Annotated in this window: 49 protein-coding genes, 1 pseudogene and 2 riboswitches (1 of these 52 running past the window's edge); of the genes and pseudogenes, 14 read left to right on the top strand and 36 right to left on the bottom strand. The window is 44.7% G+C overall.

The genetic code is table 11. The features are described from left to right. Window positions 1–383, top strand: the 3' portion of a protein-coding gene (locus BMZ22_RS15295; RefSeq protein ID WP_090087164.1) for a YeiH family protein. Its footprint begins 673 nt before the window's first position; 383 of the gene's 1,056 nt are visible here — the last part of the coding sequence; its start codon lies beyond the left edge, outside the window; its stop codon occupies window positions 381–383. A gap of 55 nt (window positions 384–438) precedes the next feature. Here the strand turns inward: BMZ22_RS15295 and BMZ22_RS15290 are convergent, their stop codons facing one another. Beyond that, window positions 439–1,329 (bottom strand): DMT family transporter, encoded by an 891-nt coding sequence (locus tag BMZ22_RS15290; RefSeq protein ID WP_090087162.1) that lies wholly within the window; start codon window positions 1,327–1,329, stop codon window positions 439–441. Window positions 1,330–1,507: 178 nt separating this feature from the next. Here BMZ22_RS15290 and BMZ22_RS15285 point away from each other — a divergent pair, with 178 nt between their 5' ends. The 3 genes from BMZ22_RS15285 to BMZ22_RS15275 all read left to right on the top strand — a co-directional run bounded on the left by BMZ22_RS15285 (window position 1,508) and on the right by BMZ22_RS15275 (window position 3,744). Further along, window positions 1,508–2,050 carry an NADPH-dependent FMN reductase gene (locus BMZ22_RS15285; RefSeq protein WP_090087160.1) on the top strand — a complete coding sequence of 181 codons (543 nt, stop codon included), beginning with the start codon at window positions 1,508–1,510 and terminating at the stop codon, window positions 2,048–2,050. Window positions 2,051–2,250: 200 nt separating this feature from the next. Continuing rightward, a complete protein-coding gene (locus tag BMZ22_RS15280; RefSeq protein WP_090087157.1) occupies window positions 2,251–3,138 on the top strand; it encodes a fructose bisphosphate aldolase in 888 nt (295 codons plus the stop codon). Window positions 3,139–3,477: 339 nt separating this feature from the next. Next, window positions 3,478–3,744 carry an AEC family transporter gene (locus BMZ22_RS15275; RefSeq protein ID WP_342710671.1) on the top strand — a complete coding sequence of 89 codons (267 nt, stop codon included), beginning with the start codon at window positions 3,478–3,480 and terminating at the stop codon, window positions 3,742–3,744. Window positions 3,745–3,759: 15 nt separating this feature from the next. Here BMZ22_RS15275 and BMZ22_RS15270 read toward each other — a convergent pair whose 3' ends face one another. The 16 genes from BMZ22_RS15270 to BMZ22_RS15195 all read right to left on the bottom strand — a co-directional run bounded on the left by BMZ22_RS15270 (window position 3,760) and on the right by BMZ22_RS15195 (window position 21,815). Continuing rightward, the gene (locus tag BMZ22_RS15270) at window positions 3,760–4,713 is read right to left on the bottom strand and encodes a 2-hydroxyacid dehydrogenase (RefSeq protein ID WP_090087153.1); all 954 of its coding nucleotides are present in this window, start codon (window positions 4,711–4,713) and stop codon (window positions 3,760–3,762) included. Window positions 4,714–4,863: 150 nt separating this feature from the next. Beyond that, complete coding sequence (gudD, locus tag BMZ22_RS15265; protein WP_090087151.1) at window positions 4,864–6,213, bottom strand: glucarate dehydratase; 1,350 nt, start codon at window positions 6,211–6,213, stop codon at window positions 4,864–4,866. Between the two features lie 38 nt (window positions 6,214–6,251). Further along, window positions 6,252–7,757: a tripartite tricarboxylate transporter permease gene (locus BMZ22_RS15260; protein WP_090087149.1), complete on the bottom strand. Its 1,506-nt coding sequence runs from the start codon at window positions 7,755–7,757 to the stop codon at window positions 6,252–6,254. Between the two features lie 14 nt (window positions 7,758–7,771). After that, on the bottom strand, window positions 7,772–8,185 hold the full coding sequence (locus BMZ22_RS15255; RefSeq protein ID WP_218144067.1) for a tripartite tricarboxylate transporter TctB family protein: 414 nt from the start codon (window positions 8,183–8,185) through the stop codon (window positions 7,772–7,774). Window positions 8,186–8,240: 55 nt separating this feature from the next. Then, entirely contained in the window at window positions 8,241–9,329 is a 1,089-nt protein-coding gene (locus BMZ22_RS15250) for a type 2 periplasmic-binding domain-containing protein (protein WP_090087146.1), read from the bottom strand. A gap of 153 nt (window positions 9,330–9,482) precedes the next feature. After that, complete coding sequence (gucD, locus tag BMZ22_RS15245) at window positions 9,483–10,946, bottom strand: alpha-ketoglutaric semialdehyde dehydrogenase GucD (RefSeq protein WP_090087144.1); 1,464 nt, start codon at window positions 10,944–10,946, stop codon at window positions 9,483–9,485. Between the two features lie 48 nt (window positions 10,947–10,994). Continuing rightward, a complete protein-coding gene (kdgD, locus tag BMZ22_RS15240) occupies window positions 10,995–11,921 on the bottom strand; it encodes a 5-dehydro-4-deoxyglucarate dehydratase (RefSeq protein ID WP_090087142.1) in 927 nt (308 codons plus the stop codon). Between the two features lie 21 nt (window positions 11,922–11,942). Beyond that, complete coding sequence (locus tag BMZ22_RS15235; RefSeq protein ID WP_090087139.1) at window positions 11,943–12,647, bottom strand: FadR/GntR family transcriptional regulator; 705 nt, start codon at window positions 12,645–12,647, stop codon at window positions 11,943–11,945. 290 nt (window positions 12,648–12,937) lie between these two features. Further along, window positions 12,938–14,170: a threonine synthase gene (locus BMZ22_RS15230; protein ID WP_090087138.1), complete on the bottom strand. Its 1,233-nt coding sequence runs from the start codon at window positions 14,168–14,170 to the stop codon at window positions 12,938–12,940. Between the two features lie 71 nt (window positions 14,171–14,241). Then, window positions 14,242–15,444 carry a Gfo/Idh/MocA family protein gene (locus BMZ22_RS15225; RefSeq protein WP_245745493.1) on the bottom strand — a complete coding sequence of 401 codons (1,203 nt, stop codon included), beginning with the start codon at window positions 15,442–15,444 and terminating at the stop codon, window positions 14,242–14,244. A 47-nt stretch (window positions 15,445–15,491) separates the two neighbouring features. After that, complete coding sequence (locus BMZ22_RS17405; RefSeq protein ID WP_090087134.1) at window positions 15,492–16,226, bottom strand: GntR family transcriptional regulator; 735 nt, start codon at window positions 16,224–16,226, stop codon at window positions 15,492–15,494. After that, entirely contained in the window at window positions 16,192–17,379 is a 1,188-nt protein-coding gene (locus BMZ22_RS15215; RefSeq protein WP_090087132.1) for a diphosphate--fructose-6-phosphate 1-phosphotransferase, read from the bottom strand. The genes BMZ22_RS17405 and BMZ22_RS15215 overlap by 35 nt, the downstream gene beginning before the upstream one ends. A 17-nt stretch (window positions 17,380–17,396) precedes the next feature. Then, window positions 17,397–18,737 (bottom strand): sulfoquinovose isomerase, encoded by a 1,341-nt coding sequence (sftI, locus tag BMZ22_RS15210; RefSeq protein WP_245745491.1) that lies wholly within the window; start codon window positions 18,735–18,737, stop codon window positions 17,397–17,399. Between the two features lie 38 nt (window positions 18,738–18,775). Then, window positions 18,776–19,585, bottom strand: a complete 810-nt coding sequence (locus tag BMZ22_RS15205; protein WP_245745489.1) for a carbohydrate ABC transporter permease — start codon at window positions 19,583–19,585, stop codon at window positions 18,776–18,778. A 17-nt stretch (window positions 19,586–19,602) separates the two neighbouring features. Further along, window positions 19,603–20,478, bottom strand: a complete 876-nt coding sequence (locus BMZ22_RS15200; protein WP_090087129.1) for a carbohydrate ABC transporter permease — start codon at window positions 20,476–20,478, stop codon at window positions 19,603–19,605. 47 nt (window positions 20,479–20,525) lie between these two features. Continuing rightward, window positions 20,526–21,815, bottom strand: a complete 1,290-nt coding sequence (locus tag BMZ22_RS15195) for an ABC transporter substrate-binding protein (RefSeq protein ID WP_090087127.1) — start codon at window positions 21,813–21,815, stop codon at window positions 20,526–20,528. A gap of 347 nt (window positions 21,816–22,162) precedes the next feature. On the opposite strand from BMZ22_RS15195, the gene BMZ22_RS15190 reads away from it, so the two are divergent. The 4 genes and pseudogenes from BMZ22_RS15190 to BMZ22_RS15175 all read left to right on the top strand — a co-directional run bounded on the left by BMZ22_RS15190 (window position 22,163) and on the right by BMZ22_RS15175 (window position 27,128). After that, a complete protein-coding gene (locus BMZ22_RS15190; RefSeq protein ID WP_245745487.1) occupies window positions 22,163–23,077 on the top strand; it encodes a MurR/RpiR family transcriptional regulator in 915 nt (304 codons plus the stop codon). 4 nt (window positions 23,078–23,081) lie between these two features. Further along, window positions 23,082–23,960: pseudogene (gene murQ / locus BMZ22_RS15185) on the top strand (N-acetylmuramic acid 6-phosphate etherase). After that, on the top strand, window positions 23,950–25,878 hold the full coding sequence (locus tag BMZ22_RS15180) for a glucose PTS transporter subunit IIA (RefSeq protein WP_090087125.1): 1,929 nt from the start codon (window positions 23,950–23,952) through the stop codon (window positions 25,876–25,878). The pseudogene murQ and the gene BMZ22_RS15180 overlap by 11 nt, the downstream one beginning before the upstream one ends. Window positions 25,879–26,291: 413 nt before the next feature. Then, window positions 26,292–27,128, top strand: coding sequence for a YitT family protein (locus BMZ22_RS15175; RefSeq protein ID WP_090087124.1), 837 nt, complete (start codon window positions 26,292–26,294; stop codon window positions 27,126–27,128). A 164-nt stretch (window positions 27,129–27,292) separates the two neighbouring features. Here BMZ22_RS15175 and BMZ22_RS15170 read toward each other — a convergent pair whose 3' ends face one another. The 3 genes from BMZ22_RS15170 to BMZ22_RS15160 form a co-directional block, all read right to left on the bottom strand. After that, a complete protein-coding gene (locus BMZ22_RS15170; RefSeq protein ID WP_090087122.1) occupies window positions 27,293–28,645 on the bottom strand; it encodes an alanine/glycine:cation symporter family protein in 1,353 nt (450 codons plus the stop codon). Between the two features lie 278 nt (window positions 28,646–28,923). Next, window positions 28,924–30,537 carry a sodium:solute symporter family protein gene (locus BMZ22_RS15165; RefSeq protein ID WP_090087120.1) on the bottom strand — a complete coding sequence of 538 codons (1,614 nt, stop codon included), beginning with the start codon at window positions 30,535–30,537 and terminating at the stop codon, window positions 28,924–28,926. Window positions 30,538–30,662: 125 nt separating this feature from the next. Continuing rightward, a riboswitch (SAM riboswitch) is annotated at window positions 30,663–30,767 on the bottom strand. Window positions 30,768–30,922: 155 nt separating this feature from the next. Next, complete coding sequence (locus BMZ22_RS15160; protein WP_245745485.1) at window positions 30,923–31,834, bottom strand: glycine betaine ABC transporter substrate-binding protein; 912 nt, start codon at window positions 31,832–31,834, stop codon at window positions 30,923–30,925. 442 nt (window positions 31,835–32,276) lie between these two features. Here BMZ22_RS15160 and BMZ22_RS15155 point away from each other — a divergent pair, with 442 nt between their 5' ends. Then, window positions 32,277–33,326 (top strand): M14 family zinc carboxypeptidase, encoded by a 1,050-nt coding sequence (locus BMZ22_RS15155; RefSeq protein WP_090087118.1) that lies wholly within the window; start codon window positions 32,277–32,279, stop codon window positions 33,324–33,326. A 49-nt stretch (window positions 33,327–33,375) separates the two neighbouring features. Here BMZ22_RS15155 and BMZ22_RS15150 read toward each other — a convergent pair whose 3' ends face one another. Further along, window positions 33,376–35,040: a peptide ABC transporter substrate-binding protein gene (locus tag BMZ22_RS15150; RefSeq protein ID WP_090087116.1), complete on the bottom strand. Its 1,665-nt coding sequence runs from the start codon at window positions 35,038–35,040 to the stop codon at window positions 33,376–33,378. Between the two features lie 528 nt (window positions 35,041–35,568). Between BMZ22_RS15150 and BMZ22_RS15145 the strand changes: the two genes are divergently transcribed. Further along, window positions 35,569–36,339 carry an acetoin reductase gene (locus tag BMZ22_RS15145; RefSeq protein ID WP_090087114.1) on the top strand — a complete coding sequence of 257 codons (771 nt, stop codon included), beginning with the start codon at window positions 35,569–35,571 and terminating at the stop codon, window positions 36,337–36,339. Window positions 36,340–36,540: 201 nt separating this feature from the next. After that, window positions 36,541–37,797, top strand: a complete 1,257-nt coding sequence (codA, locus tag BMZ22_RS15140; RefSeq protein WP_090087112.1) for a cytosine deaminase — start codon at window positions 36,541–36,543, stop codon at window positions 37,795–37,797. A 234-nt stretch (window positions 37,798–38,031) separates the two neighbouring features. Here the strand turns inward: codA and BMZ22_RS15135 are convergent, their stop codons facing one another. After that, window positions 38,032–39,636 carry an alkaline phosphatase D family protein gene (locus tag BMZ22_RS15135; protein WP_090087110.1) on the bottom strand — a complete coding sequence of 535 codons (1,605 nt, stop codon included), beginning with the start codon at window positions 39,634–39,636 and terminating at the stop codon, window positions 38,032–38,034. A gap of 306 nt (window positions 39,637–39,942) precedes the next feature. Beyond that, window positions 39,943–40,039: riboswitch (SAM riboswitch) on the top strand. A gap of 94 nt (window positions 40,040–40,133) precedes the next feature. Here BMZ22_RS15135 and BMZ22_RS15130 point away from each other — a divergent pair. After that, complete coding sequence (locus BMZ22_RS15130) at window positions 40,134–41,183, top strand: homocysteine S-methyltransferase family protein (protein ID WP_177183466.1); 1,050 nt, start codon at window positions 40,134–40,136, stop codon at window positions 41,181–41,183. Window positions 41,184–41,224: 41 nt separating this feature from the next. On the opposite strand, the gene purU is transcribed toward BMZ22_RS15130, so the two are convergent. The 6 genes from purU to BMZ22_RS15100 form a co-directional block, all read right to left on the bottom strand. Continuing rightward, complete coding sequence (gene purU / locus BMZ22_RS15125) at window positions 41,225–42,097, bottom strand: formyltetrahydrofolate deformylase (protein WP_090087107.1); 873 nt, start codon at window positions 42,095–42,097, stop codon at window positions 41,225–41,227. Window positions 42,098–42,173: 76 nt separating this feature from the next. Continuing rightward, entirely contained in the window at window positions 42,174–44,093 is a 1,920-nt protein-coding gene (locus tag BMZ22_RS15120) for an FUSC family protein (protein WP_090087105.1), read from the bottom strand. A 358-nt stretch (window positions 44,094–44,451) separates the two neighbouring features. Continuing rightward, on the bottom strand, window positions 44,452–44,667 hold the full coding sequence (locus BMZ22_RS15115; protein ID WP_090087103.1) for a hypothetical protein: 216 nt from the start codon (window positions 44,665–44,667) through the stop codon (window positions 44,452–44,454). A gap of 286 nt (window positions 44,668–44,953) precedes the next feature. Beyond that, complete coding sequence (locus tag BMZ22_RS15110) at window positions 44,954–46,204, bottom strand: flavin-dependent oxidoreductase (protein ID WP_090087101.1); 1,251 nt, start codon at window positions 46,202–46,204, stop codon at window positions 44,954–44,956. 221 nt (window positions 46,205–46,425) lie between these two features. Further along, window positions 46,426–47,550 (bottom strand): tyramine oxidase subunit B, encoded by a 1,125-nt coding sequence (locus BMZ22_RS15105; protein ID WP_090087099.1) that lies wholly within the window; start codon window positions 47,548–47,550, stop codon window positions 46,426–46,428. Beyond that, window positions 47,550–48,899 carry a sodium/glutamate symporter gene (locus tag BMZ22_RS15100; protein WP_090087097.1) on the bottom strand — a complete coding sequence of 450 codons (1,350 nt, stop codon included), beginning with the start codon at window positions 48,897–48,899 and terminating at the stop codon, window positions 47,550–47,552. The genes BMZ22_RS15105 and BMZ22_RS15100 overlap by 1 nt, the downstream gene beginning before the upstream one ends. 294 nt (window positions 48,900–49,193) lie before the next feature. Between BMZ22_RS15100 and BMZ22_RS16805 the strand changes: the two genes are divergently transcribed. Next, window positions 49,194–49,316: an FbpB family small basic protein gene (locus tag BMZ22_RS16805; RefSeq protein ID WP_143069994.1), complete on the top strand. Its 123-nt coding sequence runs from the start codon at window positions 49,194–49,196 to the stop codon at window positions 49,314–49,316. A gap of 159 nt (window positions 49,317–49,475) precedes the next feature. Here BMZ22_RS16805 and BMZ22_RS15095 read toward each other — a convergent pair whose 3' ends face one another. The 4 genes from BMZ22_RS15095 to BMZ22_RS15080 all read right to left on the bottom strand — a co-directional run bounded on the left by BMZ22_RS15095 (window position 49,476) and on the right by BMZ22_RS15080 (window position 53,370). Continuing rightward, window positions 49,476–50,435, bottom strand: a complete 960-nt coding sequence (locus tag BMZ22_RS15095) for a zinc-binding dehydrogenase (protein WP_090087095.1) — start codon at window positions 50,433–50,435, stop codon at window positions 49,476–49,478. A gap of 301 nt (window positions 50,436–50,736) precedes the next feature. Continuing rightward, window positions 50,737–51,675, bottom strand: coding sequence for a malate dehydrogenase (gene mdh / locus BMZ22_RS15090; RefSeq protein WP_090087093.1), 939 nt, complete (start codon window positions 51,673–51,675; stop codon window positions 50,737–50,739). A gap of 128 nt (window positions 51,676–51,803) precedes the next feature. Next, window positions 51,804–52,448 carry a tetratricopeptide repeat protein gene (locus BMZ22_RS15085; RefSeq protein ID WP_177183465.1) on the bottom strand — a complete coding sequence of 215 codons (645 nt, stop codon included), beginning with the start codon at window positions 52,446–52,448 and terminating at the stop codon, window positions 51,804–51,806. Continuing rightward, a complete protein-coding gene (locus BMZ22_RS15080) occupies window positions 52,441–53,370 on the bottom strand; it encodes an NAD(P)-dependent oxidoreductase (protein ID WP_090087089.1) in 930 nt (309 codons plus the stop codon). The genes BMZ22_RS15085 and BMZ22_RS15080 overlap by 8 nt, the downstream gene beginning before the upstream one ends. Before the next feature lie 281 nt (window positions 53,371–53,651). Here BMZ22_RS15080 and BMZ22_RS16800 point away from each other — a divergent pair, with 281 nt between their 5' ends. Next, the gene (locus tag BMZ22_RS16800) at window positions 53,652–53,921 is read left to right on the top strand and encodes a hypothetical protein (protein ID WP_143069993.1); all 270 of its coding nucleotides are present in this window, start codon (window positions 53,652–53,654) and stop codon (window positions 53,919–53,921) included. Between the two features lie 4 nt (window positions 53,922–53,925). Here BMZ22_RS16800 and BMZ22_RS15075 read toward each other — a convergent pair whose 3' ends face one another. From BMZ22_RS15075 to BMZ22_RS15055, 4 genes are all read right to left on the bottom strand, one after another. Then, window positions 53,926–55,413, bottom strand: a complete 1,488-nt coding sequence (locus BMZ22_RS15075; RefSeq protein WP_090087087.1) for a sodium:solute symporter family protein — start codon at window positions 55,411–55,413, stop codon at window positions 53,926–53,928. An 8-nt stretch (window positions 55,414–55,421) separates the two neighbouring features. Next, window positions 55,422–55,667, bottom strand: coding sequence for a hypothetical protein (locus BMZ22_RS15070; protein ID WP_090087085.1), 246 nt, complete (start codon window positions 55,665–55,667; stop codon window positions 55,422–55,424). A 54-nt stretch (window positions 55,668–55,721) separates the two neighbouring features. After that, window positions 55,722–56,627: a hydroxymethylglutaryl-CoA lyase gene (locus BMZ22_RS15065; RefSeq protein ID WP_090087083.1), complete on the bottom strand. Its 906-nt coding sequence runs from the start codon at window positions 56,625–56,627 to the stop codon at window positions 55,722–55,724. Window positions 56,628–57,101: 474 nt separating this feature from the next. Next, the coding region (locus BMZ22_RS15055) for a transposase (protein ID WP_143069992.1) at window positions 57,102–57,671 on the bottom strand (570 nt) is incomplete at its 5' end.

Here is a 57,671-nt window from a genome sequence, read left to right as displayed (position 1 = left end):
ACGACCCGCTCGCTATGGCGCTGCTGGCGAAACTTGGCCGTGTCTTTTTGCTGATTCCGTTATGTTTTGTGCTCATTTACATTATGAAATTCAGAAACAAAGGATCAGACGAATCAAACGCCAAGATTGCTTTCCCATGGTTTCTGCTTGGATTTATCGCCCTGAGCATTTTCGGCACGTATGTATTGGGTAACACTATCCCCGTTTCAGAAGGCATGCTGGAAGGTATTTATTCATTGACAACGTGGTTATTAACAGCTGCGATGGTTGGCCTCGGGTTGAGTGTAAGTTTCAACGATTTAAGAACGAAAGCCGTCAGACCGCTCATTGCGATGACAATAACATCTGTGCTCCTTTCAATCGTTGCGTTTTTCATCGTTTAAAAAAAACAGCCCCTCAAAAAATCGCTGAATCGATTTTCGGGGGCTGTTTTTTCGATTATGAGGATTTCAATTGCTTTTCCTCAGCCGCTTCAGCTTTATCCATCCGGTTGTTTTTCATAAACATATAGAATGACGCACCAAATATAATCGCATAGCCAATGATACTCAACAGCGTCGGAATCTGGCCGAACAGAATGATGCTCAGCAGTGCTGAATAAACGACGGTCGAATAAAAGAAAATTGAGATCTCACTGGCAGGCGCAAACTTATAAGCGAGCGTAATGCCGAACTGACCAACGGTTGCACACGCACCTGCGAGCAAGAGCAAAATCCATTGCTGCAGACTCATCGGTTCATACATAACCACCGTAAACGGCAGAAGCAGCACCGTTGTGAAAAACGAAAAATAGAAAACGACCGTATAATATTTTTCCTTATTGCCCAAAACGCGAAGGAGTGTGTACGCACCCGCTGCAAAAATCGCGCCGATCACACCGACGATATAAGGCACAATCTCGACCGAAAACTCCGGCTGAATGATGAACAAGGCCCCGATAAAGGCCACAAGAATAGCTGCAACCTGAAACTTGAGCACCTTTTCTTTCAGGAAGATCGCACAAAAAATAATGAGAATGAACGGACTGAGCTTATTCAGCATCTCCGCATCGGATAAAACAAGATGATCGATTGCGTAAAAATTAGCGATGATACCGACAGCCCCGAGCGCCGAACGTGACAGCAAAAGCTTCTGATTCTCTTTTTTTCCAAAAACGCGCTCTTTATGGTAAAGGACAAATCCCAATGTTATGGCTGCAGCAATAATATTACGGAAAAAAGCTTTCTGCATCGTCGGCAAATCACCTGAAAGCTTCACAAAGGCGCCCATAAGTGAAAAACCCAATGCAGAAACCAATAACAACAGAATGCCCTTGTTACGATTAGACATAATACTTCCTCCTATAAATCTAAACAAACACCCTATCTATATTAATACAAAACCTGCCATGGGACAAGGGGACGGGCTCGTTGTCCCACTTAAACCAATCATGCTTTTTTCTTTTTCTGTAAATTTGTGCTAATCTTAACTTAGATAATACACAAAATTCAAAAAGGTGGTTGTACATATGAAAGTCGCAGCTATTGCCGGCAGTATCCGGGAAAACTCCTATAACACTTTGCTGCTGGAAACGATTAAAGAGCGTTTCAGCGAAAAATTTGATTTGGACATTATTAAAATTGATAAACTGCCGCTTTTCAATCAAGCGGAGGAGCTGGATCCGCCTGAAGTCGTTAAGTCATTCAAAAATCAGATTGCGGACTATGATGCTGTTCTGATTTCAACGCCTGAATATAACTGGTCAGTGCCGGGGGTGCTCAAAAACAGTTTGGACTGGCTGTCACGCGGGGAGCGGCCAATGATCGGCAAACCGGTCATGGTGGTCGGTGCCTCAATCAGTCTAATGGGCACACTTCGCGCCCAAATGGATTTACGCAGGATCCTAAGTGCACCCGGTATATCCGCTAACGTGCTCGAGCCTGCTCAAAACGAAGTACTGATCACCCAGGCGCATGAAAAATTTGATAAAAATGGAAAACTGACCGATGAAGCAACACTGAAGGTCGTTGATCGTGCTGTCAACAGCTTTTATGAAATGGTGAATGGGTAAAAGAGATCGTCGGATTGAAACGCCTTTTCCTCTCCGTCAGTTATAAAAATTATTCATTAGGGTAAACGTAGAAATGAACATCATGACTATAACCTTTTCGTTATCCGTGGTATAATGAAGTAGGAACGATTTACGTTGCCAATATACATATTTTGCCTTAGGTAAATAAGGTAATTTATCTTGATAAAAGGAGTGGCATTATGAATCAAAAACACTTTGAACAAATGAAAAACAAAGAGGGTTTCATTGCTGCCTTGGACCAGAGCGGTGGCAGTACGCCAAAAGCACTGGCTCAATATGGTGTAACCGAAGACCAATACAGCAATGAGAAGGAAATGTTTGACCTTGTTCATGAAATGCGCACACGTATCATAACGGCGCCTGCATTCGATAACAACAAAATCATCGGTGCGATTCTTTTCGAACAAACAATGGACCGCGAGATCGAAGGCATGTACACAGGTGATTATTTGTCTGAGAAAAAAGGCGTTGTACCATTCTTGAAAGTCGATAATGGCCTTGCTGATGAATCAAATGGTGTGCAAATGATGAAACCAATCGATGACCTTGATGATAAGCTAAAACGCGCAAATGAGCGTCGAATTTTCGGAACTAAAATGCGCTCTGTCATTAAGAAAGCAAATCCTGAAGGCATCAAAGCCGTTGTTGATCAGCAATTTGAACTCGGTCAAAAAATCATTGACGCCGGTCTTGTACCAATTATCGAACCGGAAGTTGACATCAACAGCCCTGAAAAAGAAAAATGTGAGGATATGCTGAAGGCCGAAATCCAAAGCCACCTCGATAAACTGGACAAAGACGATTATGTCATGCTGAAATTAACGATCCCTACAGTTCCGAACTTGTACAAAGAACTGATTGAGCATCCAAATGTCGTCCGTGTTGTCGCTCTTTCCGGCGGTTACGAAACAAACGACGCCAATGAGAAGCTCAAAGAAAACAACGATTTAATCGCAAGCTTCTCACGTGCATTGACCCAGGACTTGAACGTCAACCAGACAGATGAAGAATTTAACAACGAACTTGAAAAAGCCGTTAACTCAATTTATGAAGCGTCGATTACGTAAGACGTAAGGTGCAGGGCATTACCAATTAATTTTATCCAAACCATCCCCGGAGAACTCATATTCCGGGGATTACTTTTTACTTCTCTATGTACAATATAACCTTTAAACACCCTACAATCTTGAATAAAAGATCCCCTCTAACACGATTAACCAACAAATATTCTTTATATTGAAACAAAAATCGCACTTCAAAAAATGACTGAAAGGGCTATAATAACATGACCGAACTATTTACAATATTAATAGATATCCTCTTCCCCATCTTTATCATTATGGGCATTGGTTATTTCATACATCGAAAATTTGATCTGAATAGCACAGATAAGGATAAAGTCAGCAGTGAAGTCTGTCTATTTAAGTGTGGTGCTCCGACTTCTAATCGGCCCGGTTATCTCACTTGCTATTATTTTTATATTTGGAATCGAAGGGACGCCAGCCCAGGCACTTCTTATCGCATCAGCCATGCCGACATCGGTAAACAGTTCAGTCATTGCCCAGGAATATGATAATTATCCCCGGCTTGCCGCCCAAATCGTGTTATTTTCAACCCTGTTTAGCGCTGTTTCCGTTACAGGGGTTATTTATCTCGCAAGATTATTATTTTAAATCGTTTAATCAAAACTACCTTTCATGAATTTGGTTCACAGGCACTTCACCATTGAGACCCTGGATCAGGTTTTGAACAGCGATTATCCCCATTTTGTATCGCGTTTCACGTGTGGCCGATCCGATATGCGGCATAGTCACAACGTTGTCCATTTTCAGAAGGGGGTTCGCAGCTTCAACAGGCTCATTCTGATAGACATCCAGACCAGCTGCCATAATATCCCCGTTTCTCAGGGCATCGATCAAATCCGATTCCACAACCATTGTTCCCCGTGCACCATTCACAAAAATTCCCGTTTCTTTCATCAAACTAAATTCCCGTTTACCAATCAGATTGACCGTATCAGGCGTCAGGGGGGCCATCAGACAAACGAAATCAGATTGCATCAGCAAATCATCAAAAGCTGCATATTCTGCCTTCAAGTACGCTTCGGCTTCAGGTTTTCGGCTGCGATTATGATAAAGCACATTCATTTTAAAACCAAAGTGTGCTCTCTCAGCCACGGCCATTCCAATCCTTCCCATCCCAATGATACCAAGTGTCTTGTGATGAATATCCATTCCGAAATGCTCTTCCGTTATTTTGGATTGCCACTTACCCGCTTTCACGTACGCATCAAGCTCCGGCATTCTTCTGGAAGCTGAAATCATTAGCCCAAAAACAGTATCAGCGGTAGTTTCGTTCAGCACATCCGGTGTATTCGTTGCGAAAATACCACGTCTTTCCAATTCCACAAGATCAAGATTATCATACCCGGCTGATATATTCGTCACAATTTGCAGTTCAGGTGCCTGATTTAACAGTTTAATGTCAACATTAAGCCCTGACCCAATGATCCCTTTTGCCGTCGGAATTTCAGCTGAGAACCTCTCCTCATCTGTTGATAATTTAACGACATCACAATATTTTTCCATTTGTTGCACAAGGTCTTCACTTATCTGATTATAAAGTATAACTTTCGGCTTCATTGGCTCACCTCGATTTACAATATTAGCACTCAATTGAACTTACCGGACACTCCCAGAAACCCATCAACTTTAAGAAACATATTATCGGTTATGTGTCAGATAAAAAGGAGCCCCTTGATATACAGGCTCCCTGAATGAAACTTTTTAGCTTCACCGCACAAGACACGGTCGTTTATTATCAAATGTCCACCCCGGAATTAAATATTGCATGGCTTTGGAATCATCTCTTGCGCCAAGTCCCATTTTTTTATAAACCTGATGGGCTGCTTCAAGCTGATCCATATCAATTTCAATGCCCAGCCCGGGTTTTTCCGGTAATTTAATCTTGCCATCTTTAATTTTAAACGGTTCTTTCGTTAGACGCTGGCCATCCTGCCAAATCCAATGGGTATCAATTGCAGTGATATTACCTGGTGCTGCTGCCGCTACATGGGTAAACATGGCCAATGAAATATCAAAATGATTATTCGAATGAGACCCCCACGTCAGGCCGAAATCATGACACAGTTGAGCAACACGTACAGATCCTTCCATCGTCCAGAAATGGGGGTCGGCCAAAGGAATATCAACAGCATGTAATTGGATAGCATGGGCCATTTGTCTCCAGTCAGTGGCAATCATATTAGTTGCTGTAGGCAGACCGGTGGCCTTCCTGAATTCACTCATTACTTCCCGTGCCGAAAACCCATCCTCCGCTCCACACGGGTCTTCTGCGTAAGCCAACACGTCATGCTGATCTTTACAGAGTCTGACCGCTTCATCCAATGACCATGCCCCATTCGGATCAAGCGTAATTCGGGCATCCGGAAAACGCTGAGATAAAGCTGTTACAGCCTCAATTTCTTCCGCCCCTGAAAGGACCCCGCCTTTCAGCTTAAAATCACGAAATCCATAACGCTCATAAGCGGCCTCTGCAAGTCGGACAACCGCCTCTGGAGTCAGTGCCTCTTCATGTCTGAGACGGAACCAGTCATTTGCTGCGTGCGGATTACTTTTATAAGGTAAATCTGTTTTATTCCGATCCCCAATATAAAACAAATAACCGAGCGTCTCCACTTCACTTCGCTGCTGCCCTTCACCCAATAATGCAGCCACCGGCACACCAAGGTGCTTTCCCAAAAGATCGAGCAGTGCCGCTTCAAGAGCAGTCACCGCGTGGATCGCTGTACGCAGATCAAAAGTCTGCTGACCTCGACCCGTCGCGTCACGATCAGAAAATGTATTTTTTATTTTTCTAAGAATGTTTTTATAATCACCAATTGATTCACCAACCAAAAGTGCCTTAGCATCTTCCAACGTTTGTTTGATTCCTTCACCGCCAGGTACTTCTCCAACGCCTGTATTGCCGCTGTTATCTTTTAAAATGACGACATTCCGCGTGAAGTACGGCCCGTGCGCACCACTCAAATTAAGTAACATGCTGTCATTTCCGGCAACGGTATAGACTTTCAAGTCAACGAGCAGTGGTGTCTCTTTTTTAATTTTTAATTCAGATTGCATAGCAACTCCCCCACTTTTCCTGATGATAGATAAGGCTATTACATAGCATTTTGTTGATTTGAATTTTTTGATTTGAAGTTATCAATAATTGCATAAATGACAGAACCGAGTATCAACACCCACAGGCCAATTGCAACAGGTCCATTTGTAAAAAAGATGGCTAAATCCCCGCCGCTTCCTTTTAGACTGTCAATGAAATATTTTTCGGCTTGCATACCTAAAATAAAACCTATCAGAAACGATGGAATCTGAACGCCGATTTTCGGGAATATATAGCCGAAGACCCCAAACAACAGCAGCGTCCATACGTCAAACATGATACCGTTGTTGATAGCATATGAACCAACGACACAAGCCACAACGATAATCGGAAAAATGATGTATTTCGGGATGAAGACAATTTTTGCGAAATATCGGATTGAGAAAAACATCAAAATAAACATAACGATGTTGGCTACTACCAGCGCAATAACTATCCCGCTCCACAAATCAGGATTCGATGTAATAAACAATGGACCCACTTCAATGCCCTGAAGCAGAAATGCCCCAATCAGAATAGCTGTCGTGCTGTCTCCAGGTATTCCAAGTGACAGCAGCGGGATCAAAGCACCGCCAATCAGACCATTATTCGCAGATTCGCTTGCCACCAATCCCTCTGGTTCCCCGGTTCCGAACTTTTCGGGCTTTTTGGAAAAGTTTTTAGCCTGCGAATAAGCTGTAATCGAAGCAGCACTACCACCAACCCCCGGCAGCATTCCGATAAATGTCCCCAGAAGAGCTGAGCGAACAACATTGACTTTTTGTTTCAAAATAATTGCAAATCTAAATTTATTCTTTTCTTTCCCTTGCTGAAGATCGATTTTTTGGTGTGCAGCGGCTTTCATACCTTCTTCTGCTTCCTGCAGCAGCTGCCCGATCGCAAACAGACCAATAAGCACTGGGAGAAGCGAAAATCCGTAGACAAGTTCATCTTCAAACCCTGGTGGAATCATCCGTGTCTGATTGTTATCCATAAACGTTCCAATCAAGCTGACCAGCATCCCCAGGACACCGCTGAAGATTCCGCCAAGCAGACTTCCTTTAGAGATAGAAGCAATCACTGTCAATGCAAAAACAATAATCAAAAACTTTTCCACCGAGGAAAAATCAATGGCTACCGACGAAAGGAACGGTGCGAAGAAATATAGGACGGTCAAACTGAAGAAGCCGCCGACAATCGATGCCGTAATCCCAATTTTTAACGCTTTTTCACCTTCTCCTTTTTGAGTCATCGGATAACCGTCAAATGTTGTACAAAGGGAAGAAGGGGTACCTGGAATATTTAACAGAATGGCCGGAACTAGCCCGCCGCTAATACCACCAACATAAAGACCTATCAAAAGACCGATAGAGTCGATCATATCCAGGGCATAAGTAAGAGGCAGGAATATAGCTATCGCCATCGTCGCAGTCATTCCCGGGATAGCACCCATAACAATCCCGACAAAAACCCCCAGAAAACACAAAGCGATTGATAATGGTGTAAGTACTTCAAGAAATGGCATCGTCTCCCTCCCCTTTATGGCAATGTAATATCAAACAATTGGCCAAATACATACCAGATGACAATTGTCGTAGCTAATGAGTTTGTTATTGAAATTACGATCGATTTTTTACGGATATTCCCAATATACAGCAGGGTGATCAAGATCATAAACAGGATACTGGATAAAACGAACCCAATCCATGTCATAGTAACGGCATACATGATTAGTAATAAAATCGTTCCATAAAATTTAACTTTGTCATAATTATCACTGAAAAACTTAAAACGAAAGTGTGTTAATGTTCCTGATTTCCATCTTTTCATCAGATTTGTGATTAATAGAACAGCGCCTATAGCAATCAGGATTCCTATAATAATCTTTGGAAAAATAAGATGATAGTTACTATAGGTCATATCAATCGTGAAGAAGTCTTCCACTCTCCCCACCTGCCTTTTTGGTTAAAAGGAAGCTGCCGTTCAGACAGCTTCCCATTCTGTCAAGTTATTGCGCAATGTCATCCAAGCTAGGTGCATTTTCAATGATGTAACGGAAATTGTCCCGTTTTTCCATCAAATATTCTTTTGCTTCATCCGCTGGCTTATGATTGACTACATAAGTGTTTTTCTTCAAGTCAGCTGCGTAATCTTCATTTTCAGCTACCTGAGTCACTGCTTCGTCAAGTTTGCTTGCAAAGTTTTCGTCAATATTTTTCGGCATCAGAAAGAAGAATTCTTTATCGAACACAAACTCTTTGCCATTGACGGTAATGCCCTGCTCAGCGAAGGTCGGAATGTCAAACCCTTCAACCCGCTCGCCAGCTGTAATGCCGAGGAATTTCATCTTAATCTTATTTTCCACACCGTCTTCGGTATACTGATTGTTGGCTCCAATTGAACCATGAATGATATCAGCGTTTCCATCCCACAAAGCCTGGTTTTTATCTTCCTGTGAACCAGTCACATAAGCAAGGATACGGTCAGAAACTTCTGTTCCATATTCTTCTTTAACCCACAGATAATAGCCGTCAAATACAACTTCTGATACACCACCGGACTCAATCGCGACGGTGATCGTTTCATCCGGATTTTCGTTTAACCATTCAGCCGATTCCGCCATCGTATCGTATGGTGCATCACCACTTGTCAAAAATGCGTTACCAGGGTTTGTCGCTACCACCGGTCCAATTGTCCAGTTTTCCAGTTCATGTTCCTGATCAAAACTGCCGTATTCTACCCCCAGATAGGCCATATCGTGGAAAAACATAATCGTGCTGCCATCGTCGTCTGCTTTGCTTAATTCATCAAACGCCCGAAGTGCCCCAACAGCATCCACCTTCATGTTCGTGTCCATGGCTTTTTCCATATAACGGGTGACAGCATCAGCGTTCTGGTATGTGTCACCGCCGGTTGAGGTTGAGCCAATAAGTACCCTGACCCGATCCAAATCGACACCGGTTTCTCCTTCACTTGCTTCCTCGCCACTTGTATTTTCGCTTTCAGCTTCAGCGTCGCTGTCAGAAGAATCAGACCCGCATGCAGCCAGTACTGCAATCAGCAAAGCCGCCATTAAAAACATTATCAGTTTCTTCATTTAAAGTCCCCCTGTTTTAAAAATTAAAATATTCCAAAAATTCTCAGTGTTACCCACATCTTTCAGCAGGAAATAATGAATAAAACGCTTACAACATTCCCGGTCATCCGCCTCCTTCCAAAGTTGTGAGAGAAGTAAAAGGGGGAGCCCCTTTTACTTCACAAAAACAGTCTTAATAGACGTGAAGAATTCCTTAGCTGCTTCTCCTTGTTCACGGGAATGCGAACTGGATTGCTTCATCCCGCCAAATGGCGCCTGTAATTCCACGCCGGCACTTTCTGCATTAATTCGCACAAGCCCTGCATCCATATCATCAATAAATGAAAGCATTTTTTGAATGTTCGTGGTAAAGATGGATGCGCTTAACCCATACTCTACATCATTAGCAAGCTCGATGGCTTCTTCAAGATCATCTACTTTCATGAGGGCAAGAACAGGGCCGAAAATCTCCTCCTGGGCAATCGTCGCATCGGTCGTGATATCATCAAATACCGTTGGTGCCACAAAGTAGCCTTTCTCGTATTCTTCACCCGACAGCTTCTCACCGCCGCACAGCAGTGTGCCTTCTTCTTTTCCTTTTTCAATATATGAAAGCACGGTATTCAATTGGGTTTCACTGACACTCGGACCCATCCAGGTGCCTTCTTTCATACCATCTCCAACACTGATTTCTTTTACTTTAGCAACAAGTTTTTCCTTAAACGTTTCATACACATCGCTTTGCACAATGACACGGCTGGTTGCTGTACATTTCTGACCGGTCGATTTAAGACCGCCGCTGATAGTTGCATCAACTGCCAAGTCAAGGTCAGCATCGGATGCAACGATGACCGGATTTTTACCGCCCATTTCCAACTGATACTTGGCACCGCGTGCAAGTGCTGTTTGTCCAATATTTTTACCGACTTTATTTGATCCGGTGAACGTAATGCCGTTGACGTCTGGGTGTTCAGCCAGTCCCTGACCGATGACTGATCCCGGTCCGGTTACCATATTAATGACCCCTGCAGGAATACCCGCTTCCTGTAAACATTCCATAACTTTACCACACGTAACAGCTGCTTCAGAAGCCGGCTTCAATACAATCGTATTACCATAAATTAATGCGGGTGCTGTTTTCCAGACAGGAATGGCGACAGGAAAGTTCCACGGCGTAATAACGCCAACAACTCCCAATGGAGCCCGGGTGGTGAACATGAGCGCTTCACTGTCGGATGAAGGAATCACATCACCCACTTTGCGCATGCCTTCTCCTGCATAGTAGCGGAGAATCGCTACACCACGGGCAGTCTCACCTTTTGCTTCCGGATATGTCTTGCCCATCTCCCGTGTCATACATTCGGCTACTTCCTCTTGACGGCTTTCCAATATATCGGCCGCTTTAAAAAGATACTGGCCTCTTGCCGCGCCTGAGAGGTTTTTCCATTCTTTTTTCGCCGTTTTTGCGGCAGCGACTGCATTATTTAAATCTTCCAACGATGATTTCTGAACTTGACCGACAACATCATCGGTGTTAGCCGGGTTTCTGTTGGTAATCACTTCATTAGTATCCGAAGCAACCCATTCACCGTTTATAAAGTTCAGGAAACGATTACTTTTTTCTGTTTGAACTGCCATGATAAACTACCTCCAAAATGATGATTAAAATGATTACCGCAGTATTCTTTAGATTTCTACTTTTCGATTGGGTGGATATTTATCCAATGCTGATTTCAATATTTGCTTCAATTCTTCATAATGTTCATCTTTCACTGGCACCACAGGCGGCCGGACCGTCCGGCTTACCGGCAACCCTACGATTTCCATTCCAGCTTTGATTAAAGCGACTGCATACCCTTTTCGCTTCCGTCTGATGCGATTGATCGGCAAAATGACATCCTGATAAAGATCATTCATAGTCTTTTGGTCATCAGCCAATAAAGCATTATAGAACTTCCTTGAAATATGTGGAATATAGTTGGAGATTGCTGATGAATAGCCGTTGAATCCAAGCGGGTGATACGCCGGCATCGTCACTTCAGCCAGTGGCATACCATTCAGCCAACCAAAACGATCGCCAAGCTCCCGTGTCAGCTCAATATTTAATTCAGTATTGCCAACACCGTCTTTCACACCGACAATTTGCGGAAACTCTGCCAGCCGTTTAACGGTCTCCAAGTTTGAAATTGCATTTGCACGCTGATAAATAATCGCATTTAAATCTGTACTCGTTACAACGGTTTTATAATATTGATAGATTCCTTCCTGTTCGCCGTCGATTAAGTATGGTGGAAGAATGAGATAGCCATCAGCGCCATATTTCTCTGATATTTTTGCTTTTTCAACGGCACCGCTTAAATTGCCGCCAACCCCGGTGTAAAAGGGAACTCGTCCACCCACTACAGAAGCTCCCAATTTAACTATCGATTCAAACTCATCGTCGCTCAGGTTATGGAATTCACCGGCACCGCACGCAACGAAAATAGAATCCAATCCCTCTTCCAGCAAAAATTCAATATTCGCAGTTAGCCCCTGCTCATCTATGTTACCGTTTTCATTTAAAGGAGTAACAGGAAAGCCTGCAATTCCAGAAGGAGGCTGTCTGTTCGTCATATAATCAAGTCCTTCCCTATTTTATTTTTTCCTCAGAGGACGGATTAATCTGTTTCGGGCATGGTCTAAGTGTCTGTACATACTCGCATATGCTTCAATAGGATCTCTTTTCGCGAGGGCATGGTAAATATCTTTGTGCTGCTGCAAGGTCTTAGCTTTATTTCTGTCTTTCACCGCAATATTTTCCATCGTTTTATCGTACATATTTAGCAGCGCATCAATCATCCCTTCCGTAATGGAATTACTTGCACTGAAGGCAATGATTCTATGGAATTCCCGATCAATCTCCAAATAATCGCCCTCAGTTGCTTCCATGAGTTCGATATTTTCATTTAATCGTTTCAAATCCGTTTCTGTTATTTTTTCAGCCGCAAGTCCGACAAGGCCAAGTTCCTGTGTCAGACGGGTTTCGATAATCGTGTCAATGTCACCAACCGACAGCGCCAGCATAATTCTGTGCGGCTCACTTCCAACTTTATCAGCGAAAAATGTTCCTTCCTTTGTTTTTCGATGAATCACTCCCAAAGCTTCCAGAGAACTCAGCGCTTCCCTAAGCACAGGCCTGCTTACACTGAGCAAGTCCATCAACTCCATTTCGGACGGAAGTTTATCACCTGCTTTTAGCTGGCCGCTCATCAACAATTCAATAATTTGTTCGATTACCTGTTGAGCTAATGTATTTCGTTTTACCGTTTTCATTTTTAGCGATTCAATTTGATCTTCCAAATTAATCCGTCCCCCTTTCCGTTTGTTTTGTAAAACTTTTATTTTGTCTGACAATTAGAATTATAATGTCTCTTCGTACTAATGTCAATCTTTTTATGTAAAATAATTTTTTTGTCTGACAAATAAAACGGGCAAAAATATGGCGAGGCCCATGTGGTATTGATTTGCAGAGTTGCATCTCTAGCTCGTTCTCTCGCTGCCATCGCGGTTGCCATATAAATTTCATCGACAAAAAAATAAAAGGCGGCCGCAATTTTGATTTGCAGCTGCCTTGTATTTTCAAGAAACTATTAATTTTTACTTTCCTCACCCTTCTTAATAATCGTATCCTCTTTTTCGAGCATTTCCGGTTTAACTTGAACCGTATCAGGATATTTGATACCGGCGCCAGTGTTCAGGACCACGACTGTCTCATCTGCTCCGATCCATCCATCCTCCCGCAATTTGCGGGCGGCTGTAAATGTCGCAGCACCCTCCGGACAAATAAAATTTCCTTCCATTTGCGCGATTTTCGCCTGCTCGTGAAGCATCGATTCATCATCCACGGCAATCGCGCAGCCATCGGTAGCATAGATCGCATCCAACACGAGGAAATCGCCCAATGCTTTTGGAACATTGATACCGAAAGCAAGTGTTTCGGAATCATTCCAATAATCGGACTCTCGCCTTCCTTCTTCCCATGCTTTAACAATTGGCGCACAGCCTGTTGATTGGACAGCTACTAAACGTGGCATCTTTCCTTCCACCCAGCCCAACGCTTTTAATTCTTTTAAAGCTTTATAAATGCCGATCAGGCCGACCCCGCCACCTGTCGGATACAGGATGACATCTGGCAACTGCCAGTTAAATTGTTCGGCGATTTCAAGACCCATCGTTTTTTTGCCTTCAATTCGATAAGGTTCTTTTAAGGTGGATGCGTCGTATAGATTATAGTCCTTGACCGCTTTTCCGACAATTTTGCCGGCATCACTTATGAGCCCGTTGACTAAGTACAGACTTGCACCGGACAATGCGACTTCGTTTCGTGTTATTTCAAGCGCATCATTCGGCATAACAATCGTGGCTTTCATACCGGCTCTGGCGGCATACAACGCCCATGCCGCACCGGCGTTTCCATTCGTTGGCATAGCCAGCTCTTTGACACCAACTTCGCTCGCTTTCGATACACCGACAGCTGCGCCTCTTGCCTTGAAACTGCCGGTCGGAATCAGCCCTTCATCCTTCATATACAGCTTTTCAAGGGCCATATCCTTTCCAAGTCGAGGAAACGGGGTTAATGGTGTCATCCCTTCGCCTAACGACACAACATTGGCTTCAACTTCAACCGGCAATAATTCATGGTATCGCCACAATGATGGCTCCCGCAACGTCAGCACATCAGGCGATAAAACGCTGCTAATTGCGTTCAAATCATAGTCGACCAGCAAGGGTGATCCGCACGTGCACAGCTGATGCTGCTCACTGGTGTCATATGTATGCCCGCATTTCGGACAATAAAGATGTGACAAATAACTGTACGTCATACCGACCATCTCCCACTTTAAACTTCTGCCTTCTGTCGTGCCTTGCCTACTTTCAAATGAACTGCATAAATTTATAATTTGGAACCGATCGCTTCATCCAACATTTCATGTACGTTAATCACATCGCCTGTTTTAATGGAGCGCTCAGCCGCTTCACCTACGACAATCGACCAAAACCCGTCTTCCACCGTCGCTGTAGATTGATGTTTGCCTTCCATATTATCAATAAAATATTTATGCTCATAATACGTGGCGCCATTATGGCCACTTTCTTGAATCACGGACGGGTAGCAGGGATGTGCTGTTTTGGCGGGTCCATTTTCACCGCTTAACACCTCTAAATAGGTCTTCTCACGATTCAACGGTAGGAAGTCGTCGCTCTCAGATGCCTTTAGCCTGCCTTTATCACCGCAAACGATAATTTCTTCATAGAACATTGGGGCAAACATGCATAGGTTAAATTGGGCCTTTATGCCATTTTCATAATTGATGATGACCATAGCGTTGTCCACAATATCAGACGTGCTGCCGTCATATTGAAAATCATGATAGTTTACATCCATGCCACCGGTTGCATAAACTTTTTCAGGCTTCGATTGGGCGTAATAATTTAACAGGTCAAAATAATGGCAGCACTTTTCGATCATCGTCCCGCCTGAGTACTGACTGAACTTGTTCCATTGGTTGACTTTATCCAAAAATGGCACGCGATGTTCCACCATGCTTATCGTCTTAATATTCCCTGCAGCTTTTCGTTCGAGTAATTCATTCGTGGCTTCAGTATAGATCGATTTATGCCTGTATTGCAAACCAATCTGAAAGACTGATTCATAGTTTTTTGACAGGTTCCTGATTTCCCAGGCATCCTTTACGGTTGTCGTCATCGGTTTCTCAACCATGATATGCTTCCCTGATTTGATAGCTTCTTTGATAACATCTATATGGGTATAATTCGGCGTACAAATGATCAGCCCGTCGACTTCCGGGTCATGACACGCCGCCTCAAGCGTGTCATAGACATTTAATTCGGGTGCTTCAGGGTATTCACGCCGGAAAAATTCACACGTATTAGCGATGCTGTCGGTGTTAATATCAAACACACCATGAATCGTTGCCCTTCCTTCAAGCATTGTCACCCTAATATGCTCCTGACCAATCATTCCTGCACCAATTATATTAAACTTATACGTCGGCCTAGCTTTTGCAAACAGATACTTATCCCGGTTGCTCAAATGGTCTGATTTAAAAAAGCCGGTATAAAAATTATTACGCACATTAGCCACCTCCTGATTTTCATACGCAACTTGCCAACGTTCTGTATCTACCTGTTTAATTCAATATCATAATGGTACTGATCGCTGCGGTATTTTGTTTTCGTGTATTCAATCGGATGATTATCCATGCCAAAGCTCAAACGATTCATTTCAAGCATCGCCTCGCCTGGCCGTATGCCAAGCAAATCGGCTTCATCCTGTGTTGCGTTAATGGCCGCAATTTTTTCATGCGCTTTATTCAAATAAATATTATGATTCTCTAAAATTTCGTAGTACCGGGCTGCGTTCAAATCATACTGCATTAAAATCGTACCGATGTCATGCGGCCAGCACGTTCGTTCCAAAGCAATCGGGGTGTCATCTGCGAATCGAATGCGTTCTACGAGCAGAATGGCTCCATCGTCATCGACGTCAAGCATCGCTTTTTCGGTATAAAGTTGGTCTTTGAAGCCTGCTCTTATAAGTTTCGATTGGGGGACTTGCCCCTTTTCAGCCACTTCCTCAGCAAACCCTTTTAATTTGCCGAGGCGGCCTACCAGTTTTTGCGGTTTAACGACCGTGCCGCGCCCTTGCGTTTTCTCCAGCAGCCCAGTTTGCACAAGAATCGAAATCGCCTGTCTTACGGTTGATCGGCTTACATTAAACTCTTTCATCAATTCACGCTCGGTAGGAATGAGCGAGTACTCCGCCCACACCCCCTCCTGAATGCGCCTGACGAGAATGTCTTTTATTTGCAGATATAACGCTTCATTTTTGCTGTGATCCAATTCGTATGTGGCCATTATTATGTCTCCTTTGCAGTGGTGGCGGATAAACGGGCAGCCTTTCTCCGACTAACGGACGCAGCCATTCGTTGTAGGCGTTCAGATCATCTGAAAATCTGTCAGGGAGTTGTCGCTCTCCTTTTTGAACAACGGTTTGTAATGAAACCGGCAAAAAATCAACCGCATAGCCGGGACCGTCAGCACGCTGTAAAGCAACCATGACATCTGATGCACCTTCAAAAAGCCACTTCGCCCCGACTTTCCCGATCTGAACCGCTTCATGAAAATCAGTCGGCGATACAGCCGCGGCACAGCTTCGTTGATTCATCCCCAATAGTTCTGAGCGTACCACAACGTCCATGTTTTGTTTGACTGTCTGTTCAATCGATTGCGATATCCCGCCAAGTATCGGGCGGCCATTGACCTGATCACGCTTCACTCGCTTGCCTTTTTCCCACCGGACACCTTCACTGACAACAATAAGTGCTGCACCATAACACTTAATCGACTCACTTATTTGATTAAATAAAAAATCAGGGTTTAATGGTTTTTCAGGTAACCCGATAAAATGCGGCCCGTCTTCGGCGTGTTCTTTCAGCAAGCCTGCAGCCGCCGCCAGCCAGCCGGCATTTCGGCCCATCGTTTCGACAATCCGGACTTGCTCAAAATTCGTCATTGCTAAGAGATCGCGCCCCATGTCCCTGGTCACGTGTGCCACGTACTTCGCTGCACTTCCGAAACCCGGCGAATGATCGGTGCCGGCAAGGTCGTTGTCTACCGTTTTAGGCAGCCCCAGCGTTTGCAGCGGGTAACCATGTCGATCAGCCTCCGCTTTAATTTTTGCAAGTGCTTCCATTGTTCCGTTTCCGCCAATGAATACAAGCGTATCGATTTGAAACTTGCGGAGCGTTTTTACTGATTGAGCGATCTGTTCTTCGCTCAATGGATACCTTCCTGCTCCCAATGCGGCTCCGGGAACTTTTTCATGGGCGATAACCTCGCTGATAATGTCATCATCTGCATGTAATAAATAGTCATTTACCAATCCTTCATATCCGTTCATGATAAATGTAAGGGAGCAGTTTTGATTTAAAGCACGGACAAACCCTGCCAACGTTGCGTTTACGACGGCTGTCGGGCCGCCTGCCTGCCCAATTGCAATATGCTTCATTGATCACCCGGCTCCCTTCAATGCATTGTATAGACCGACACAGGCAGCTTAAGCTGTTTGCCCAATTCAATTAGGTCATCAGCGATATCCGCATAAACCAAACCGTAATGCGGTTCAAACCCTTCGTCCATTAAATGATAAAGCGTTTCGGTTACATTGGTCTCAAGCTCGACTTCAACCGATGTTCCGTTAAACCGCTGTGGTGTATCCAGCGCTTTTCCGCGCATCACCAGGAGCCTGTAGCCTTCCGGTGTATAGCCGACTCTGAAAATGGTTACTTGACCCGGCTTGAGACCGAATTCCATCGTAAAACCAAGTTTGCGGTTTGGATGAACACCCGGCTGTGCGCCCTGTTCCGGATGAGCCAGCGAATATGCACCGGCACCGCAATGCCAGAAAACAACCGAATTGCTCGCTTCATTAACGTGAACCATATCACCGAGATACGGTGCCTCGCCGCCGGAAAGCTCCTGCAGAATGAACATCGTCAGTGCACCGTGAATATCGGATTCACACGACGAAACGACGCCTTCTTCGGTAAACTGCGACAACGTCGAACACGCAGCTGCGCCCAGTTCATTAAAAAATTCGGGCCAGCAGCGAATCGACAGCGCAGAAATATTGAGGCGATGAATTTCTTCCCGAACGAACGACGTAAATTGGGCAAATCGCATAACCGTTTCATCGCTTGGGTTTAACCCAACCACCTGCTCCTTAGCACGTGCAATTTCTTTCTCCCACTTCGCTTCAGGCATTTGCTTACTTTTATCGAACGCTTCCTGCAGATCCATCCGAATGACATCGATGCCAAATTGTTCTTTCAGCTGTGCTTCATTTGTCCCTGAAAAATAAAACCCCGGCTGATGCTCCCCGAGAACGCCAATATTAAAATTGCTGATGCGCTCAATCAATTTTTTAACGGCGAGATATTGCTTAATTTTTAACTGAACGTGTGCTTCATCCGCATTGCCAAGCACAAACGTATAGGGATGGTCATCAAATTTCAGCACATGACACGTACTGTTCCCGCCCGTCAGTGAGTTGAGCCTGAGCCTTGCACCGACCGCGGGTTCCCTGACCGACCAGACAATAACGGGAGCCTGAATGTAATCGGTCAGCACTCTGATAAACTGCCCGTCCGCAAATGTTATGCTTTGATAAATGACAGCCGTTATATCGTCACTGTTGACATCTTTAATAAATTTTTCCAGTTCAGTCGGTGCGGTAATAATCCGCTCCGGTTCAATAAGCTGATCCGTCAGCTCGTTTAAAAAGAGCGAGCTTTTCTCGCGTTCCTTTTCGCCGGTTTCCATATCAAATGTCTGCCGGCCGATTGGGAGGTATAACAGTTTACCCAAGAAGCATCACTTCCTTTCGTTGTATTGCGATAGATGCATCAGCCTTTTACACTGCCGGACGTCATGCCGGCTACAAAATAGCGCTGCAAAAAGATATACATAATGACCATTGGAACCGAAGCGATCAGAACACCGGTGAACAGCATTGGATAGTTGGTCAAATACTGACCCTGAAAATCAAGCAGCGCGAGCGGAAGTGTTTTATAAGCATTATCGGTAATGAATAATAATGGATACAGCAAGTCGTTCCAGTGCATGACAAATAAAAATATGGCGGTCGCGGAAAGTGATGGCAATGATAACGGAATGACAACCTTTGAAAATATTTGCCAGTTGCCCGCCCCATCTATTGTCGATGCTTCGAATAACTCTTTCGGCAAAGTCTTCATAAAACCTGTTAAGATAAAAACACCCACCGGCAATGTTGACGATATGTTGACTAAAATAAGCCCGAGCAGGCTGTTGGTTAGATCGAGACTTGATACAAGTGAATATAACGGCACCATATTCACTTGAGGCGGCACCATCATCCCGACTGTAAACAATACAAACAGACCATTTCCTTTCCAATTATTCAGCCGCGTTATCCCATAAGCGATCATCGATGCAAAAAATAATGTAAACGAAACCGAAAAAAGCGTCACAACCGAGCTGTTCACAAAATAGCCGGCCATCGTCTGTTCCTGGAATATATTCCTGAAATTATCAAGAATCAGTCCATCAACAGGGATCCCCAATGGGTTATCAAAGGTCTGCTCCAACGTTTTCAATGACGTCAATACGACCATAATTACCGGGACTAATATTAAAATCGCATAGATAAGTACCGCAAACCGTCTGAAAAACAACCTGATTGCCCCTCTCACTAATAAGATACACGACCCGAGCGCAACACTTTAAACTGAATATACGTTATCAATGCAATGATGGCCATAAAGATAACAGAGATGGCTGAAGCATAACCAAAATCAAAGTTTCTGAAAGCGACATTATAAATGTAGGTCGAAATAATCTCCGTCGCGTAATTAGGTCCCCCGCCCGTCAAGGCAAAGACTAAATCAAAAGCCTGGAACGACTGGATGGTCGTATAAGCGATAACGATGGTTGCTGACGGTGCGAGCAAGGGCCAGGTGATTTTTCTGAATATCTGCCACCTGGTAGCTCCTTCCATCTTTGCCGCTTCATATAAATCCATGGGAATGGCATGCAATCCGGCCACAAATATAATGAGCATCTGTCCCGCATGGAACCATACCTGGGTGAATGCCAAAGAATAAATGGCAATATCCCCGTTACCGAGCCAATTTTGTGTCAAAAACCCACGCCCGGTAATCGTCAGCAAGTGATTCAATATCCCGAGGTTCGGATCATAGACGAATGCCCATATAAACGCGACCGATACCGATGATAAGATCGTCGGGAAGAAAAACAAGGCTCGCAGGAAATAGTTAAATTTAGTATTTTTAACCAGAAATATCGCAAACACCAGAGCAACCAACGTCTGGAATATCGCGACAAAAAACATGAATTCCAGATTGTTGCCGACCGACTTCAAGAAAATGCTGTCCCCCATAGCGGCTTTTTCATAGTTTTCCAGACCGATAAAACTATAATCAGCACTTATGCCATCCCAGTCCGTAAACGAATAATATAAAGCACTGACCGTCGGGAATAGAAAAAATAGCGCATACAGAGCTAACCCCGGTATAAAGAACAGATAGATCGATTTTGGTATTTTCATAGAATCAGTCCTTCGTGCTTACGATTTCTGTGAGCCCTACGTTTGCGTTACTCGATATTCTCGTCAACAATCTTCTGCGCCTCTTCAGCTGCGTCTTCTGCAGAAGCACCGCCCAATACGTTTTCAATCGAACCTAGCACCGCATCTTCAACAGACGCATTCGTAATTAAATATCGCGGCTGGAAGCGTGTCTTTTTATCGGTGATCCAATAAGAGGTATTTTGCAGTTCTTCTGAATCATATTGCACATCCTTAACCGTTAGGTGCTGCCCTGTGCCATTTGCATACTGAGAAGCTATTTCCGTATCACTCAAAAAGTCGATAAACTTCCGTGCTTCTTCTTTTTTCTCAGAGTTTTCATGAATAGCGAGCATAAACGTCGCGGTGTGAATACCTTCGTATTCCACTTCACCTTCTTCCACTGTCATTGGCGGCAAAAAGTCCATTTCAAGATCGGGGTTTAATTCTTTTAATGTCGCCATATGGTAAGAACCCGTCGCCAGCATAGCAGCTTCTTCATTCGCCACCATTTGCATCGCCGAATCCTGGTTTGTTCCTAACGCATCATTTTGGAAATAACCATTGTCGTTAAAAAATTTGAAGTCTTCCAGTGTTGACGTCCACCATTCATTCGTCAGCGACTCCTCGCCTGCCTCCAGTTTTTGAAAGACATCTTCATCTTTTGCATTATTCATCATCATACTGTTCATCATCTGGTTTGGTCCGATGTCAGCACCCGGAAAAGCAATTGGAACGATGTCATTTTCAATTAATGTATCAGCTACCTCCTGATATTCAGACCAGTTGGTTGGAGGTTCAAGACCAAGCTCTTCAAACATCCCCTTATTGTATATCGGCATGTTAAAAACCATTTGGTACGGAATCGCCAACTGTTTGCCATCAGCCTGACCAACCCCTAAGGATCCTTCCGAAAATTTACTCACGAAACCCTCATCACTTAAATCAGCAAAGAAACCGGCATCTTGTAACGTTTCGAACTGTGAACCCGGGAACGACGTAAACACATCACCAATCGACCCGTCCCGCAATAGCTGTGGCGCGTTTGACTGGTACTGTTCTGAAGGATAGATATTCATTTCAACAGTGATGTCCGGATTCGCCTCTTCAAATTGTGCAATAATATCTTCAAATACTTCCTTGTCCTCTCCGCGCCAGTGAATAAAACTAAGCGTCGTTGCATCCCCGCCCTCAGAAGCTGCATCGGCATCCGCGCCGGCATCACTTCCGCCTTCCTCCTCCTGACTCGAGTCATCGGCACACGCAGCAATCACAACCATTCCAAGCAACACCATGATAAAGACCAGCCACTTTTTCATTTACTATGAACCTCCCTCAAAAATTTATCATGACAACTTTATAAAGGTACGTACCTTTTAGTCCGGACCACACCTAGCAATACCTTATTGACAGCGCTTTCATCATTTTAAAAAATGAACGCCTCCCCAATTAATTTTTAGTTGCTAGTCTTATTAAAACATTTTCTCAGCAATTATTCAACAATTTTTAAAATTAAAATTATGAAGGGGTCGATTTATGTTGGGGGATTTTCCCTTTTCCACATGCGGCGTTTCAAAAACTGAAATTATATACCAAAATTTATTATATAATTGATTTTTTATTCCGCTAGTTATAACATAAATGTGAAAGCGCTAACGTTAACACGATGGAGGTGGTTCTGCTGGAAGGTATTTTATATAAAGTAAGAGAATCGCTTAATTATGTGAAGCCCTCTGAAGGGGCAGTGGCTGAATATATTTTAAAAAATCCGGAAAAAGTTGTGACAATGACAGTCAATGAGCTTGCCCATGCCAGCTATGCCAGCCCTTCCGCTGTTATGCGCTACTGTCAGACGCTTGGCTACAAAGGTTTTAAAGATTTTAAACTTAAATTATCCGGAGATCTTGCGGTGATTGATTTGCATGACTTGGAACAGGAAACCTTATCACCTGAAGACCCACTCGATAAAATAATGTCGGTCATCACTAATACAAACATCCAGTCGTTGTACAGTTCACTGCAATTGCTGCAAAAAGACCAATTTAAAGCTGCTTATCACTATTTGATTAACGCACGAAAAATTGACTTCTACGGCATCGGCGCCAGTCTGTTAATCGCGTTTGATGCGGTTCAGAAATTTATGCGGATTAATAAAGCGTGTACAGCATACAGTGATTTTCATATGCAAAAGGTCTCTGCAGTCAACTTGGACGAGCAGGATGTGGCAATCGCCATCTCGTACTCCGGCGAAACACAGGAAGTTTTGGACTGTGTGCAAATCGCTCAATCCAAAGGCGCCAAAGTGATTGCCGTAACGAAATATGCCAATTCACGTTTAAGTGATATGGCGGATGCTTTGTTGTATGTAGCCGCTCAGGAAGATGAGTTCCGGAGTGCTGCCATGTCATCGCGCATGGCATCGTTAAATGTAATCGATATGCTCTATACGGCATGTGCTTATGAGGACTATGATAAGTCCCTTGCTCATCTGAACGAAACGTACGACATCATCCAGAAAAGTCAGAAGGAGGAAACCCAACGTGGCCGAAACAAAGACAACAACCGAAGCACAGAATCATAAAACAATGGACTTGGACAACATGAGCACACGGGAAATTTTGCACGTAATGAACGAAGAAGATAAAACAGTTCCCGAAGCGGTGAATGACGAAATTAATCAAATCGAAAAAGCCGCTCAATCGGCTATCAATTCATTTGAAAAAGGCGGCCGGCTCATTTATATCGGTGCCGGCACAAGTGGAAGACTCGGCATTTTGGATGCGGCCGAGTGTCCGCCGACATTTGGTACCGACCCGGAGAAAGTCCTGAGTCTTATCGCCGGAGGCAACGAAGCTATAACATAAGCCGTTGAAGGGGCAGAAGACGACCCTGAGCAAGCGAAAGCAGATTTGAAAAAAGTGCATTTGAATGAAAACGATACCGTTATTGCCCTTGCCGCGAGTGGACGCACGCCTTATTGCATCGGCGGGTTGCAATACAGCAAACAAACCGGCGCGCATACGGCGGCGATCAGCTGTAATAAAAACGCCAAAATCAGCGACTATGCCGATATTCCGATCGAAATTGAAGTCGGCCCGGAAATTTTAACAGGTTCAACCCGATTAAAAGCAGGCACAGCGCAAAAACTGGCATTAAATATGATTTCAACAAGTTCCATGATCGGAATAGGGAAAGCGTATAAAAATCTGATGGTCGATGTGCAGCCAACCAACGAAAAGCTTCGGAATCGGGCGAAAAACATTGTTTCGCGTGCTGCCCAAACCGATGTCGAGACCGCCGCAGCCTTTTTGGATCAATCGAAGCAAAACCCAAAAATAGCCATTATTATGATTACATTACAATGCAGTTATGATGAAGCGAAAGCCCACCTTGAAAGGGCGAATGGATTCGTGCGTGAAGCTATCAAACTGGCAGATAAGGAAGGTGACCACCATGAACAATAAAGAACTGGCACAAATAATTGTCAAAAACCTTGGCGGCGAGGGAAACATTGCCAGCCTCACAAATTGTATTACCCGGCTGCGGATTAATCTTAAATCGCGGAACAACGTAAATCTTGAAGCGATCAAAGGCTATGATGAGGTCTTGAGCGTCATCGACCAGGGGACAATCCAAATTGTATTGGGACCCGGAAAAGTAACAAAAGTTGCCAATGAAATTCATGAAACGACGCGCATCAACGTTGATGTTGAAGGTGAGGATGACGACAGCGAATTCGATCTCGCCGAAGATACAAAGGCGTCCTATAAAGCAAAACAAACCTCACGTTTTCAGCAGCTGTTCAGACACATTGGCAACATTTTCGTGCCAATTGTGCCGGGGCTCGTTGCATCAGGGTTAATGCTCGGTATTGCCAACCTGATTTCGAACATGGCTAATGCCGGCATGATCGAGGAGGCCGTACTCGAATCAGACTGGTACATGCTGCTGCAATCAATCGGCGGGCTTCTCTTTGGATCACTCGGTGTTTTTGTCGGTATCAACACCGCAAGAGAATTCGGCGGAACAATGGTGCTTGGTGGTATTGCAGGGTTATTGATTTATGCGCCGGTTTTAGATGATATCAGCACATTAAGTTTATTCGGACTGGATTTGAGTATCAGCTCAGGTCTCGGTGGTCTGTTAGGTGCTATTATAGCTGCTTATCTGTTTACAAAGATAGAGAAATTTGTCCGTAATCGTGTGCATGATAGTCTGGATCTTATTTTAACACCACTTATCACGGTTATGGTCGGGTCTCTTGCAACAATCGTCGTCATCCAGCCGATTGCCGGCATACTGATGGACGGCATTACATGGTTCCTTGTTGACGTCATGCTCGAAGCAGGCGGCATCTTTGGCGGGTTTATTCTGTCAGCAACCTTCCTTCCATTGGTAACCGTTGGTATGCACCAGGGGCTGATTCCGGTCCATTTGGAATTGATTGAACAGTTTGGCTCAACGACATTACTTCCAATTCTTGCCATGGCAGGCGGCGGGCAAGTCGGTGCGATGATCGCAATTTATCTTAAAACAAAAAGCAAACGATTGAAAAATACCGTTGCAAGTGTCACGCCAGTAGGTTTTCTCGGGATTGGTGAACCATTGATCTATGGTGTTACCCTACCACTCGGCCGTCCGTTTATTACAGCGAGTCTTGGTGCCGGTTTCGGTGGTGCATTCCTGTCCCTGTTCAACGTAGGAGCCATTACTGTGGGTCCATCAGGCCTCGTCATGATCCCGCTCATCGCAGACAACAACTATTTACTGTATGTTATCGGACTGGTCATTTCCTATATCGGCGGGTTCACACTGACGTATCTGTTTGGCTTTAAAGAAGAAATGGTCTACAAACTTTACGGGGAAACCCCGGCTCAGAATGACACTGCGCAGCCGAAGCGGGAAGCGGCTGCAGCTAAAGAAGATAATGACGATACAATTATTAAAAGTCCTTTAACAGGTGAATTGCATCCATTGAACGAACTGACCGATGAAGTTTTTGCAAATGAACTCGTCGGAAGAGGCATCGCCATTTATCCAACTGAAGGCAAATTGTATGCACCTGCTGCGGGGACCGTGTCGACGGTTTACCCAACCGGCCACGCTGTTGGCATAACAACCGGCAATGGTGCAGAGATCCTGTTGCATATTGGCCTCGATACAGTCGATATTAAAGAAAAGGTATTTGATCTGCATGTGGCACAGGATGATGAAGTGAAAGCAGGTCAGCTGTTATGCACGTTCGACATCGACGCCATTAAAGATAAAGGGTACGACATCGCGTCGCCCGTTGTGATTACCAACTCAAACAACTATGAAGCCATCACACCTGTAACCGAGAAGCACGTAGAAGCAGGCGGCAAGCTGCTGGAAGTGAAATAAGGAATATATTGAAACAAGGACCGCGGTGTTGTAGTTCCGCGGTCCTTTTAATAGTGATTTAGAGCGATGCGCTGTAAACTACAGCGATGAATGGTCAATCTACAGCGATTTTCTTCTCATTTACAGCGCAGCTTTATCCTCAAAAGCTTTTCCCGCACGAGTTGAGGCTGCTCTCGCACGAGTTGGGGCGGTTGACACTCGTTCCAAAGCCCGCCCCGCACGAGTTAGCATCACCCCTCGGCAGCTTTCACAATCATCTTCACGCGACCTGCTGCAGGCGCCTTTGATCGAACCTTTGACCTGTCAAAAGCAATCCTTTGGTAAACAATTGCTGACTATAAATAAACATGCTAAACTGTGCCCAATATAGAGCAGACGAAAGCTTTTTATAGTTGTACAAGGAGATGTAGGATATGAACAAGTTGACAAGTGATGTAATCATGATCATCGCCGGTTCATTACTTTATGCATTGGCGCTGACTTTTCTGGCGATCCCGAACAATCTGGCAGACGGCGGGCTGCCCGGGTTATCGCTTATTTTGTACTACGCATTCGGCTGGTCGCCGGGGATCGTGAATTTTATTTTAGCATCCATCATTTTGCTGATCGGCTACCGGGTACTGCCAAGGCGTACTATATTTCTGACGGTAATGACGGCACCGCTTCTTTCATTTTTTATCTATATAACGGAACAAAAGGTTGAGTCTTTGGGGGACCCGCTTGTTTCGGCTATTTTTGCGGGCTTTTTCATTGGTATCGGGGCCGGGCTTATCCTGCGAACCGGCAGTTCCATGGGTGGAACGAGCGTCATCGCACGCATGTTCAATCACAACTTTGGCTGGGATTTGACGCGAACAAACTTTGCACTCGACGCAATGATTGTCTCATCCGGGCTTTTTATCATCGGTCCGCTCAATACGATGTATACCATCGTTTCATTATTTGTTGGCAAGAAAGCGACCGACATTATCCTGGAAGGGCTTGATACACGCAAAGCCGTTAGCATTATTTCCGCCTATGCGCCGGAAATCACCGATGAAGTTGTTCAGCAAATGAAAACGAGCGCAACGGTTTTTGAGGGCTATGGCGGTTTTACGAAAGATAATGCCGATATGGCCTACATCATCATTAATAAATACCAGCTGATGAAACTCAAGCGTATTATTAATGACGTCGATGACCGGGCGTTTGTTGTCATTCATGACGTCCGTGACGTATTCGGCGGCAGCTTTTCCTGGGCAAAAAAATGATAGTCACTTAAAAAACTTGGCCTTCACGAAATCTGCAGAAAGCCAAGTTTTTTGTTTATCGAATTGCCTGCTCAGACGCTTACTTCCTAGTACGACCACCGTGATTTCAAACCAAAAAGCACCCCCCTGCATTAACCGGGGAGTGCTGGTCTGACATTAAATACTCAGGAAGCTTTTTGATTTTCTTCTTTTGCTTTTTCCTGGAAACGTTTGGTTTCATAAATAATGACTCCTGAAAGTCCGAGCAGGCCGATAAGGTTCGGTGCTGCCATAAGACCGTTTAAGACGTCCGACAGAGCCCAGATAACATCAAGTGACACGGTCGCGCCGACGAAAATGAACAGCACGAAAACAATGCGGTAACCTTTAACAGCAGCAGTGCTTTTAAATAAATATTGGAAACATTTTTCGCCGTAGTAACTCCACCCCAAAATAGTCGATGTCGCGAAAAATAATAATCCAAATGTGACTAAGTACGGCCCAACGCCACCCAGCAATGTACCAAACGCGGTAGCTGTCAGCACCCCTGCTTCGATGGAACCGTTCTGCCAATCACCGGACATAACAATGGTAATACCGGTGATGGAACAAACAATAAACGTATCGATAAGAACTTGTGTCATGGAAACGAGCGCCTGTCTGCCCGGCAAATCGGTCTTGGCCGCAGCCGCAGCAATCGGGGCAGAACCCAAACCAGCCTCGTTGGAGAACAATCCCCGCGCAATCCCGAAACGGATCGCAGCACCAATGGCACCGCCTGCAGCAGCTTCGCCGGAAAACGCATACGTAAAGATCGTTCCAAGTGCTTCCGGAATAAGATTAAAATTTAGAATCATAACAATTAAACCGCCAAGAATATAAAATGCAGCCATAATCGGCACAAAGAATGCCGTCACCCGGCCGATCCATTTGATTCCGCCAAGAATAACCAACCCTGCGAAAATTACCAGCGCAACGCCCGTTACCCAAAACGGCACTGAAAATGTATCATTCATTAAGTCCGCAACAGCCTTAGCCTGCGTGCCGTTGCCTATACCAAATGCGGCAAGCGCCCCGAATATCGCAAACAAAACCCCGAGCCATTTCTGTTTCAGACCATGCTCCAAATAATACATCGGGCCCCCGGCCATATTTCCTTCAGGGTCTTTTACACGGTATTTTACAGCTAAAATGGCCTCGCCATATTTGGTTGCCATACCGAAAAACCCTGCTACCCACATCCATAAAATAGCACCAGGTCCACCGAGCACAACAGCCGTTGCGACACCGACAATATTACCGGTCCCGACCGTCGCTGCCGATGCCGTCATCAGCGCCTGGAAATGGGAAATATCGCCCTCCGATTTCTTATCCTGATTTCTCGAAAAAGCTAGTTTTAATGCGTAAGGCAATGAGCGCACCTGGAGCACACCCAGCCTGATTGTCAAATAAACGCCTGTACCTACCAAAAGAACAAGTAAAGGCACGCCCCAGACAATCCCGCTGACTTGGCCTAAAAATTCTTCAATCTGCGCCATAAGCAGTCTCCCCCTCTTGTTTTTAAATTCAAATCATAAAACTCAATCTGCCCTCCTTCGTAAAATAGTTTTTGCCCCATCAAAATGCGTGTCATCACGCTTGTTTGATTATATCTAGTGAACCGAAAATTCTGTAATTTGTCAATAGTGATTTTTTCAAAATAAGCCCCATTACTTAGAACGATAACGGAGGGCGGTGAAAAAATATTTATTAAATTTTTTTGGAATAAAAGAGGGGCTCGTCCATATGCAGCCCCCTTCTTAGTGCCTTTTTGAACTTAGAAATTTGAAACCTCCCGCAGCTGCTGCTTACGCTCATCTTTCGGCCGAACAAATCGAATGACGGTGATGAAAAAGCTCAGCACGGAGGCAAACATAACTAAACCGAATAAACCGTTCCCGTAGATTGGTGCGAAATAAACAGTATTGATGCCAACAAGCACAATGCCTGCAATCAAACCGAGATACGCCAGGCGATCCGTTCGCCGCACAAACCATTCTGATTGCCTGTCCAACAGTGTCACCACCACAATGGAAAAGATATTAACGCTGCTTCCGATCCATACCGGGTGTATATTCAAGAAAAACGCATTCGGATCCCAATCGCCCAAATAATACCATGAAAGACCGCTCGCAAAGCCGAAAAATAACGCGGCAACAACAGCACGCTTAGTCACCACCGGCCAAAACAATGCAGCAACGACAGGGGCAAATGTAGCACTGTTACGTATCGTCCATGCCATCACATTCCACCATGCGGACTGTTCCGTGCGCATCAGGCCAAACACAATCATAAGCACTGTCAAGACCAGTAAAGACAATTTCGTATAGTGAATCAACTGATTTTCAGATGCAGCAGGTCTGATGGCACTGCCGACATCACGCCCCAGACTGGTCGCACCGGAAAATTGGCAAGGGCCGCCCCAACCGAGTGCACACGCCCAGACACCAAGGAAAAATAGACCGACCAGCGGCGCGGGCAACGCTTCCATCATATAAAGCGGAACACCGATTAACCCGGTCTGTGCATCAGGGACAACGCTCACCGCCGCCATTCCAAACAAGACGCCGCCAAGGATGAATGGAACGGCCATGAAGCCCGCCATAATGAGTCCTTTTTGCCCTTCTTCAGCTGATTTGGCGGACAGTGCCATCTGAAAAGCAGCCTGGGCGAGAATAACATTAACAAGGAAGGTGGCGAACCAGACAATAATCACCTGGAGCCCGGCATTTCCGAAATCAAACATGGCCGGCTGCTCAAGTGCAAGCGTCCGTAAGCCATCAATCCCCGGCTCGATGAAAAAGGCAATCGCACCAATAATGATCATGATACTGAACAAAACGATATTCATCGTTTGCGTAAAGGCGAGCGACCACATACCGCCCGACTGCAGATAGATGAAAAGCAGAATAGCGGTAAATGCCACTGAAAGCGATAGTGAAATGCCGGTAAATACGTGAATGGCAGAAGCAAACGCAATCGCAGTTGCCACCGACCACATCGGAAAAGCAAACGCCGTAATCGCTCCGGCCACGCCTTTTGCCGCCCGTCCATACTGATCACCAATCAAACCGGAAACGGTCACCATCATCTTGTTCCGGAAAGGACGTATGATCAAAAACGCAATAATAAAGATTTGTACGATTTCTGCGACGCCATACCAGACAGCGGACACACCACTTAAATAGGAAAGCTCAAGAATCGATATGTACGATGATCCGGAAAATAATCCCGTGATGCAAAACGCTACGATCCATTTATTAAACTTGCGGTTGCCCACAAAATAACTGTTCTTGCTCGTCAATCGCCGTTTCGCCACTTGGCCCGCAATGATCAATGCTGCCGTATAGCCAACCGCCAAAACGATTATCCATAACCCATACGATGTCATGATTATTTTCCCCTTTCTTAATTAAATCGATAACTTTACTTAGTTTAAGGTGAGAAGTTCCCTATTTAATCAATCAAAAAGCCCCCTTCCTGAATAAGAAGAGGGCTGAAATAACATGACACCTCTCCTTATCTTTCAGACGTTAGTCTGCTGGAATTGGCACAGTACTCAGAACGAGCCCGCTGCCGAGGCTTCACAGGGCCATTACCCTCCACCTCTCTGGATAAGAAGTTCATTTATATTAGATTTAATTTACATTGTTCTGATGCGTTAGTCAATGCCTATGCGGAAATTTTCTTAAAATCAGGACAGAGATCCCGTCCGTGCGTCCCTCCTAAAACCGTATAAAAACCAGCGATGACGCATCATCGCTGGTTTTTTAAAATTATTCTGTTGGCACACCTTCAAGCCATTCGTCTACCAGGTCAGGGTTATTGTCGATAAATTCCTGCACAACCTCTGCCGGGTCCTGGTCTTCCGCGTGAACTTTCGGCATCATTTCGTTGAGCATATCGTAATCTTCATTATATTGCTCCATCACTTTATACGCGCGTGGTGCATCTTCTTCCAAACCATCGCGGGCAACGGTGAAAATTTGGTCGCCTTCCCCACCGTAAATTTCTTCTGGATCTTCAAGCATTGTCAATTCCATCGTTCCAAAAATCCAATGCGGCTTCCATAGTGGTACAATAATTGGTTCCTCATTCTCTACTGCTGCCTGCAATTCAGTCAGCATCGCTGCTTCCGAACTTGACGTCAGTTCCCAATTTTCAAGACCATATTCTTCCATAGCTTCTTCGGTATTTTGCATAATACCGGCACCCGGATCGATTCCGGTAATGGTCCAGTTAACTGATTCACCGAGTTCTTCATTGCCTTTTAAGTCCTCAACCGAGGTAACATCCATATAACTTGGAACAGCAAGAGCCAGCGGTGCTGAGTCAAGAACCTGTTTGACTTTCACAATGTCTTCGCTGTATTGCTCCCAATACGGTGCGTGCGTTGCCGGAAGCCATGCCGATGTATGGAAATCAGCGGATCCATCCGCAACACTTGACCACATCGCGCCTGCTTCGACCTGTTTTAAGTCAACCGTATAGCCGACTTTTTCAAGCAATGCAGCCAGCATATGGGTACTGATCGTTTCCCGCGCCCATGCCACGTATGGCTGCGTTAATTCTTCCTGGCCGATTTCAGGACCTTCACTGTTGCTTTCCTCAGATCCTTCTTCACCTGATGAATCAGTGCTTTCTTCTTCGTTGCTGTCTCCACCGCCGCATGCAGCTAAAATCAACATAAGCATTAAGGCTAAGAATGTCAGCCCCAACTTAAATTTGCGATCTGTAAAAATTGAAAAAACCCCCTTAAAAATTTCATCGTGCTAAGAAATAGGCTAATTTTCCTGCTGCTATGTATTTATTAAGTATCCTAGCACTTTTTTTCCGGAAAAATAAAGCCATTCTTTACAATATCAAAGATACAGCTTAACACCAAAAATGTATTCCGAAGTTATGATGTGAATCTGTAAGAATCCTTTCGATATTTTGAATTAAAGTGGTTTATTGGACTATTTTAGTGAAAATAAGCGAAATACAAGCTTTTTCAGGACTTCGGCTATTACTAAGGATGCTGCGGCACGGTGCATACCAGACTTTTCTCCCATTTCCACCAATACATGAAGGACTTTATTGAAAAATGTCGAAAAATATCTATTGAGCGAAATAACAAAGGAGGATTCCATGAAGAAACAGCTGTTAACAGCGTTGATCAGTGGAGCAGTCGTTCTGGGAAGTTATACGAGTACGGCACCGATTGCAAACGCGGCTGGAAATGGACCTGAATATCAGGGGCATGAAACAATCAACACACAGATTTTGCATTCGTACGAGGAAATGATGACTTATTTGGAAAAGCAAAACCAAAAACAAGCGCACATGGACATGGAAATTATCGGGGAAACCGTTAAAAAGCGGGAGATTCCGCTCGTTAAGTATATGAGCAACCCTAATAACCCGACGATTTTATATCTCGCCCAGCAACATGGAGATGAAGCGTTGACGACCGAGGGGATGCTCGACTTCATAAAATCGCTCGGCACCGGCAAAATGAAAGGTGTGCTCGATGGTGTCAACATTTTGATGATTCCAATGTACAATGCCGATGGGGCAATGGCGGATGTCGACCATGAACTTGAGGATTACGCCGCAAAAGGACCGCGCCACTTGACACGTCATAACGCCAACGATGTCGACCTTAACCGGGATCATGCAGATCGTACACAGCCGGAAACACAAGCGCTGCATGAGAATGTGCTTCAGCAATATGATATTGACTATATGATGGACCTGCATCATCAGGGCGCTCAATGGGTAAAAGATGGAAAATATGTATCCGGAGCGATTTTCTACCCGCATCCTGACTATACCGATGAAGATGTGCTTTATCAGTCAAAACAGCTTGGTTCGGTTATCTATAATGCGATCGAACCAAAGGGCTGGGGGCACCTGGCAAAATACGCTGGAAAGGGATCTGCCTACAGCCCGGGCATCGGGGTATACGGAATTGCCAATGCATATGATATTTCCACATTTTTGTTTGAAATGCGCGGCACCGCTGACAACGCCAACGACTTTGAAGTACTTGGGCAAAAAAGTAACGGCTACCTGACGAAGCAAACAGTCGTGGCAATGGAAGAAACGGCCCGCTCAATCGCAGACCGTTCTATTTTGAAGGAAGATATCTCGTTCTGGGAAGACCTGCCAGTGCAGGAATCTATTTTGGAAGAGTAAGAACATCTATTAAAAATGTTACAGAGAAAATCTCTGTAACATTTTTAGGTTATTCAGCTATATCAATCCATTTATAGTTATCGGCGCTGACTTTATACGTGTGAAAATTCGTGACATTATCTTTCTGCAAATAAGCCGTGCCGGACTGATAGAGCGGAACAAGAACGGCACTTTCTTCAATCAGCTTTCTTTCCGCTTCCAATAGGGCATTCCACCGTTCCATCGGCTTATCCGCCAACGAAGATTTCGACTTAAGCACCAGCTCATCATATGCTTCATCCGAATAACCCGTATGATTGCCAGGACTGTCCGTAATAAACAGATTCAAATACGTCATCGGGTCCTGGTAGTCACCGCTCCAGCCCGTTAAAATCAGTTCGTAGTTTTGATTGACGTTCGCATCAACACTTTGTTCAGGCGGCACATTTTTAACAGTGACCGTCAGTCCCTCAAGCGCAGACTCCCACTGATGCTTTAGGTTTTCAGCAACCGTGACGGACGAACTTGAATCAGACGTTGTCAGGGCAAATTCCAGCTCATCCTTGCCCAACTCTTCTAACCCTTTTTGCCAGTGTTCCTTCGCCTGTTCGACATCATAGTGCATCAGTGGTCCATTTTCCTCGCGAAAGTCCTCGCCGGTTTCCGGATTTTCCGCAACACCGCGCGGCACCGTGCCATAGAGTACCTCAGACCCATTATTAAGAATGTCGTTAGCGATAACATCCCTGTCCAGCGCCATATTCAACGCTTTGCGGATATTCAAATTTGCAAGGTCGGTTGTTTCACCATCTTTTCCCTGATTCATTTTCAAAAAGCGGACACCGCCGGTCAAAAAGGTATGGTACGCATCATCCGAGCCATATTGGTCAACAAATTCGCCTGTCAAATCCACTCGGGCCAGCTGATCGTTTTCGTAAAGGTCCACCGCGGTCTGCGTATCTTTTACAACATTGACTTCAATTTTATCAACATTAACGGCTTCTTTGTCCCAATATGTATCGTTTTTGGCATAGGTCCATGTATTGCCGGTGCCGTTCCAATCTTCCAAAACAAACGGCCCATTGTACAAGGTGTGCTCGCTGGTGGTTGCGTATTTCTCCCCCTGCTCCTCTATGAACGCTTCAGGTTGAGGGAAAAAGGTTGCTGTCGTTAATAAATCTTTGAAATATGGCACCGGTTCTTCCAGCGTCACTTGCAATGTTTTTTCATTCAGCGCTTCTACGCCTAGTTCATCGACCGGCTTTTCACCTATTAAAATTTCCGTAGCACCCGCCACGATTTCCTCAAACTGCGGTCCGTACGCGGCTCCTGTCTCCGGGTTCACCGCCTTTTTCCAGGCGTATTCGAAATCATCTGCTGTAACCGGGGAACCATCAGACCACGTGGCGTCTTCTCTTATTTCAAATGTATAGACGCGATTATCGTCAGTCACTTCAGGTTCGCTGGCTGCCATAGCGAGTTGTGGTTTTCCATCTTCATCAAGACGATACAGTCCCTCGAACACTTGATTAATAACATTGAAGCTGAAATTATTATCTGCCATGACAGGATCTAAACCCGGAATCTCGCCGGGCGCGCTCAGTTGGACCACTTTTTCTTCATTGGTGTTGGCGTTGTTTCCTGCAGCTGATTCTTCTTGTTCCTCTCCACTGCAAGCTGCCAGCATAATCAACGCCAACAGCAAAACAGGTAAAATCTTTCGTATGTCGTTCATTTAAACCTCCCCCTTCTTAGTTGCCAGGCAAACTATCATCGCCTTTTAAGTATTTATACAATAATAAACTGCACCTGTTTAAAGGATGCAGTTTTTTTAAAATTCATGACCGTTTATCTCTACTGTATCAGGAAAATAAGAACCGAGCATGTAAGATTGGTGCGCCTTTAACTTGCGAGATGAAGCAACGGCTAAACTGCTTATACAAACTTAATGTATTTATCTTAACATGCAAGAAGCGATTATCAAGTTTTTGGACGCTCTTTAAACGCGGAAATTTTTGGTCGATGGAGCTGAGGCTATTCTTACCCGGATTGGTGGGTGTCTCGCTCGTTCTGGGGCTTTTCTCGCTCGAGTTGATGTTGTCCTCGCTCGTTCTTTGTTCGTCTTCGATTGACTTTGCGCTGTCTTCGATGGTTTTGTGCATAAAGGCGCCGTTACAACTGTGGCCTATTCGCAGGACCATGTTTACTTAAACATCACTAAGGAAAATATATATGAAGAGATTATTAATGAGGTGATGAATAGATGAGTAAAACAGCTGTTATAACCGGTGGCGCCCAAGGCATCGGGAAAGGAATTGCACAACGCCTTGGCAATGACGGGTTCAACATTGTAATAAGTGACATGAACATTGATTTGGCTAATGAAACCGCTGAGGAGTTTAAACGTAACGGTTTTGAAACCATTGCTGTAGAAGGCAATGTTTCAAACCAGGACGACCAATTTGCACTCGTTTCCAAAGCGGCCGAACAATTTGGATCTGTCGATGTTTTTGTGAACAATGCTGGTATCGATCAAGTGGAAGCCATTGAAGACATAACTCCCGATAATTTAAATAAAATCTTTAATGTCAACGTGAACGGGACCGTTTATGGAACGCAGGCAGCAGCGAAACAAATGAAAAAACAGGATGGCATTGGAAAAATCATAAACGCGTGCAGCATTGCAGGCAAAACAGCGTTCGAATTGCTTGGTGCTTATTCTGCTACTAAATTCGCTGTCAATGGACTGACACAAGTTTCCGCAAAAGAACTCGCCCAATTTGATATTACTGTCAATGCTTATTGCCCCGGTATCGTTGGCACGAGCATGTGGGATCGTATTGACGCCGGAATGGTCGACTATAAAGGTTTAGAACCGGGACAAGCTTGGGAGCAACAAGTTAACAGCATTCCACTACAGCGTTCCCAGACGCCGGAAGATGTTGCAAATCTTGTTTCCTATCTTGCTTCCAGCGATTCCGATTATATGACAGGCCAAGCAATAAATATTGACGGCGGTATAGAAGTCCATTAAAACAATAAGCTGGATGATGAGGTTTCGTGCCTTATCATCCAGTTTTTATATAACTTTTTGAATCTACATAACATAACTTTCTTGTTTACTATTTATATCACCTATAGAATCATATCTGTTAACCCTCAACCCCCCAAATTACCACTAACACACCTAATTTGATAAAATAAACATGCTAATATCATAAGGAGAGATGGATAAGTGTTATTAAAAAATGCAAAATTGTATAAAGAAGAAGGGCTCAAAGATATCGTGATTCAGTCGGGCCAAATTCAGTCGATCAACCCGGCTTCGGGTACCAACGAAGCAACCGAGGAGACCATTGACCTCGAAGGAAAAATCGTGTTGCCCCCTTATGCTGAACCGCATATCCATTTGGACTATGCACTGACCGCGGGGACACCGCGATGGAATAAATCAGGTTCAGTCTTTGAAGGGATTGAAATTTGGGCTGAACGGCGCGAGATAGTAGACGAATCGAAAGACGACATTAAACAGCGGGCGTTACAGGCGGTCAAGATGCAATTGAAACACGGTGTCCAGCACGTGCGCACGCATGTCGATGTCAGTGATCCGACATTAAGAGGATTGGAGGCATTGCTCGAAGTAAAAGAAGAAATGAAGCAGTGGATGGATATCCAGCTTGTCGCCCTCCCGCAAGAAGGCATGTATACCAAGCCCGAGGGAGAGGAATTGCTTGAAAAAGCGATCGCGATGGGAGCCGATGTTGTAGGTGGTATCCCCCACTATGAACTGACCCGGGAAGACGGGATACGCTCGATCAAAACATCACTTGATCTTGCGGAAAAATATAACAAATTGGTTGATATTCACTGTGACGAAATTGATGATGAGCAGGCAAGATATCTCGAAACGCTTGCTGCTGTGACGATTAAAATGGGCATGCAAAATCGTGTTACGGCAAGTCACACAGCAGCAATGGGTTCTTATAATAATGCGTATACGTACAAGCTTTTCCAAACTTTAAAAAAGGCAAAGATTCACTTTATTGCATTACCGAAAGCTAACCTGCATTTACAGGGACGGTTTGACAGTTACCCGGTCCGCCGAGGGTTAACACGTGTAAAAGAACTGCTCCATGAAGGCATCAATGTTTGCTTCGGACTTGATTCAATTATGGATCCATGGTATCCGCTCGGCAATGGTGATTTGATGGATGTGGTTGACACAGGGCTGCATGCCTGTCACATGACGGATTATGATCACATTGTGACGGCACTTGACCTGGTCACCATAAACGGTGCTAAAACCCTGGCGATCACAGACGATTATGGTGTAACGGAAGGCAATAGTGCGAATCTGATCGTGATTGATTCGGATTCAGAGTATGAAGCAATTCGCACACAGGCACCTGTGCTTTACTCGATTCGAAACGGCGAAATTATCGTTCAAACAAAACCTGCCGAAACGACCATGAATATTTCATTCGGCAGCTGATCCGGCTGCCATTTGCCGTTATACGAAAAACGTGGCCGGCCATAACTTAAATTTCAATATAAAAGACGAACGATTAGGCCTAACATCGTTCGTCTTTTATTTACTTTCATTTGTCTCAGGCCCCATTCTTTAATTTAACGGCTTGTATAACCACCTACAGAGTGAATGATTATTTTGTCAAAACCGGGCACTGGCTACCTGCTGCGCATTTGTTCGCAGACATCAATCTGCATGTTACAATCGCTTCGGGGACAACGATCCCGTCCCCGTGTCCCTGAACTGCAATCCCGGCTTGCCATTTTCAACCGTAAAGCTGGCACATGTTCTGATCGGGGCACCCGGTACGGACACATATGGAACGACAAGGTGATCGGTTTGCCACCGTTCGTGGGTAACTTGACAGCGAATATAACCGCGCTGGGCGTTATAGAACGGGACATGCTTATTTTCTTGCCATACTGCAGCGAAGTTTTTATCCGCTCCATCTCCGCCTGATGAAATGGAGGTCGTGACAAATTCCGTCCCGACGGTGGCTGAATCCGGATCCTGGAAATCCTCCTTCAACTCCGCAGCAACATGGCGGTGGATGTCCCCGGTCAGGACTATCGGGAGGTTGACGGCTTCATCTTTAAATTTATCAAAAATCCGATTCCGATTAGCCACGTAGCCATCCCAGTGATCGATGCTATAGATTCCGTCCAAACCTGTATCCCAGTTAATTTCTGTCATCATAACCGTCTGAGCCAGCACATTCCAGACCGCCTGTGACCGGGTGAGGTTATCCATCAGCCACTTTTCCTGATGATTTCCCAGCATTGTAAGTTCAGGATTCCGTCGCTTCTCAGCTTCCCCTCCAAACACAGACGTTGACGGAACAGTGCCATCATTCCTGTATTGACGGGTATCCAATATGTTAAATTCAGCTAAATTCCCGTAGTTGAATTTTCGGTAAATCCGTGTGTCAGCCGTTTCCGGGATGAATGTTGACCGAAGCGGGAGATTCTCATAATAAGCTTGATAGGCATCTGTCCGCTGTTGAAGAATTTCATCAGGAAACACGTGATTCAGCACATTGGCGTCCGCAGCCTGATTGTCAAGTTCTTCATCATCCCAGATGAAAATCCATGGAAAAGCAGCATGTGCGGCTTGAAGATCAGGATCCGTTTTAAATAACGCGTATCTGAGACGGTATTGGTTCAACTGGATCACTTTTGCACGATGGGCTTCTGAAAGGAATTGTTGTCGGACCAGATGATTCGTATCAATCGGGTATTCATAAATATAGTTGCCAAAAAACATAACGAAATCCAGATTATCGGCGGCCATATGCTGATATGCCGTGTAATATCCATCATACCAGGCCTGACAGGACGCCATCGCAAATGAAAGATCTGAAACGGAACTGTTTGCAGCAGGGAGTGTTTTGGTTCGGCCAATCGGGCTGACGGCAGACCCTGTCTGAAAACGATAGTAATAAAAACAATCAGGCTCAAGGCCATCCACTTCAACATGCACCGCGTGATTTAATTCAGGTAGCGCTCCAGCACTGCCACGCTGTACGACATAGTGAAAATTCGGATCCTTGGCAATTTCCCATTCCACGACAACATTTAAATCAGGCATGCCACCCAAACCATTTTCCGCCAGCGGTGAAGGAGCCAACCTGGTCCAAAGCACAACGCTGTTGGGAAGCGGGTCCCCCGAAGCAACACCTAATTGAAACGGATTATTTTTAAATGACGGCGTATACACACCAGCTAATTGTTCAGATGGCATAAGGCTCTTTTCAACGATTGACGCAAGCGACTCGCCGCCAAATTCCGAGAATTGATTGATCATGATACGATTCTCCTCTCCTTTTCGTAATCACCCTTGATTAGCGACACTACGATTCTACGTGCATCCCAGCCATTTCATATTACAGACAACCGTTGCCAATCCGTCCTCCTTTAAATCCATTTGATGCCATGTTATCGAATGTTTATTAATATGGTATAAATTCTGTCTAAAGATTTTGTTAATTATATTCATGGTCGCGGAATGACAACGTCTCTCAAATGAATTCACGTTATTTTTTTAAAATTCATCTTGACATCGCCATAAAATAGCTGTAATGTGTATAATAATCTAAATTTAATAAGCATTTTCTTATCCAGAGAGGTGGAGGGACTGGCCCTTTGAAGCCTCAGCACCAGATATAAGTTCTGTGCTAATTCCAGAAGCGTCAGGCTGAAGATAAGAAGAGCGTTCATAACATCAACCCTCTTCTTATTTTAAGAAGAGGGTTTTAATGTTTATGATTAAGCGCTTATCACACCATTTAAGGAGGAAACATTATGAAGCGCAGTTTGGAAGAACGATTACAGGAAGGTCCTGTTATTGCAGGAGAAGGTTATTTGTTTGAACTCGAACGAAGAGGCTATTTACAAGCCGGGTCATTCGTCCCGGAAGTGGCACTGGAAAACCCTGAGGCGCTTAAACAAGCATACAGAGATTATATGAATGCAGGATCAGATGTTGTCCTGGCTTTCACCTATAATGCCCACCGGGAAAAAATGCGCATTATCGGCAAAGAAGAATTGCTCGAACCTTTAAACCGCAACGCCATCCGGCTGGCAAAAGAAGTCGCACAGGAACACCCAACAGAAGAAGCATTGGTCGCCGGAAACATTTCCAATACCAATCTATTTGATCCTGAAGATCCCGAGTCAAAAGAACAAGTGCGGACGATGTTTGCCGAAATGGTGAAATGGTGCAAGGAAGAAGGCGTTGATTACGTCAATGGTGAGACATTTTATTATCATGAAGAAGCACAAATCGCACTCGAGGAAATCCGTAAACAAGACTTGCCGGCTGTCATTACGCTAGGACTGATGGGTGAGAACATTATGCGGGATGGCTGCACCGTTGAAGAGTCGTGTAAACAACTCTCTGAACAAGGTGCCTTGGTGGTTGGCATGAATTGCTTCCGCGGACCTGACACAATGCAGCCGTACCTTGCCAAAATCCGTGACAATGTGGACGGCTATGTCGGCGGTTTGCCGATTCCGTATCGGACAACGGAAGACCATCCAACATTTTTCAATTTGCCTGATGGCGGATGCAGCTGCCATCTCCCGTTGGAAACAACTTTCCCAACGGCGCTCGATCCGCTCTACCATAACCGCTATGAATTAGCTGAATGGGCCAAAGAAGCAAAGGATATCGGTGTTAATTACATCGGGCTGTGCTGCGGGGCATCGCCTGCCATGCTGCGCGCTGTCGCTGAAGCAGCGGGCGTGGAAACCATCAATTCAAAATACTCGCCCGACATGGAAAAACACTTTTTATTCGGCAAAGACGAAACACTAAAAGACCATAACCTCAACTACCGACAAAAAGCATAGGCGATGGGACAAGGTGTCAGGCACCTTGTCCCACCACCATGTCACCGAAAAACAATGGTCTTGTTGTCTTTGACAATCACACGATCTTCGAGATGCCATTTGACTGCATTGGCAAGGACGCGTCTCTCCACTTTTCGGCCAATTTTCTTCAAATCATCGACATGATCCCGATGATCGACGCGCTCGATATCCTGCTCGATAATCGGACCTTCATCCAGCTCGTTAGTAACATAGTGCGAAGTTGCACCGATTAGTTTCACACCGCGGTCATACGCCCGTTCATAAGGTTTGGCCCCGACAAATGCCGGCAAAAAGGAATGATGAATATTGATAATACGATCTTCAAACCGTTCCACAAATGCCGGTGTGAGAATCTGCATATAGCGCGCCAGCACAAGCAAATCGACATTATATTCTTCCATAAGCCGAATTTGTTCAGCTTCCGCCTGCTCCCTGATGTCCTTATTGGCCGGGGTGTGATGAAATGGAATCCCCTGAGATTCAACGAGTTCACGGGCGTCGTCATGATTACTGATGACACAGACGATTTCGGTTTCCAAGTCCCCGCTCTGCCACTCCCAGAGCAGCTCCATCAAACAGTGCGGATCTTTTGATACGAAGATGGCTGTGCGTTTGATGTCATGGTGATAAGAAAAACGATAATCCATTGAAAATTTAGCCGCCAATTCGGCAAAGTCCGCCTCCAATTTTGTCCGTTTTTCCAAAAGGCCTTTACAGTGAAATTCGATTCGCATAAAAAACGTTCCGTAATCCGGATCACTCGTATATTGACTCGACTCAATAATATTTGCATTGTGTTCGAGCAAAAAAGTTGAAATAGCCGATACGATGCCAGGACCATCCGGACATTGTACAAGCAGCCTGCACCGCTCATCTTTTATAGGTTTCGTCATTTTTATGTACCCCCTCTTACATTCATTGATGCTCTTTATTATAGCATGGTGACAAAGTGTCTGACACCTTGTCACCCTATCGGCTGAGTTGTTTTTGCAGGGATTTAATTTCGTTATGGATGCCTGGGTGCCCTTCGATTTCAGGTAATTCCTGAGGTTCTGACGCCCGTTTTCGATTAATTGCGTTGGCCATTTTCTCGAATGCAAACAATAGCTGCGACAATTTGTCATCTGAGAGATTTGGACTACCATAATCCTTCGAACAGCTTTCGAGCAAGTACCCCAATTGTTCAACCGTAAATACAATCGGCCAGTAATAGTCCAATGCTCTTTGATCAACCGGTACCTCGCCTGACGCGGTATTATATACTGTTTTTAAATTAACCATATTTGTACGCATCTTCAGCTTTTCTCTGCTTTTGGTGGCATCGAAACCTTCGCCCTGATCAGAAAAAAGAACCATTAGAAATTGCGACTGGCTCCGGATGGTTTTGGCAATTAGATGCGGCAGGCGGCTGGAGGCTGATTTTCTTCCCACCATCCATACACCAATCAGACCAATGGCACTGCCGATCAGAATATCGATTAACCTTGCCGATGCAAAGTATGAGAAACTGAAAGCCTGCTGTGTTGTGCTTTCGGCCATCAGAAGTGCGTTTGGCGTAAAAAACAATGCGGCCAAACCATAATTTTTCACAATGAAAAGTTCGGTAATGCCCGTTAAAAGAAAAATAAATAACGCAATCATAAATCCGGACGGCTGTGCAGCAAGGATAACACTCGCAATCAAAATGCCTACTATGGTACCAATCGAACGCTGAATGGCACGATGGTACGTCGCCAAAATCGTGGATCCTGACATAACCGCCACACATGATAGCGGCACCCAATAAGACCGCGCCAAATCTAACTCAAATGCGATAATCGCAGCCACAATGGTAAGCGCGGCAAACCGTACGGATGACAGAAAAACAATGGAATTCTTATCAAAAGCGCCGAAGAAAATGGTCCGAAGCGATGATTTAGAAATTCGAATAACCTGATTGATTTTCGAAGATGGCTCGTTAAAGATGGCATCTGCATCAAAAATCTTGCTGTAAAGCGTGGCAACGGCTTCATCATCACTGTCTTGACGGTTAACTTTCGGGGCGGCGCGACCATGTTTGGGTTTCGTTTCGATTGATTCGGCCAATATACGTAAAGATTCAGCTAATTCCCCCGGCAGTGCGGTTTCCCTGTTCGCAAAATGGTTAACGATATAAGTGAATATGACGTTGGCATGATCGGTCAAAATGTACAGCCGGTTAAATAAATCGGTTGTTCGCCACGGGATATAGCCGGCAGCCAGGGTGTCTTCCGCCTCTTTCAGCACTGACATAACACGGTGTTTTTCTTCATTGAAATGCGCTGTTCCAACCGCGTCCAATAGTGATGCCAACCCAAGATAGACGCGTTTGACGACCCCCGTTTCAGGACCATGCGGATTAACGAACCAATCGATCATGGCAATTATCCAGGAAAGCGCACCGCCAGAAAAAACGAGACCTGCCCTGATAAGAAACGCATCTTGATCGACCGGCATCCCTGTAATCATGGCAAAGACAAGAACAAAAAAGATAGCATTTGGTCCGGATATTTTTAATGCCCCGAATATAAAGACCGCTGTGCCCCCAATAATTCCCATCAATACGGCGACCATCAACGGGTAAGGGGCAGCAAGCGTGCCTATTGCAGCAATCAATGTCATCGCTAATACCACGAAAAATATTTTCTTAGCCCGCTGTGCATAGGGAACATTGAAAACATACAAGTATGTAAACCCGCCCAAAGCCGCGGTCAGACCGTACTGCAAATTTCCGAACAATAATCCGATAAATACCGGCAAGCCAGCTGCCAGACCTGCCCGGAACGCCTTGAGCCATGGAAATGGGTTTCGGTTTACTTTTAATGCCTGTCTAATAAGTGAAGGTGATTTGCTGGAATTATGTGTTGTCATGATTAACGCTTCTTTCTGTGATGCTCTATACGATTTTATTTTAACATAAATTAAGGAAGAAGCGTGTTAGAGCTCATCGCCGTACATCCTATAGGTATGAATGCAGCCCCACACCTTTCGACAACTTTTCACATTTATATTGCCCAGGTAATAATATAGGGAAATATGTCATAAGGGGACAAGGTGTCTGACATCCTGTCCCCCTCCCGGTGTGAAATTAAAACGTGCGCCAGCGCACTAAAACACTTTATTTTAGTGCGTTGTTTTTGTAGACACTAGCTATTCTATCAAACAATCAATATGTATCCCTGCCATACGACTGCCAGCTTCTTGTTCCATTCGTTTTAATCGATTCCATTTACGCATCCATCATGCGATTGCGTATAACATAATTGAAATATGTCGCCAGAACACCTGCGTCGGATTGCCATTTTCGGTATGGCGACCAAATAACTACAAGCCTTTCATTGAAAAATCCGCAATGCAACTCCGTTCTCCAATATCGCTTATAGTATTGATACCGCCGCTCATTTTGCCTAAAAACCTCATCAAATGCTATTCTGTTTTTAATCATTCCTCATCCCCTCTCGACTTTAAAGCCGGCTTTGTAACTATCGTGACGGATTCTGACTTAGCGGCACAAACCACCTTTGGAAAGTAATAATGTAACACTAATAGTTATTATTATATTAGTGCTAAAGACCTATTTTGTAAAGCGTTTTCACACAAAAATTTCCAAAATATTTTATTTACTGATAATTTATCTTAAATTTTCCTATATTTCACATAGGTGATTTAGAAAAATACCTCGAAATGTTACACAAAAAAAGCCGCCAGCTCATTGAACCGGCAGCTAACACTTATTTCAAATTGAGTTCCTCACGGTCGAATCCGGCAATTTTCTTGTAGCTGCCGGTGATCGATTCGAGTTCTCCTTTGGATATCACATCATATAACGCTTCAAACCCTTGCGGCGCCCGTTCTTCCACAATCTGCATAACATGTTCAGGCCCGTTCTTGCGGTTGCTTTTGACAATAGTGGCTGTCGGCTCCAAACGTTCTGCTTCATACGCTTTTAGAGCAGGCTTTCCGCTGTCATGCTCCGCTATAGCACGCCCCAGTGCATCCGCGTCCAATATAGCCTGTGATGCGCCATTCGAGCCGATCGGATACATCGGGTGTGCCGCATCACCAAGCAACGTTACGTTCCCGAATGTCCACTGGTCGACCGGATCTCTGTCGACCATCGGAAATTCATAGACAGCATCCGTTGTTTCGATAAGCTCAGGAACATGCAGCCAGCCAAAATCCCAATTGGCAAAGTAAGGCGCAAATTTTTGTTTATCAATTTTCTGATTCCAATCCGCACGCGACGGGACTTCCTCTTCCACCGATCGTTCGGCAATCCAATTGACCAGTGAACGCCCATCCGTATATTTCGGATCAACCGGATAGGCAACGAATTTCTGGTCCTGATAGCCGGCCATAATCATCGATTTTCCGGTTAAAAAGGCAGGCGCTTCGGTTAACCCGCGCCAAAGCATTCGTCCGCTGAACACCGGGTCGCCTTCATTTGGATAAAAGTGTTTGCGCACAGTTGAATGAATGCCGTCGGCGGCGATCATGATATCCGCCTGATGAGCCCCAAGCGACTCGCCTGTTTTTTTATTCATGAAATAAGCCTTAACACCGGTATCCGTTTGCTCAAAGGAATCTAATTGGTGCCCAGTCAGTACGGCTTCCTCGCCCAACCGTGCTTTGGCTGCATCTAACAGAAGCATTTGCAATCGGCCGCGATGAATCGAATATTGCGGCCAGCGATACCCTGCATGAAGCCCGCGTGGCTCCTGCCAAATTTGCTGGCCGTATTTGTTAAAATAACTGAGCTCTGCTGTCGGAAGACCTGTCTCTTCCAGCTTTTCAGCAAGACCCAATTCCGTTAAAATCCGAACCGCATGCGGCAGAAGATTAATACCCACGCCCAGCTCACGAATGTTTTCCACGCGTTCAAACACACGAACTTTCACACCTGTTTCGTGGAGTTTGAGTGCTGTAACAAGGCCGCCGATTCCTCCACCTGCAATCATAGCGGTTTTCACTGCTTCAGCCATATGTATCCCTCCTGGTGACTTAAAAAATCATGCCGCCTCTGACTTCTGATAAGACTTGAACAATCATTTTCAAATAGTTTACATGATTCATATCGCTTTGGAAAGGGGCATTTTTTTTGAAAACAGAGGAATACATACAACTTTCCGGGCACAACAGGGCATAGAATTCTCTACTAAAACAGACTGTTCAACAAAAAAGAAACAAAGCGACAATAGTAGTCTTATTTCATCAAATAAGAGCTTTCCCACAACGGAAGCTTTGTACCAATATTATTTTTTAGTGCGTTTTGATAAACTTTGTAGCCCCAAGCTACATCTTCTGTCGGAAGCCCTCCTGTCATGCAAATGATGACATCATCTTCAGATTGTCGGCCTGGTTTTTCTCCTGCGATAATGTCACCAATATCATCAATTTTGCTGCTGTCGTATTCACCGTTATGAACCTTCTCAAGTAATTCACCCGACATAGTCCAACTGGTAATGCTTGAAATGCCTTCAGGGTGATTCAGCCCATCTTCCAGCCATTTCTCATGCATCGACCATAGATCGGCAACAACACGATGCTTCTGGTAGGTCGCATCAGAAAAACTGGCTGCACCCGTGAGAATAATCAAGGCGCCCGGTTTAATACTCTCTTCTTTTATTTCCGGTTTGGTCTTACCTGAAGTGGCAACCGTCACGATATCAGACTGCTCAACACATGCATCGATATTATCAACCACTTCTACCGGCAAATTAACCTCACCTTCCAATTTTTGAGCAATCTGTTTTCCCTTTTCAACATTAATATCGAAGAGAACGACCTTCTCAAGATTATTTAATGAAGTCGTAATAGCATCAATGCAGGATTGGTTGATGGCTCCCCCGCCAACAGCACCCAAAACTTTAGCTTCTTTTTTGGCAAGATGTTTTGAAAACACGCCAGGCACTGCACCGGTCCTGGCTGAACTCACTAGATTTCCTGCCATAATAGCAAGCGGTGCGCCTGTTTCCTTGTCATTTAACGTGAACGTGTGGATAGATCGGGGCAATCCTTTATTTAGATTTTCAATGTTTGAGCCATACCATTTGTTGCCAATGACATTGAAATCTCCCCCCAGGTAGGAAATCAAGGACATGAACCTTCTATCCGGTCCCGCTTTAGGCATGTTTTCAAATGGCTCTTCTTCATTGAACCATAGCATGAGCCCATGATCGTTCCTATTTGGGCCGCCCATAATATAGTCACCTTTTCCAATGAGTCTGAACATCTCTTCAATCGTTGTGATGCACATCTCCATATTCAGCACACCGGCTTCGATAACTTCTTCTTCCTTAAGATATAGTAATTCAACTTTTTCAGACATTAAGCATTCTCCTTATATTTAAATTTAAATTTTACCCATTTTTTATAGTAGGAAAAAGTGAATATAATCGCACATGTTCCTATCGTAATTATTGTGAACCACCAATGCAGACCATTTAAGATAAATAGCGGTGAGAAGGTAATGACGGCTATTTCAACTGGTGCAATGGGGATATATGCGAGACCAAATTCATCCAATGTATTGCTTTCCAGTCTTGGGTCGACTATTCGAAGCAAAGCTATCCCCATTGCAACAGCGCCCGTTATCCAGCCAAATGTAAAAATGCCTTTTTCAAACCAATTTTCATGAAAATATAATTGTGATACAAAACGATAGAAGAAATAGGAAAATAGAATCCCAAAAACAATGAGTATTGAAAAAGGCACAATGTTTTGAGCTACAATAGTTAAATTGATCGATGCAATACCGAATGCAACAAGAATATCTGTAGCACTTCCGCCTATTTTGGACATGATGCTTTTATCAATATAATCATCCGCATTTGCCTTCTGCATCAAATATCTTAAAATCAGTCCCATTAAGAAAGAAAGGGAAAATGCAGGAATGGACAAATTTGCATAAAGCGATTCACCAAATTGGCTCAAATAATACCCAATGGTTGTTGCTAAAACGACTAATGCCACATGAAAAATCATCGGATCAATTGAAATACTTGATACTGTTTCATCTCCCATAGAACTTTGTTTGCTTCGCGGGAGAAGGCCTGTCTTTAACTCTTCAGGTAGCTCATCAAAACGACTGATATAGTTGGCATGACCTTTATTTGCGCTGGATCGGATTAATAGTAATCCTACAATAATTGCTAATATCGCTCCAATTGTCGCAGAGGTCATGGCTAAAGACGTCGCTTCACCCCACCCCTGCTGTGCGAAAGCATCACCCAAGGCTGCTGCCGTACCATGGCCCCCCACGAAACCAGCTGCCAGTATCAGGCCAAATCCGTTGTGTACATCAAATAATGGAACAAGCAACACAAGTGCAAACAGTAAGCCAACTCCCCACATAAGAAGCATTATTATCTGAGAATAAGACCATAACGTTCCTACTTTTCCAGCTACTTCTGACCATTTAAATTTGGGAGTGGATAAAGGTAGCGCTGCAAACACAACGGCAATCAGCACCCCAGGATAATCACCTATGAAACCTGAAAATGGTATAAGGTTTAATCCATTTGGACCAAAAATCAGTCCTAATATCCCTGCAATTATACTTGCCGGCATAAACGAACGCTGCAATAAGCTTACTTTGGCCCGTAGAACCGTTCCCACCAACATCAAAAATGATATAAGCCCGACATCTGTCAAAAGGTTCCAAGCACTAAATTCCATTATGCAACCCCTTTCATAATTTTAATCACACTATATAATCAATAACGGAATATTTAAACCTTTTTTTATAAAAAGGAATATTTTTTCCTATTTATGTTTATAGCGATAACTGCCATTTTTGGTGGTTATCCCTTTTTTGTCATACTATCGCTAAAGAATGGCGCAAACCTCTCAAAATTTGTCGAATTGCGGTGTAATTTTCACATATTTGTCATAATTAAGTTTTAATTGAAGCATTTCTTATATTATAATAGAATCATGATTTGAAATAGTATGACAAAGGAAGTGAGATATATGCGTTACCAAACTCGACTTGAAGAATTGACAGACGAAATTAAAGAGGATTTGCTCAATGACGAAGAAGCATTGAAAAAGATTGAGCAAAAAATAGATGAACGTTATGCCAAGCAAGCTTAAACTAAAAATGACCGCTAGTGTAGATACACTAACGGTCATGTACAACAGCCCTCCAAGGGGGCGACTCACATAACAGGTTTTTTTATAAAATAACTACCCATGATGCTTGCCAGGCCTATGGGTGGTTATTTTTATTGGTTTGACTGTATGGTGTACTATTTATTCATCACCATCATAAACGGCTACTAAACGGCCTTGTACTTCTCCGGCTTTTAATTTTTCAATTCCTTCAGGGATGTCTTTAAATTTAATTTTCGTTAATTTTGGATTCAGTTTGCCTGCTGCCATTAATTCATAAATTTCAGCAATATCCTTAGGTGTCCCACCCACATTTGCCAATAATTTCTTAGCGCCTGTGATAAATGAAGTCGTATTAATGGTCGTTTCTAATTTCCCCATCCCTACTAATACGACAGTCCCGCCTGGTTTAACGACCTCTAATGCATCTGAAGTGGTATCTCCAAATCCAGCATAATCCACAATTAAGTCTAAATCTTTGTCTGCTAACTCCTTGATATCGGATACAACGTCCACTGCACCGATTTCCTTAGCTAATTCACGCGCTTTCTCGCTCACATCTGCTGCATAAATCGTTTTAAATCCTTTTGCTACAGCAGCTTGCAATGCAAACTGACCTAATCCGCCAATACCTATTAAGGCAACGTTCATATCAGGTGTTGCTTGACCTACATTGAATAAAGCCGAGTACGAAGTCATTCCCGCGTCTGTTGCGGAAGCCGCCATTTCCATTGAAAGTTTATCAGGTACATGAACTAAATCCTCTGCCGGGGCATGAATTTTTGTTCCGAAACCACCATCATAATGATATCCTGGATTCGTTCCGGAAGGCCCGGTTGGACATATAGCAACACGATCGCCTGCCTTAAACTCAGTAACCCCTTCTCCTACTTCTGTAATAGTGCCTGCATTTTCATGACCCATAATAACTGGTGGGTGCATTAATGCCATCCAACCTTCATCCTCTAAAGTCCCCACATCAGAGTGACAAAGACCCACTGCACTCGTTTCAATTACAACACGTCCAGGAGCTGCCTTAGGATCTTCTTGTTCCACAAGCTTAAGCGGTTCGTGTGTTTTAGTAAATTGCCAACCTTTCATAATGACCACCTTTTTTTAATAAACTTTGTTTACTAATTTAATTATAACAAAGTAAAAATTTTTATGGCGAAAATTGCTTTGCATCTGAGTGAGTCAAGTTTTTGCGGAAACTGGCTCTCGACCATTGTATTTTTCTTTTATCATATCTGAAAAGATGATTTTATCTCACCCGCGGCCCGGTTACACTTCGCTTTCCGCGGGCGGCTGATGAACCTCCTTGCACAACGCACTGCAGAGTCTCCATTGAGGCCTCGCTTCCCGCAGGCGGTTGCGTGTACCCGGGCCGTTTAGCAGTCAGACCTTAAAGTTTTGCTATAACATCCTTAACATCCGCGGCCGAGCGGTCCAATTGCTGTTTCTCATCATCGGTTAACGGCAGCTCAATCACACGCTCGATACCGTTTGCACCAAGGATCGTTGGAACACCTAAGTAAATATCGTTGTAGCCATACTCGCCTTCAAGATAGGCTATCGAAGGCAATATCCGCTTTTTATCCTTGATGATAGCTTCTGTCATTTCCACCAATGACGCAGCAGGCGCATAGTAGGCACTCCCGTTGCCAAGCAGGCTTACGATTTCACCGCCGCCTTTTCGCGTACGTTCAACAATGGCGTCCACTCTTTCCTGCGGCAGCAGATGACTGATCGGGATTCCACCGGCATTGGAATAGCGAATGAGCGGGACCATGCTGTCGCCGTGGCCGCCAAGCACAAACCCGGTGACATCCTCCACTGCAATATTCAACTCCTGTGCGATAAATGTATTAAAACGAGCAGTATCCAGCACGCCGGATTGGCCAATAACCCGGTTTTTAGGAAACCCGGTCGTTTTAAAACACGTATACGTCATCGCATCAACGGGGTTGCTTAAAACAAGAATATAACTGTCCGGCGCATATGCAACGATTTTTTTCGATACGTCAGCCATAATATCGGAATTGATTTTGACAAGGTCATCACGGCTCATACCGGGTTTTCTGGCAACCCCGGCTGTAATAATAACCATATCAGCATCCTTAATGTCCTCATAATCCGATGTGCCGGTGACATTCCCGTTGAATTTTTCCACGGGACCCGCCTCCAGCATATCGAGCGCCTTTCCCTTCGTCGGATCTTCCTGATCAGGCACATCAACTAATACAACATCACCCAGCTCCTTCTGTGCAAGCAAAAAAGCGGTCGTCGTTCCGGTAAACCCTGCTCCAATCACTGCAAACTTCATCCGTTTAAAATTAGCCATGCATGCTTTCCTCCTTAAATCTCACCGGGAGCAATTAAAATTAGCCCCGGCGTGTCGTTACTCTAGCTGTTCCCTAAATACCAGCATTACAAGCATTTAATTTTTGCTCATTAAAAGAGACAAAGGGGTCAGACCCCCTCGAGTTTTCTTTCTATTTCTTCGACTGCCTTGAGGTCATTTGCCTGCCGGTACGCATTGGCGGCGTTCCGATAATGCTTTTTGGCTTCATCTGAACGGGCTATCTGCTGATAAATATCGCCAAGGCCCCGGTAGAGCGAGCCGATTACAATGAAGTCATCGGTTTTTTCCGCATTATCGAGGGCCTCCTCCATCAGCCGCTGTGCCTCAGTCAGGTTTTCCTGCCCCAGGTGAACCATCGCTTGTTCATACAAATTAGCGGCAAATCCCAGGTGGGGCGTTGAACGAAAGGTATCGTAAATCGCTAATTCTTCAGCAAAAAAGCCGAGTGCTGCCTCATAATTCCCCGCCATTCGCTGAACGAGACCGAGCTGATGATAAGCAATCGCCTCATTTTGACTGTCGCTCTCCTGCCGGGCTCTACGCAACAATTCCGAATACAATTCGTTGGCTTCCGTGTACTGATTCAATTCACTTTTCACGTAAGCCAGCCCGTGAAGCGCCTGTTTATAAAGGGTTGATGACGGGTCGTCAATTCTATCAAGACATTCCAAATACAAAATTTCAGCTTGTTTGAGACTCCCTTTATTAAGAAACTCAAAAGCCCTTTGCAGTTTATTCGATAAATCAGCCAAGCCTATTTTCCTCACGGGTGGCCTGTTCGTCATCAGAAACGCGACTGTTCCTTTCAAACAACTTGATTAATGCCTGTGTGCCGCTATCATTTTCACCTTTTACCGCCAGATCCTGATACAATTTCAGTGAAAGCTCGAGTCCCGGCGTCGTCAGTCCCATCTCCCGGGCGGACTCCAATGCAATCGTCATGTCCTTAATAAAATGCTTCACGTAAAATCCCGGTTCAAAATCACCCTCAAGCATGCGCGGAGCCAATTTTGACAATGAAAAACTGCCAGCAGCGCCGGTTGAAATACTGTCCAGAACACGTGATGGATTTAACCCGGCTTCTTTCGCATAGGCAATCGCCTCACAAACACCAATCATATTCGAGGCAATCGCGATTTGGTTGACCATTTTCGTATGCTGGCCAGCGCCGGCTTCTCCCTGCAGAATGATATTGTCACCCATGATTTCAAACAAAGGCATGACGTCATTAAAAACGTCCTGCTCCCCGCCAGCCATGATGGCAAGTGTACCGTTTTTCGCACCAATATCGCCGCCCGATACCGGTGCATCCAGAACGTGAATATCCCGCTCAGCTGCCTGGCGGGCAATTTCTTCAGCAAGTGCCGGCTTTGACGTTGTCATATCAATCACATACGTGCCTTCCTTGGCATTTTCAATTATCCCATTCTGACCTAAATAAATCTGCTCAACATCTGATGGGTAACCAACCATGGTGATAATAACATCAGAATCATTGGCCAACTGACTGATGGATTTCTTCCAAACAGCCCCATTTTCCAATAACGCCTGCGCTTTTTCTTTAGTTCTGGTAAACACATTGATCGGATAACCGCTCTTCTGCAGATTTCGAGCCATACTTTTCCCCATAACACCCGTACCGACAAGCCCAACAACCGATTCAGCTGAAACCATACAAACATGACTCCTTTCCGAATTCACAATAATTTAACTATCCGTTAATATTCATCATAACGCCTGGAACGCTGATTTGAAAGTGTACCGGGTAAAAAAATCTTACGGGGCGAGGGTTCGTACATGGGCGTGATGAATCCGGGGAGGATGTTATAATTATAGAAAATTTGCATCTATGGCCCCCGGCAAGACTTCCGTTTATATAACAGCAGTCATAACAAAAAACAGGCGTCTGAAACGCGTGTTTCGGGCGCCTGTTTGACAGGGTAATCATTGGAGCGATGAATCGTACCATTAATGTGCAGCATCGTTTCGTTTACATTAATGTTGGGGCGATGGCTCGCACAATTTACCGGGCGAGCTCGCACGCTTTGGCGCGACGCCCGCATGATTCACTTGAGCTCCCGCACGTTTTGTCGGTTCTTTCGCACGATTCTCCGGCACTCCAGCACGGTTTGCCCTATATCCCGCACGTTTCATTACCACTTTCGCACGGTTCACTGTCGGGCTCGCACGATATAGGACAGGGCTGGCACCCTGTCCCCCACTAGATTCCTACACGCTTATGACTTGTTCTGATTCGCTTTCTTCTTTCTCAGATACGGACATCATGAGGCTGCCAATTACACAGATAATTAAGTTTAAGAGGAGTCCCCATAGACCGCTCGCGATATTCAGCAATGACAGATCAAAGATAGTCATGACCGATGCCACAATGGTTCCTGCAAGCATCCCTGCGAAGACCGCTTTTGGATGCAGGCGGTTCCAGTACAGTCCTATAATAAATCCTGGTGAAATCTGAATAAGCAGTTCAAATTTCAGGACAAATATCTGATAAAGCGTCGCTGGCGGGAACCACGCAATCAATATCAGAATACCGACCGCTACAACACCGATTAATTTACCCACGAGCAGCTTTTTCCGCTCTGAAGCATCAGGGTTAATGTAGTTACCGTACAAATCATTTGAAATAATTGATTGAAATGTCAGCAATATCGAATCGGCTGTTGAGACAATCGCAGCAATGACGCCCCCGAACAGCAGTATCATCGCCCAATAAAATATCATATTCTGACTGGCGATACTGCTTGCCATCATGCCGACAAGCTGTTCAGATTCGCCCGTGGACAAGCCCGGGAACGCGTTGATGCCGATAATCCCGATTAAAAACACAACCCCGGCTGTTGCAAACGGCATCCACGCCATCCGGCTGAAAGAACGCTTCAATGTTTTTTCACTTTTTGCCGAGAATATTCGCTGAATCGCATGCGGATAAACTGCAGCCCCGATACCAATCAGCAGTAGGAGACTCAACCAATTTCGAACCCCAGGCGCATCTGGTATACCAAGTTTTTCTGGCGAATAGGCCTGCATATAATCGGTCGATGTCGGCACACCACCAAAATAAATGATTGAACCGATTAGCAGCATAAACACACCAAACAGCAACGCAAAGCCCTGGATTGTATCGGTATAAGCAACGGACCGCATACCTCCCAGCCAGCCGTAAATCAACATGATAATAACGAAAAAGATAACACCCAACTGATACGGAATCGTGCCGCCTGTCAAGCCGGAAACGCCCTGACCGATCGCGACTAATTGTTCAAGCAAATAGTTGCCCAGCCCATAAAGCATAAGCAATGACGCCAGAATTGTAATCGCTTTCGACTTATATCGTTTTTCAAACCATTGAGCAGGTGTGACCAGCTTATATTTTTTGCCGATACTGTAAAGTCGCGGTGCAAACAAAAGGTACGCCATAATTATCATAATGAAAAACGGAACAGACACTAAGTATTCAAAGCCTTGGCGATATGCAGACGGCGGATAACCAACAACCGTATTGCCGCTGTATTGTGTCGCAAAGAAGGTAAAGAACAACACGGTGACACCAAGTCCCCGGCCGCCCAGATAGTATTCATCAAGACTTTCATGAATATTTCGGTTACGTAAATATGTGAAAAGCCCGACCCCAAGCATGAGGGCCCCGTACACGGCAAGAATTATAATCCCGGGCCAGCCTGAAAATGCTAAATCCATAAATCAGGTCACTCCTTTCCTTTGATTTCTTCTTTTTCTTCTTCAATCATCCAGAAATGCTTAATCACATAGGATAAAGTAGCTGACAGCATCAGCGAAGCAATGATTATAATGATCGCCCACAGCGGTAACCCGAAGATGAAAATATCATCAAAGCTGCCCGGGAAATACCAAGGTGTGATCAATGCCAGTAAAATACCAAAGGCAATCCATATTTTCGGATAGTTGATGGGTTCTTTTCGCTGCTTATTCATTTTCATCCCTCCCAAAGGATCTTAATTTTCAATTATTTATGTTTAAAAAACGATTTAAACTGCATGCAGATCATTAATTTTGCCAGCTTTGATAACCTGCCCCGGAATTTCATGACCCAACACAGTTTCCAGCTCCTTGGAAGCTGATAACAACTGATCAAGGTCAACATTCATGTGATAGTCCATAAAGGCGAGCATATGAACCAAATCTTCGGTGCAAATATTGCCCGTTGCACCGGGGGCAAACGGGCAACCACCTAAACCGCCCAGGGATGCATCAAACCGGACGGCACCTGCCCGAATTGCTTCCATAACGTTAGCGAAACCCATCCCCCGTGTATTATGAAAATGTAACGTTAACGGCAATTCCGGCCAGCGGTTTAAAATTTCTGTCGTGAGCCGGTTTACTTGCTTGGGTGTGGCCATCCCTGTTGTATCAGCAAGTGTTATGCTGTCGGCACCAAGTTTAAGATAGTCGTCAACCAAACGCAGCACTTTTTCATCTCTGACCTTCCCTTCAAATGGACAGCCAAACGATGTTGCAAGCGATCCGTTAATGCGTATCCCTGTCCCGCTGAGGTATTTCGCCACATCCTGAAAACCCGCGAAGGATTCGTGGACGGAGCGCCGCACATTTTTTTGATTATGTGTTTCGCTCACCGACACGACAAGATTGATTTCATCGGTACCGCAAGCTGCAGCACGTTCAGCACCTTTCACATTCGGGACCAGCGCGGCATAAACGACATCCTTATGACGCTTAATCCCTGTCATAACATCGGCTGCATCCTGCAAATTCGGGACGGCTTTCGGCGATACAAACGATGTCACTTCAATTTTGTCGACACCGGCGTCCGACAGACGATTAACAAAATCAATTTTTTTCTCAGTCGGCATGAATTGGTCTTCAATTTGCAATCCGTCACGTGCCATGACATCTTGGATATAAATACGCTTCATGTAAGTACCTCCCTCTATAAATAAATGATTTTCTTCCAATTACTCCAAATTGCTTTGATTTTCTTAGGGGTTTGATTGAAGCTACCTCATCGATTTCATTGCATCCATTTCATTTCGGAATTTTCCGATGCAATGGAGGATCCTCATCGATTTCATTGCATCCATTTCATTTCGGAATTTTCCGATGCAATGGAGGATAACGACCCGGACCTTCCCAGGAAGGTGATGGAAAATTTTACTATAATCGCGCGTTTTTCCATCTCCACAGAACTCATGGTCGCTGACCCTCCCATGTCTCTCAGGATTGTATCCAAACATTCCTTCGTCCGGCATATCCATGAGGTGGAGGCCGAAAATGCTCCTTTGCAGGGTCTTTTGCCCGAATGGATGTTATAAGCTTCGGCTCTGCGCTTCAATTGTCTCCCTTGGCATTTCTTACGTCTTACTTACTTATAAATCAGTCTTGACTTTGCTTTAGGCAGCTTTCTGCATGGTCATTTGAGGCATATCCTGAAGCATCTTCTCGCCATCGAATGCACATTGTTTCTTGCCAATCACAAATAGGACACGAATGAGCTTGTTACATAAGGCAATGAGCGACTCCTGTTTCTTTAGCGGGTGGTCACGTCGCGTTGTGTAATAGTCATGTAAGGCCTTGAATGACGTATTATTAGCGACCATTGGACGAACTGCCAGGTATAAGGCTCTGCGCAGTCGTTTTCGCCCACGCTTACTGATTTTCGTTTGCCCTTTGTATTTACCCGATTCATGGCGCCTCAGCGACAGACCGGCAAGGCTTTGAATTTGACGCGGACTTTGATAGTTCGTGATGTCACCTACTTCTGCATAGAATGCGGCAACTGTCAGGACATTCACGCCCTTAATCGCAAGCATTTGATCGGTTCCGGGAATCTCTTGAAGCAGTTCTTCGATGTCTGAATCAACGGCTTCAAGTTTTTCCTGAAGGCGATGGTATTGGTCAATCAGGTCTTCAATTTCCCGTCTGGCCATACGCAATCCAATGGTGAGTCCACCGGGATGCCG

Source organism: Lentibacillus persicus, from assembly GCF_900112705.1.
GTDB classification, from domain to species: Bacteria; Bacillota; Bacilli; order Bacillales; family Amphibacillaceae; genus Lentibacillus; species Lentibacillus persicus.
The sequence above is the reverse complement of the archived record's forward strand: the minus strand, read 5'-3'. Positions and strand labels throughout refer to the sequence as shown.

Coding starts and splice junctions, on each gene's coding strand:
- BMZ22_RS15290 (WP_090087162.1), bottom strand. CDS start 1,329: ATGTCTAATCGTAACAAGGGCATTCTGTTGTTATTGGTTTCTGCATTG.
- BMZ22_RS15285 (WP_090087160.1), top strand. CDS start 1,508: ATGAAAGTCGCAGCTATTGCCGGCAGTATCCGGGAAAACTCCTATAAC.
- BMZ22_RS15280 (WP_090087157.1), top strand. CDS start 2,251: ATGAATCAAAAACACTTTGAACAAATGAAAAACAAAGAGGGTTTCATT.
- BMZ22_RS15270 (WP_090087153.1), bottom strand. CDS start 4,713: ATGAAGCCGAAAGTTATACTTTATAATCAGATAAGTGAAGACCTTGTG.
- gudD (WP_090087151.1), bottom strand. CDS start 6,213: ATGCAATCTGAATTAAAAATTAAAAAAGAGACACCACTGCTCGTTGAC.
- BMZ22_RS15260 (WP_090087149.1), bottom strand. CDS start 7,757: ATGCCATTTCTTGAAGTACTTACACCATTATCAATCGCTTTGTGTTTT.
- BMZ22_RS15250 (WP_090087146.1), bottom strand. CDS start 9,329: ATGAAGAAACTGATAATGTTTTTAATGGCGGCTTTGCTGATTGCAGTA.
- gucD (WP_090087144.1), bottom strand. CDS start 10,946: ATGGCAGTTCAAACAGAAAAAAGTAATCGTTTCCTGAACTTTATAAAC.
- kdgD (WP_090087142.1), bottom strand. CDS start 11,921: ATGACGAACAGACAGCCTCCTTCTGGAATTGCAGGCTTTCCTGTTACT.
- BMZ22_RS15230 (WP_090087138.1), bottom strand. CDS start 14,170: ATGACGTACAGTTATTTGTCACATCTTTATTGTCCGAAATGCGGGCAT.
- BMZ22_RS17405 (WP_090087134.1), bottom strand. CDS start 16,226: ATGGCCACATACGAATTGGATCACAGCAAAAATGAAGCGTTATATCTG.
- BMZ22_RS15215 (WP_090087132.1), bottom strand. CDS start 17,379: ATGAAGCATATTGCAATTGGGCAGGCAGGCGGCCCGACAGCCGTCGTA.
- BMZ22_RS15200 (WP_090087129.1), bottom strand. CDS start 20,478: ATGAAAATACCAAAATCGATCTATCTGTTCTTTATACCGGGGTTAGCT.
- BMZ22_RS15195 (WP_090087127.1), bottom strand. CDS start 21,815: ATGAAAAAGTGGCTGGTCTTTATCATGGTGTTGCTTGGAATGGTTGTG.
- BMZ22_RS15190 (WP_245745487.1), top strand. CDS start 22,163: ATGGAGGTGGTTCTGCTGGAAGGTATTTTATATAAAGTAAGAGAATCG.
- BMZ22_RS15180 (WP_090087125.1), top strand. CDS start 23,950: ATGAACAATAAAGAACTGGCACAAATAATTGTCAAAAACCTTGGCGGC.
- BMZ22_RS15175 (WP_090087124.1), top strand. CDS start 26,292: ATGAACAAGTTGACAAGTGATGTAATCATGATCATCGCCGGTTCATTA.
- BMZ22_RS15170 (WP_090087122.1), bottom strand. CDS start 28,645: ATGGCGCAGATTGAAGAATTTTTAGGCCAAGTCAGCGGGATTGTCTGG.
- BMZ22_RS15165 (WP_090087120.1), bottom strand. CDS start 30,537: ATGACATCGTATGGGTTATGGATAATCGTTTTGGCGGTTGGCTATACG.
- BMZ22_RS15160 (WP_245745485.1), bottom strand. CDS start 31,834: ATGTTGATTTTAGCTGCATGCGGCGGTGGAGACAGCAACGAAGAAGAA.
- BMZ22_RS15155 (WP_090087118.1), top strand. CDS start 32,277: ATGAAGAAACAGCTGTTAACAGCGTTGATCAGTGGAGCAGTCGTTCTG.
- BMZ22_RS15150 (WP_090087116.1), bottom strand. CDS start 35,040: ATGAACGACATACGAAAGATTTTACCTGTTTTGCTGTTGGCGTTGATT.
- BMZ22_RS15145 (WP_090087114.1), top strand. CDS start 35,569: ATGAGTAAAACAGCTGTTATAACCGGTGGCGCCCAAGGCATCGGGAAA.
- BMZ22_RS15135 (WP_090087110.1), bottom strand. CDS start 39,636: ATGATCAATCAATTCTCGGAATTTGGCGGCGAGTCGCTTGCGTCAATC.
- BMZ22_RS15130 (WP_177183466.1), top strand. CDS start 40,134: ATGAAGCGCAGTTTGGAAGAACGATTACAGGAAGGTCCTGTTATTGCA.
- purU (WP_090087107.1), bottom strand. CDS start 42,097: ATGACGAAACCTATAAAAGATGAGCGGTGCAGGCTGCTTGTACAATGT.
- BMZ22_RS15120 (WP_090087105.1), bottom strand. CDS start 44,093: ATGACAACACATAATTCCAGCAAATCACCTTCACTTATTAGACAGGCA.
- BMZ22_RS15115 (WP_090087103.1), bottom strand. CDS start 44,667: ATGATTAAAAACAGAATAGCATTTGATGAGGTTTTTAGGCAAAATGAG.
- BMZ22_RS15110 (WP_090087101.1), bottom strand. CDS start 46,204: ATGGCTGAAGCAGTGAAAACCGCTATGATTGCAGGTGGAGGAATCGGC.
- BMZ22_RS15105 (WP_090087099.1), bottom strand. CDS start 47,550: ATGTCTGAAAAAGTTGAATTACTATATCTTAAGGAAGAAGAAGTTATC.
- BMZ22_RS15100 (WP_090087097.1), bottom strand. CDS start 48,899: ATGGAATTTAGTGCTTGGAACCTTTTGACAGATGTCGGGCTTATATCA.
- BMZ22_RS16805 (WP_143069994.1), top strand. CDS start 49,194: ATGCGTTACCAAACTCGACTTGAAGAATTGACAGACGAAATTAAAGAG.
- BMZ22_RS15095 (WP_090087095.1), bottom strand. CDS start 50,435: ATGAAAGGTTGGCAATTTACTAAAACACACGAACCGCTTAAGCTTGTG.
- mdh (WP_090087093.1), bottom strand. CDS start 51,675: ATGGCTAATTTTAAACGGATGAAGTTTGCAGTGATTGGAGCAGGGTTT.
- BMZ22_RS15080 (WP_090087089.1), bottom strand. CDS start 53,370: ATGGTTTCAGCTGAATCGGTTGTTGGGCTTGTCGGTACGGGTGTTATG.
- BMZ22_RS16800 (WP_143069993.1), top strand. CDS start 53,652: ATGAATCGTACCATTAATGTGCAGCATCGTTTCGTTTACATTAATGTT.
- BMZ22_RS15075 (WP_090087087.1), bottom strand. CDS start 55,413: ATGGATTTAGCATTTTCAGGCTGGCCCGGGATTATAATTCTTGCCGTG.
- BMZ22_RS15070 (WP_090087085.1), bottom strand. CDS start 55,667: ATGAATAAGCAGCGAAAAGAACCCATCAACTATCCGAAAATATGGATT.
- BMZ22_RS15065 (WP_090087083.1), bottom strand. CDS start 56,627: ATGAAGCGTATTTATATCCAAGATGTCATGGCACGTGACGGATTGCAA.